Annotated in this window: 52 protein-coding genes, 2 pseudogenes and 1 riboswitch (2 of these 55 running past the window's edge); of the genes and pseudogenes, 29 read left to right on the top strand and 25 right to left on the bottom strand. The window is 65.5% G+C overall.

The genetic code is table 11. From position 1 onward, the window contains the following. Positions 1-205: the start of a hypothetical protein gene (locus HFGMBDPB_RS16525; protein ID WP_212645809.1), read on the bottom strand. It extends 869 nt beyond the left edge of the window; only the first 205 of its 1,074 coding nucleotides appear in the window; the start codon lies at positions 203-205; its stop codon lies beyond the left edge, outside the window. An 81-nt stretch (positions 206-286) separates the two neighbouring features. Beyond that, complete coding sequence (locus HFGMBDPB_RS16520; protein ID WP_212645808.1) at positions 287-1,066, bottom strand: AraC family transcriptional regulator; 780 nt, start codon at positions 1,064-1,066, stop codon at positions 287-289. Positions 1,067-1,194: 128 nt separating this feature from the next. Here HFGMBDPB_RS16520 and HFGMBDPB_RS16515 point away from each other — a divergent pair, with 128 nt between their 5' ends. Then, positions 1,195-2,001: a sulfite exporter TauE/SafE family protein gene (locus tag HFGMBDPB_RS16515; RefSeq protein ID WP_212645807.1), complete on the top strand. Its 807-nt coding sequence runs from the start codon at positions 1,195-1,197 to the stop codon at positions 1,999-2,001. 9 nt (positions 2,002-2,010) lie between these two features. Here HFGMBDPB_RS16515 and HFGMBDPB_RS16510 read toward each other — a convergent pair whose 3' ends face one another. After that, positions 2,011-2,202: a helix-turn-helix transcriptional regulator gene (locus tag HFGMBDPB_RS16510; protein ID WP_013802457.1), complete on the bottom strand. Its 192-nt coding sequence runs from the start codon at positions 2,200-2,202 to the stop codon at positions 2,011-2,013. A 25-nt stretch (positions 2,203-2,227) separates the two neighbouring features. Then, positions 2,228-2,617 (bottom strand): hypothetical protein, encoded by a 390-nt coding sequence (locus HFGMBDPB_RS16505; RefSeq protein WP_016446029.1) that lies wholly within the window; start codon positions 2,615-2,617, stop codon positions 2,228-2,230. 96 nt (positions 2,618-2,713) lie between these two features. Then, a riboswitch (cobalamin riboswitch) is annotated at positions 2,714-2,939 on the top strand. A gap of 70 nt (positions 2,940-3,009) precedes the next feature. Here HFGMBDPB_RS16505 and HFGMBDPB_RS16500 point away from each other — a divergent pair. Together HFGMBDPB_RS16500 and HFGMBDPB_RS16495 are read left to right on the top strand one after the other, a co-directional pair. Further along, positions 3,010-4,932: a TonB-dependent receptor domain-containing protein gene (locus HFGMBDPB_RS16500; protein ID WP_212645806.1), complete on the top strand. Its 1,923-nt coding sequence runs from the start codon at positions 3,010-3,012 to the stop codon at positions 4,930-4,932. Between the two features lie 4 nt (positions 4,933-4,936). Next, entirely contained in the window at positions 4,937-5,887 is a 951-nt protein-coding gene (locus HFGMBDPB_RS16495; protein WP_212645805.1) for an ABC transporter substrate-binding protein, read from the top strand. Between the two features lie 40 nt (positions 5,888-5,927). On the opposite strand, the gene HFGMBDPB_RS16490 is transcribed toward HFGMBDPB_RS16495, so the two are convergent. Next, positions 5,928-6,248 carry a heavy metal-binding domain-containing protein gene (locus HFGMBDPB_RS16490; RefSeq protein ID WP_012205554.1) on the bottom strand — a complete coding sequence of 107 codons (321 nt, stop codon included), beginning with the start codon at positions 6,246-6,248 and terminating at the stop codon, positions 5,928-5,930. A 383-nt stretch (positions 6,249-6,631) separates the two neighbouring features. Here HFGMBDPB_RS16490 and HFGMBDPB_RS16485 point away from each other — a divergent pair, with 383 nt between their 5' ends. Beyond that, a complete protein-coding gene (locus HFGMBDPB_RS16485) occupies positions 6,632-6,973 on the top strand; it encodes an H-NS histone family protein (protein WP_016446025.1) in 342 nt (113 codons plus the stop codon). Positions 6,974-7,185: 212 nt separating this feature from the next. Here HFGMBDPB_RS16485 and HFGMBDPB_RS16480 read toward each other — a convergent pair whose 3' ends face one another. The 4 genes from HFGMBDPB_RS16480 to HFGMBDPB_RS16465 all read right to left on the bottom strand — a co-directional run bounded on the left by HFGMBDPB_RS16480 (position 7,186) and on the right by HFGMBDPB_RS16465 (position 10,442). Continuing rightward, complete coding sequence (locus tag HFGMBDPB_RS16480) at positions 7,186-7,554, bottom strand: antibiotic biosynthesis monooxygenase family protein (protein ID WP_012205544.1); 369 nt, start codon at positions 7,552-7,554, stop codon at positions 7,186-7,188. A gap of 93 nt (positions 7,555-7,647) precedes the next feature. Then, on the bottom strand, positions 7,648-8,352 hold the full coding sequence (locus tag HFGMBDPB_RS16475) for a glutamine amidotransferase (protein ID WP_212645804.1): 705 nt from the start codon (positions 8,350-8,352) through the stop codon (positions 7,648-7,650). A gap of 51 nt (positions 8,353-8,403) precedes the next feature. Beyond that, positions 8,404-9,483: a 2Fe-2S iron-sulfur cluster-binding protein gene (locus HFGMBDPB_RS16470; protein ID WP_212645803.1), complete on the bottom strand. Its 1,080-nt coding sequence runs from the start codon at positions 9,481-9,483 to the stop codon at positions 8,404-8,406. Then, the gene (locus HFGMBDPB_RS16465; protein WP_012205541.1) at positions 9,480-10,442 is read right to left on the bottom strand and encodes an AurF N-oxygenase family protein; all 963 of its coding nucleotides are present in this window, start codon (positions 10,440-10,442) and stop codon (positions 9,480-9,482) included. The genes HFGMBDPB_RS16470 and HFGMBDPB_RS16465 overlap by 4 nt, the downstream gene beginning before the upstream one ends. A gap of 495 nt (positions 10,443-10,937) precedes the next feature. Between HFGMBDPB_RS16465 and HFGMBDPB_RS16460 the strand changes: the two genes are divergently transcribed. Next, complete coding sequence (locus HFGMBDPB_RS16460; protein ID WP_174538920.1) at positions 10,938-12,218, top strand: serine hydroxymethyltransferase; 1,281 nt, start codon at positions 10,938-10,940, stop codon at positions 12,216-12,218. A gap of 30 nt (positions 12,219-12,248) precedes the next feature. Here HFGMBDPB_RS16460 and pdxR read toward each other — a convergent pair whose 3' ends face one another. Next, the gene (pdxR, locus tag HFGMBDPB_RS16455; protein WP_212645802.1) at positions 12,249-13,781 is read right to left on the bottom strand and encodes a MocR-like pyridoxine biosynthesis transcription factor PdxR; all 1,533 of its coding nucleotides are present in this window, start codon (positions 13,779-13,781) and stop codon (positions 12,249-12,251) included. A 191-nt stretch (positions 13,782-13,972) separates the two neighbouring features. On the opposite strand from pdxR, the gene HFGMBDPB_RS16450 reads away from it, so the two are divergent. From HFGMBDPB_RS16450 to glyA, 4 genes are read left to right on the top strand one after another with little or no spacing between them, the layout of a single operon-like run. Then, positions 13,973-15,229 carry a benzoate/H(+) symporter BenE family transporter gene (locus HFGMBDPB_RS16450; RefSeq protein ID WP_061288727.1) on the top strand — a complete coding sequence of 419 codons (1,257 nt, stop codon included), beginning with the start codon at positions 13,973-13,975 and terminating at the stop codon, positions 15,227-15,229. A 4-nt stretch (positions 15,230-15,233) separates the two neighbouring features. Beyond that, positions 15,234-16,085: a YggS family pyridoxal phosphate-dependent enzyme gene (locus tag HFGMBDPB_RS16445; protein ID WP_212645801.1), complete on the top strand. Its 852-nt coding sequence runs from the start codon at positions 15,234-15,236 to the stop codon at positions 16,083-16,085. A 57-nt stretch (positions 16,086-16,142) separates the two neighbouring features. Next, entirely contained in the window at positions 16,143-17,381 is a 1,239-nt protein-coding gene (locus HFGMBDPB_RS16440) for an aspartate aminotransferase family protein (RefSeq protein WP_212645800.1), read from the top strand. 46 nt (positions 17,382-17,427) lie between these two features. After that, positions 17,428-18,702 (top strand): serine hydroxymethyltransferase, encoded by a 1,275-nt coding sequence (gene glyA / locus HFGMBDPB_RS16435; RefSeq protein ID WP_212645799.1) that lies wholly within the window; start codon positions 17,428-17,430, stop codon positions 18,700-18,702. Between the two features lie 92 nt (positions 18,703-18,794). Here the strand turns inward: glyA and HFGMBDPB_RS16430 are convergent, their stop codons facing one another. The 7 genes from HFGMBDPB_RS16430 to HFGMBDPB_RS16400 all read right to left on the bottom strand — a co-directional run bounded on the left by HFGMBDPB_RS16430 (position 18,795) and on the right by HFGMBDPB_RS16400 (position 23,738). Next, the gene (locus HFGMBDPB_RS16430) at positions 18,795-19,847 is read right to left on the bottom strand and encodes a hypothetical protein (protein WP_203399398.1); all 1,053 of its coding nucleotides are present in this window, start codon (positions 19,845-19,847) and stop codon (positions 18,795-18,797) included. After that, positions 19,844-20,317: a hypothetical protein gene (locus tag HFGMBDPB_RS16425; RefSeq protein WP_050042469.1), complete on the bottom strand. Its 474-nt coding sequence runs from the start codon at positions 20,315-20,317 to the stop codon at positions 19,844-19,846. Before HFGMBDPB_RS16425 ends, HFGMBDPB_RS16430 begins: the two co-directional genes overlap by 4 nt. A gap of 151 nt (positions 20,318-20,468) precedes the next feature. After that, positions 20,469-21,509 (bottom strand): patatin-like phospholipase family protein, encoded by a 1,041-nt coding sequence (locus HFGMBDPB_RS16420; RefSeq protein WP_212645798.1) that lies wholly within the window; start codon positions 21,507-21,509, stop codon positions 20,469-20,471. Positions 21,510-21,624: 115 nt separating this feature from the next. Further along, positions 21,625-21,927, bottom strand: coding sequence for a HigA family addiction module antitoxin (locus HFGMBDPB_RS16415; RefSeq protein WP_043791964.1), 303 nt, complete (start codon positions 21,925-21,927; stop codon positions 21,625-21,627). A 12-nt stretch (positions 21,928-21,939) separates the two neighbouring features. Next, positions 21,940-22,218 (bottom strand): type II toxin-antitoxin system RelE/ParE family toxin, encoded by a 279-nt coding sequence (locus HFGMBDPB_RS16410; protein ID WP_047218636.1) that lies wholly within the window; start codon positions 22,216-22,218, stop codon positions 21,940-21,942. A 66-nt stretch (positions 22,219-22,284) separates the two neighbouring features. Further along, positions 22,285-23,187 carry a LysR family transcriptional regulator gene (locus HFGMBDPB_RS16405; RefSeq protein ID WP_063326189.1) on the bottom strand — a complete coding sequence of 301 codons (903 nt, stop codon included), beginning with the start codon at positions 23,185-23,187 and terminating at the stop codon, positions 22,285-22,287. 14 nt (positions 23,188-23,201) lie between these two features. Beyond that, a complete protein-coding gene (locus tag HFGMBDPB_RS16400; protein ID WP_034367535.1) occupies positions 23,202-23,738 on the bottom strand; it encodes a MarR family winged helix-turn-helix transcriptional regulator in 537 nt (178 codons plus the stop codon). A 204-nt stretch (positions 23,739-23,942) separates the two neighbouring features. Between HFGMBDPB_RS16400 and HFGMBDPB_RS16395 the strand changes: the two genes are divergently transcribed. The 5 genes from HFGMBDPB_RS16395 (at position 23,943) to HFGMBDPB_RS16375 (ending at position 28,766) form a co-directional block, all read left to right on the top strand. Continuing rightward, entirely contained in the window at positions 23,943-25,151 is a 1,209-nt protein-coding gene (locus tag HFGMBDPB_RS16395) for a 3-hydroxybenzoate 6-monooxygenase (RefSeq protein ID WP_212645797.1), read from the top strand. Positions 25,152-25,167: 16 nt separating this feature from the next. After that, a complete protein-coding gene (locus tag HFGMBDPB_RS16390) occupies positions 25,168-26,205 on the top strand; it encodes a cupin domain-containing protein (RefSeq protein ID WP_203399402.1) in 1,038 nt (345 codons plus the stop codon). A 38-nt stretch (positions 26,206-26,243) separates the two neighbouring features. Further along, positions 26,244-26,951 (top strand): fumarylacetoacetate hydrolase family protein, encoded by a 708-nt coding sequence (locus HFGMBDPB_RS16385; RefSeq protein WP_212645796.1) that lies wholly within the window; start codon positions 26,244-26,246, stop codon positions 26,949-26,951. A gap of 19 nt (positions 26,952-26,970) precedes the next feature. Continuing rightward, positions 26,971-27,612 (top strand): maleylacetoacetate isomerase, encoded by a 642-nt coding sequence (maiA, locus tag HFGMBDPB_RS16380; RefSeq protein ID WP_203399403.1) that lies wholly within the window; start codon positions 26,971-26,973, stop codon positions 27,610-27,612. Positions 27,613-27,728: 116 nt separating this feature from the next. Next, positions 27,729-28,766 (top strand): Bug family tripartite tricarboxylate transporter substrate binding protein, encoded by a 1,038-nt coding sequence (locus tag HFGMBDPB_RS16375; RefSeq protein ID WP_212645795.1) that lies wholly within the window; start codon positions 27,729-27,731, stop codon positions 28,764-28,766. 14 nt (positions 28,767-28,780) lie between these two features. On the opposite strand, the gene HFGMBDPB_RS16370 is transcribed toward HFGMBDPB_RS16375, so the two are convergent. Then, entirely contained in the window at positions 28,781-30,019 is a 1,239-nt protein-coding gene (locus HFGMBDPB_RS16370) for a flavin-dependent oxidoreductase (protein WP_017404779.1), read from the bottom strand. Between the two features lie 50 nt (positions 30,020-30,069). Then, a complete protein-coding gene (locus tag HFGMBDPB_RS16365) occupies positions 30,070-31,050 on the bottom strand; it encodes a tripartite tricarboxylate transporter substrate binding protein (RefSeq protein WP_016446007.1) in 981 nt (326 codons plus the stop codon). A 122-nt stretch (positions 31,051-31,172) separates the two neighbouring features. Between HFGMBDPB_RS16365 and HFGMBDPB_RS16360 the strand changes: the two genes are divergently transcribed. The 9 genes from HFGMBDPB_RS16360 (at position 31,173) to HFGMBDPB_RS16320 (ending at position 39,424) form a co-directional block, all read left to right on the top strand. After that, positions 31,173-31,712 carry a MarR family winged helix-turn-helix transcriptional regulator gene (locus tag HFGMBDPB_RS16360; protein ID WP_223275353.1) on the top strand — a complete coding sequence of 180 codons (540 nt, stop codon included), beginning with the start codon at positions 31,173-31,175 and terminating at the stop codon, positions 31,710-31,712. Positions 31,713-31,915: 203 nt separating this feature from the next. Beyond that, entirely contained in the window at positions 31,916-33,439 is a 1,524-nt protein-coding gene (locus HFGMBDPB_RS16355; RefSeq protein WP_012205523.1) for a CoA-acylating methylmalonate-semialdehyde dehydrogenase, read from the top strand. Positions 33,440-33,500: 61 nt separating this feature from the next. After that, positions 33,501-33,902 carry a lysozyme inhibitor LprI family protein gene (locus HFGMBDPB_RS16350; protein ID WP_212645794.1) on the top strand — a complete coding sequence of 134 codons (402 nt, stop codon included), beginning with the start codon at positions 33,501-33,503 and terminating at the stop codon, positions 33,900-33,902. Between the two features lie 82 nt (positions 33,903-33,984). Further along, positions 33,985-35,151, top strand: coding sequence for an acyl-CoA dehydrogenase family protein (locus tag HFGMBDPB_RS16345; protein WP_016446004.1), 1,167 nt, complete (start codon positions 33,985-33,987; stop codon positions 35,149-35,151). A 23-nt stretch (positions 35,152-35,174) separates the two neighbouring features. Next, the gene (locus HFGMBDPB_RS16340) at positions 35,175-35,639 is read left to right on the top strand and encodes a TfoX/Sxy family protein (RefSeq protein ID WP_212645793.1); all 465 of its coding nucleotides are present in this window, start codon (positions 35,175-35,177) and stop codon (positions 35,637-35,639) included. Between the two features lie 22 nt (positions 35,640-35,661). Further along, entirely contained in the window at positions 35,662-36,141 is a 480-nt protein-coding gene (locus tag HFGMBDPB_RS16335; protein WP_212645792.1) for a DUF488 domain-containing protein, read from the top strand. Positions 36,142-36,178: 37 nt separating this feature from the next. After that, complete coding sequence (mmsB, locus tag HFGMBDPB_RS16330; RefSeq protein WP_047219002.1) at positions 36,179-37,075, top strand: 3-hydroxyisobutyrate dehydrogenase; 897 nt, start codon at positions 36,179-36,181, stop codon at positions 37,073-37,075. Between the two features lie 449 nt (positions 37,076-37,524). Continuing rightward, positions 37,525-38,736 (top strand): tryptophan synthase subunit beta, encoded by a 1,212-nt coding sequence (trpB, locus tag HFGMBDPB_RS16325; protein WP_016454748.1) that lies wholly within the window; start codon positions 37,525-37,527, stop codon positions 38,734-38,736. A gap of 142 nt (positions 38,737-38,878) precedes the next feature. After that, a complete protein-coding gene (locus tag HFGMBDPB_RS16320) occupies positions 38,879-39,424 on the top strand; it encodes a PepSY domain-containing protein (protein WP_212645791.1) in 546 nt (181 codons plus the stop codon). 110 nt (positions 39,425-39,534) lie between these two features. On the opposite strand, the gene HFGMBDPB_RS16315 is transcribed toward HFGMBDPB_RS16320, so the two are convergent. Further along, positions 39,535-39,912 (bottom strand): hypothetical protein, encoded by a 378-nt coding sequence (locus tag HFGMBDPB_RS16315; protein WP_212645790.1) that lies wholly within the window; start codon positions 39,910-39,912, stop codon positions 39,535-39,537. A 161-nt stretch (positions 39,913-40,073) separates the two neighbouring features. On the opposite strand from HFGMBDPB_RS16315, the pseudogene HFGMBDPB_RS16310 reads away from it, so the two are divergent. Both HFGMBDPB_RS16310 and HFGMBDPB_RS29735 read left to right on the top strand, forming a co-directional pair. Next, a pseudogene (locus HFGMBDPB_RS16310) lies at positions 40,074-40,721 on the top strand (integrase core domain-containing protein); the annotation flags it as partial. 225 nt (positions 40,722-40,946) lie between these two features. Then, positions 40,947-42,644, top strand: coding sequence for a P-loop NTPase fold protein (locus HFGMBDPB_RS29735; RefSeq protein ID WP_249343469.1), 1,698 nt, complete (start codon positions 40,947-40,949; stop codon positions 42,642-42,644). A gap of 128 nt (positions 42,645-42,772) precedes the next feature. Here HFGMBDPB_RS29735 and HFGMBDPB_RS16305 read toward each other — a convergent pair. Continuing rightward, positions 42,773-43,669, bottom strand: a pseudogene (locus HFGMBDPB_RS16305) (autotransporter outer membrane beta-barrel domain-containing protein); the annotation flags it as partial. 16 nt (positions 43,670-43,685) lie between these two features. Next, on the bottom strand, positions 43,686-44,042 hold the full coding sequence (locus HFGMBDPB_RS16300) for a hypothetical protein (protein ID WP_212645789.1): 357 nt from the start codon (positions 44,040-44,042) through the stop codon (positions 43,686-43,688). 558 nt (positions 44,043-44,600) lie between these two features. Between HFGMBDPB_RS16300 and HFGMBDPB_RS16295 the strand changes: the two genes are divergently transcribed. The 3 genes from HFGMBDPB_RS16295 (at position 44,601) to HFGMBDPB_RS16285 (ending at position 48,577) form a co-directional block, all read left to right on the top strand. Continuing rightward, a complete protein-coding gene (locus HFGMBDPB_RS16295; RefSeq protein ID WP_212645788.1) occupies positions 44,601-46,490 on the top strand; it encodes a DUF1800 domain-containing protein in 1,890 nt (629 codons plus the stop codon). 43 nt (positions 46,491-46,533) lie between these two features. Then, entirely contained in the window at positions 46,534-47,982 is a 1,449-nt protein-coding gene (locus HFGMBDPB_RS16290; protein WP_212645787.1) for a DUF1501 domain-containing protein, read from the top strand. A gap of 136 nt (positions 47,983-48,118) precedes the next feature. Beyond that, positions 48,119-48,577: an SEL1-like repeat protein gene (locus tag HFGMBDPB_RS16285; protein ID WP_016454741.1), complete on the top strand. Its 459-nt coding sequence runs from the start codon at positions 48,119-48,121 to the stop codon at positions 48,575-48,577. Between the two features lie 149 nt (positions 48,578-48,726). On the opposite strand, the gene HFGMBDPB_RS16280 is transcribed toward HFGMBDPB_RS16285, so the two are convergent. From HFGMBDPB_RS16280 to HFGMBDPB_RS16270, 3 genes are all read right to left on the bottom strand, one after another. Then, on the bottom strand, positions 48,727-50,490 hold the full coding sequence (locus HFGMBDPB_RS16280; protein WP_046988226.1) for a DEAD/DEAH box helicase: 1,764 nt from the start codon (positions 50,488-50,490) through the stop codon (positions 48,727-48,729). Positions 50,491-50,995: 505 nt separating this feature from the next. Continuing rightward, the gene (locus HFGMBDPB_RS16275) at positions 50,996-52,576 is read right to left on the bottom strand and encodes an esterase-like activity of phytase family protein (RefSeq protein WP_212645786.1); all 1,581 of its coding nucleotides are present in this window, start codon (positions 52,574-52,576) and stop codon (positions 50,996-50,998) included. A gap of 122 nt (positions 52,577-52,698) precedes the next feature. Then, positions 52,699-53,799 carry a porin gene (locus HFGMBDPB_RS16270; RefSeq protein WP_212645899.1) on the bottom strand — a complete coding sequence of 367 codons (1,101 nt, stop codon included), beginning with the start codon at positions 53,797-53,799 and terminating at the stop codon, positions 52,699-52,701. Positions 53,800-54,396: 597 nt separating this feature from the next. On the opposite strand from HFGMBDPB_RS16270, the gene HFGMBDPB_RS16265 reads away from it, so the two are divergent. Next, a protein-coding gene (locus HFGMBDPB_RS16265) for a hybrid sensor histidine kinase/response regulator (RefSeq protein WP_212645785.1) crosses the window boundary here: on the top strand, positions 54,397-54,882 show its 5' end (the start). Its footprint extends 2,007 nt past the window's final position; 486 of the gene's 2,493 nt are visible here — the first part of the coding sequence; its start codon is at positions 54,397-54,399; the stop codon falls past the right edge of the window.

Raw genomic sequence — 54,882 nt, 5'->3', positions numbered from 1 at the left:
TGGCGTCAAGCCATTCCTGGGCAGCCTCCCAATCCAGAATGGGAAATTCGTTTTCAATCGTCCAATGTGCTGAAAAGACAAAGGCGTCCTTCCCTTCCGCGAGGACTTCTCCTGGTGGCGGCGCATGCTCTCGATGAGCAAAAGACTGCGGATCGCGGGCAGAACCGGAGAACCCCGAAAAGACGGTTCGAATAAATTCAAGCATTTGGAGCGGTCAGACAAATAGGCCTGCATTCTGCCGCGAAATCTCGGAAATCCCGCGCCTGCCCAATGCCCCGTCGCGCTTTTATGGCAATGCCATGCCTTTGCTGCCCAACTCCGAAGGCACCCGCCCCAATGTCTTGCGGAACATGGTGGAAAACGCGCTGGGGCTGTCATAGCCCAGGTCCAGCGCCACCTGCGTGACCGATGCGCCCGCAGACAGCCGCGACACCGCTGCCAGCAGGCAGGCCTGCTGGCGCCAGGTGCCAAAGGCCATGCCTGTGTGCTGCTGGAAAAACCGGCTGAAGGTGCGCAGGCTCTTGTTCAGCGCCTGTGCCCAGTCCTGCGGCGTGGCGCGGATGCTGGGCTGGGCCAGGAACTGCTTGCACAGGGCGGCCAGCTTTTCGTCGCGGGGAATGGGCGCGAACAGCGGCAGGCTGCGGGCCGAGGCCAGCTCGTGCAGCACCAGCGTGACCAGGGCGCCGTCGCGGCCCGCTCCGTCGTACAGCGCCGGCAGGTCGGCGCAGGACAGCAGCAACTGGTGCAGCAGCGGGGAGACGACCAGGGCCTCGCAATGCACACCCGGGCGGGGCGCAGCAGCCGGTTCGATGTACAGGCTGCGCGTGCTCACGCCCTGCATGCGCACGCTGTGCGGCTTGCTGGCCGGAATCCACACACCGCTGTAGGGCGGAATGGTCCAGGCGCCGTCGTCGGTTTCCACTTCCATCAGCCCGCTCATCCCGTAGAGAAACTGGGCACGCCGGTGGCTGTGCGTGGGCAGCAGCGTGCCAGGCGTGTAGTCGGTGCCGATGGCCAGCACATCGCGCGCCACGGCGTCCACGGAATGCAGCGGGATGTTGAGCATGGGGATGTCCGGAAAACAGCCAACAGGCTTTGGCAGGAATTCAAGGATTATTGACCCATCCGCGAAAGCAGGCCAAACCGCGGCATCCTAAGGTTCAGTCCTTGCTCGTTTTTTCCAAAGGACTGTCTGTGTTCCCTCTTCTGCTGCTGGCTTTCGGTGTGCTTGCCGGCGTGACCACCGTGCTCTTCGGCTTTGGTGGCGGCTTCGTGGCCGTTCCGCTGCTTTATGCGCTGCTGACCTCCATCCACGGCGCGGACTCCGCCGTTGGCCAGGCTGCCATGCACATTGCCGTGGCCACCTCCACCTGCGTGATGATTTTCGGCGCCTCCATGGCCACGCTGCGCCAGCACCGCGCGGGCGCCCTGCCCTGGGATCAGGTGCGGCCACTGGCCGGCTTCATCGCGGCCGGTGCAGTGGCGGGCGCGGCGGCCGCCACCTGGATCAGCGGCGACTGGGTGCGCTGGGCTTTCATTGCCTACCTTGCGCTGACCATTGCCGACGCGCTGCTGCGCCCAGGCTTCGTGCACGGCACCGCCGCCGGCATGCAGCCCATGGGCCGGCGGGCGGCGGCCACGGCGGGCCTGGCCATTGGTGCGATCGCGGCCTTCCTGGGTGTGGGCGGCAGCGTGATGACCGTGCCGCTGATGCGCCGGCGCGGCGCCAGCATGGCGGCCGCCACGGCCATGGCCAGCCCGCTGTCCCTGCCCATGGCCGTAGCGGGCACCGCTGCCTACATGCTGGCATCGCAGGGCGCGGGGCTGGGCCCCTGGCATGTGGGCTATGTGGACCTGCAGGCCTTTGCGCTGCTGACGGCCGGATCGTGGACAGGCATCAGGCTGGCGGCCCCGCTGATCGGCCGCATTCCCGATGCCCTGCATGCCAAGGCCTACCTGGCCCTGTTGGGCCTGGTGCTGCTGGTCATGATCGTGGCCTGAGCGCTGCGCTCAACCCTCCTGGAAGATCGCCTCGATCCGGGTCTCGAACACCCGGGCGATGGCAAAGGCCAGCGGCAGGCTGGGGTCGTAGCGGCCCGTCTCTATGGCATTGACGGTCTGGCGCGACACGCCCAGCAGGTCAGCCAGCGCAGCCTGGCTCCAGCCGCGCTCGGCGCGCAGTTCACGGATGGTGTTTTTCATCGCCGGGCCGCCTCTGCAGCGCGGCTCATCGGCTGCGCAGCCAGTGGGCCACCGAAGCCGCCACCCAGAGCGCACCCATCAAGGGCCACACCATGAACATGCTGAGCTTGGGAAAACCTGCCATTTCCAGGAATCCGTAGGTGAAGGTGATGCCGGCCGTGCCCGCCGCCGCAATCGCCAGCTGCTCCAGCATGGACTTGCGCAGGAACTCGTCGGTATCGCGCACCAGGCGCACGATGGCCCGCACGGCCAGCGCAAACGCCAGCATGGGGCTGAGCAGCACGGCCGTGCGCGGGGCCCCGGCCTGCATGTCGGCGCTGAGCAAAAGCGCCCCCACCAACAGCGCCATGTAGAGCAGCAGCGCAAATCCCAGCTCCTTCTGGTAGCGGCGGTTGGTGACCGTTGTTTGATTCATGGAAGTTTCTCGCAATGTGTAAAGGATGCTTGACATTGTGCGATGCCACCCGCGGGCATGTCAAGCAAGCTTTACATCGGCACTGAACGCCCCGCCGTACAATCGCCGCCGTTGGTGCCAGCAGCCCCAGGGGCTGCGGTTAAACGGGAAACATGGGGCGGCCAGATAAAGCCGCCCGCATGTACTGCCCCCGCAACAGTGAGTGAAACGCCGCGTGCATGGCACCGGCCCCCGCCAAACCCGTGCCACTGGGCGTACAGCCCGGGAAGGCCTTGGCGAGTGCGTCACCAGTCTGGATACCGGCCAACAGGCGGCCGGCCGCGCATGCAGCGCAGCCGGTCTTTGTGGTTTCCGTGCCGGCGGGGTCGCTGGCGCGCAACTGGCTCGCATCCATGCACACCCTCGCCCTCGCGCGCGCCCCTGGCGCCGCTCTTCGCTCGCCCTCGGCGTTCCCCGTACTGCGCACGTTGTCCGCCCTGGCTGCGGCCTCGCTGCTGGCCTGCCAGGCCCATGCACAGGCACAACAGGCACAACAGGCACAACAGGCGCAGCGCGCACAGACCTCCCAGCTCGATACCGTGGTCGTCACCGCCTCGCGCAGCGAACAGCCCCTGCGCACCGTCACGGCCGACATGACCGTGATCGACGCCGAGACCATTGCCCGCAGCGGCGCCACCGGCGTGGCCGACCTGCTGGTGCAGGTGCCGGGCGTGCAGATCAACCGCAACGGCGGGCCGGGCCAGGTCACCTCGGTCTACCTGCGCGGCACCAGCAACCAGCACACTGCCGTGTTCATCGACGGCGTGCGCTACAGCTCGCAGGAGCTGCAGGGTGGCGCGGTCTGGTCCACCCTGCCGCTGGCGCAGATCGAGCGCATCGAAGTGCTGCGCGGCCCGGCCGCCGCCATCTATGGCTCAGACGCCATGGGCGGCGTGATCCAGATCTTCACCAAGCGGGCGGACGGCCAGACCCGCGCCTATGCCGAGGCGGGCATCGGCAACCAGGGCACCAGCAAGCTGGCCACGGGATTTCAGGGCGGGGCCAACGGCTTCACCTATGGGCTGAACCTGGCTGACGAGCGCAGCGACGGCTTCGACGTCTACCCCGGCAACACCTTCTCGCCCAACCCGGACAAGGATGGCTACAGCAACACCTCGCTGGGCCTGAACGCGGGCTACAAAACGGGCATCCACCAGATCGATGCCAGCCTGCTGCACAGCCGCCTGCGCACCCACTACGACCAGAGCCCGCCGCCGTTCGACGACTACGACGTGGTCAAGAACACCACCGGCAGCCTGCGCTGGCAGGCCGGCTGGAACGCCATGTACAAAAGCGTGGTCCAGATCTCCCATACCGACAGCCAAAGCGACCGCCACACCCAGTCGCCCGAACGCGCCGACGGCAGCTCCACCAACTACCTGCTGCAGAACCTGTTCACGCTGGGCCAGCACCGTTTCAACATCGACCTGGAGCGCCGCGAGGACAAGCTGGACACGCAATACGCCTGGACGCAGAACACCGACAGCCGGCGCGTGCAGAACTCACTGTCGGCCGGCTGGCGCCTGACCGAGGGCCGCCACCAGTTCGACGCCAACCTGCGCCACGACCAGGTGCGCGACCAGCAGAACAAGACCACGGGCGGCCTGGGCTACGGCCTGCAGATCGACCAGCGCTGGCGCTGGGTGGCATCGGCCGGCACGGCCTTCAGAACGCCCACGCTGTACGAGCGCTTCACGGGCCAGGCGGCGGCCGACCTCAAGCCCGAAAGCAGCACCAACGTGGAAACGGGCCTGCACTATGCGGCCGGTGCCAACCGCCTCTCGGCCGTGGTCTACCGCAACAGGTTCAAGAACCTGATCACCTACGACTGGAACAGCGCCGTTCCCTGCAACTGCTACCGCAACTGGCAGAGCGTGGAGATCACCGGCCTGACGCTGTCTGGCGGCACGCGCCTGGGCAGCGCCAACCTGGGCGCCTCGCTGGACTTCATGAACCCCGAGAACCTGGAGACCGGCAAGCTGCTGCCCTACCGCTCCAAGCGCATGCTCAAGCTCAACGCCGACACCCAGGCGGCCGGCTGGACGCTGGGCGGCGAAGCGCAGCTGTACAGCGGCCGTTACGCCGACGAGGCGAACACCTTCAAGCTGGGCGGCTACGGCGTGGTCAACCTCTACGCCCAGCGCCAGCTGACCAGGCAATGGACGCTGCTGGCCCGTGTCAACAACATCGCCGACCGCGACTACGCCCCCACGCGCGGCTATGCCAACGCAGGCCGCACCGTGTTCGTCAGCGTGCGCTGGACACCTCTGCCCTGACCCCATGCATCTGCTTCTGCGCCTGCTTTCGCGCCTGCCCCGCATCCTGCTGCTGACTGCCGCCCTGGCCTGCGCAGGCGGCGCGGGCAACGCCTTTGCGCAAAAGGCGGCGGATGCGGGAACGGGCGGGGCAACCACCACCTACACCGTCACCGACATGCGCGGCCGTCAGGTGCGCCTGGAGCGCGTGCCGCAGCGCATCGTCTCGCTGCTGCCCTCGCTGACCGAATCGCTGTGCGCGCTGGAGGCCTGCGAGCGCATCGTGGGCGTGGACGAGTTCTCCAACCACCCGGCGCGCGTGGCCGCCCTGCCCAAGCTGGGCCACACTTTTGCCCCGCTGGTCGAGGCCACCGTGCGGCTCAGGCCCGACGTGGTGCTGATGGCGTATTCCGCACCCGTCATCGCACAGCTGGAGCGCTTTGGCATTCCCGTGCTGGCGCTGGACGCCAACGACATGGCGCAGCTGGAGCAGGTACTGCACAAGCTCGACCAGCTGCTGCAGGTGCAGCGCGCCAACGCCCTGCTGGCGCGCATGCAGGCCGAGGTGGACCAGCAGGCCAAGGCGCTGGCTGCGCAAGCGCCCGCCGGGCAGAAGGTGTATTTCGAGGTGGACGCCACGCCTTACGCGGCAGGGCCGGACTCCTTCATAGGCCAGCTGCTGCAGCGCCTGGGCGCGCGCAATGTGCTGCCGCCCAACCTGGGGCCCTTCCCCCGCATCACACCCGAATACGTGCTGCGCCAGCAGCCGGAACTCATCATCCACACGCCGCAGACGCCATCGGCCAGCTTTGCCACCCGCCCCGGCTGGAGCCGCATGCCCGCCGTGCGCTCGGGCCGCATCTGCGCGCTGGACCTGGTCGAGACGGACGTGGTCTCCCGCCCCGGCCCGCGCCTGGGCGAGGCGGCGCGAGCGCTGGCCCGCTGCCTGGAGATGCGGGGCACGGCGCCTCGTTGACTTCGCTGGCCTCCCTGGCCCGCTTGGCCAATGACCTTGCCTACTCCAGCACCACGGCCGTGCCGCTGGCAGACACCATCAACATGCCGTTGCCCTGGCCCAGCACTTCGTAATCCAGGTCCACCCCCACCACGGCATTCGCGCCCAGTTCCTGGGCGCGTTCCTCCAGCTCCTTGAGCGCAATCTCGCGCGCCCGCTGCAGCTCGCGCTCATAGGTGGCCGACCGCCCGCCCACGATGTCGCGCAGCCCGGCAAACAAGTCCTTGAACACATTGGCGCCCAAAATTGCCTCGCCCGCGACCACGCCGCAGTAGCGGGTGATGCGGCGGCCTTCGATCTGGGGGGTGGTGGTGATGATCATGAGAAATCCTCGGTGAAGATGTTGAAGATGGATTTTGGCCGCCCAGCCTGCGCGAGCCCAACGCAAGGCAGGCCTGCAAGCTGCAGTCTGACATAGGCCTGCGCTATCATCTTTCGCCTTCAGATCTCGGAAGGTGGTTTCAAAAAATTCAATCGCGTGCAGGAGCCATTGGGACTCATCTCCATCTAGGTAGCGAAAAAATCAATGCGAGACCCACCTATTCGGCTCCACCCGCGTCGCAGCGCCCCATGGCAGTGCAAGGCGCCGCAAGCCGCAACATCTTCCCCGCGCCCCAGGCTTGCACGATCGATCCGGCACGATAGGTTCGGCAAGCGCGCGCCCCATCAGCCCCATAATCTGGCTTCAAAAATTTCGCACCCCCTATGACACAGTCCCTCAAAGAACTCCTTGCGGCCAAGGCCGCGCTGGACATGGAAATTGCCAAGGCCCGCACCTCGGCGGCCGACGCAGCCCTGTCCAAGGTCCAGAAGCTGGTGACCGATTTCGGATTCACCCAGCAGCAAGTGTTCCCCTACATCCCAGCAAAAACCAGCGCACCGGCGAAGTATCGCGATCCGTCTACAGGAGCAACGTGGACAGGTCGCGGCAAGCCTCCGAACTGGATCAAGGACCAGGATCGCGACGACTTCCTCATCGAACGCAAACCCGAGGCGGCCCAAGGCCCGTTCCTCGCAGAAATGGCGGCAGCGGCAGCTCGCAACTGAAGGCGCTGCACACGGCGGCACGCAGGATGCCGTGCGGTGGAGTTCCGATGCGAAGGAATCTGTGCCTTCCGAAAAAAAGCCCTCTGAGCATTCAGCGGGCTTTTTTTCCGGCCTGGCGCCGGCAGCGTAGTCACTGCCGGCATCTTTCTTTCGATGGCGTGCATCGCGCTCCGGCAGGGGGACCAGCCGGGCCTTTGCGGCACCGCCAGCCCTCAGGCGTGGCTGACGGGGCAGCTGCCTGCCTTGCCCATGATGCTGTCGGCAGGCGCCTGCGCGCGGTCATTCAGGCCGTAGTCGCGCAGCACCTGGGTGACGCGCACGCGGTAGTCCTTGAAGATCTTGTCGCGGCCGGCGCGCTGGGCGCTGAGGTGGGCTTCCACGTTGCGCCACTGGACGACGGCTTCCTCGTCGCGCCAGGTGGTGACGGACATGACTTTCTCGGGGTTGAGCGTGCTCTGGAAGCATTCCACGGAGATGAACCCCTCCATGGGCTTGAGCATGGGGGTGAGCTTGTTGACCAGATCCACATAGGTCTGGTTCTGGCCGGGCAAGGCCTGCAGTTCGAACAGTACGACAACCATCTTCAACTCTCCTTTTTTCGGGAACAGAGATTCCGGCGCCGCGCAGCGCGGCTCCGGCGTGGGGGAAATGGGTGAATGGGCGGCGCCGCAGGTTCAGCGGCTGCGCTCCAGGTGGGTCAGCCAGGCGGCCAGCACATCGCGCGCGGCCAGCGCCAGCAGGCCGCCGTATTTCTGGGCATCGGCGCGCAGGGTGCGCGGGTCCACCTTGGCCATGCCGAGCTCACAGGCATGGCCGACCAGCCAGCGCTCCAGCCGGGCCGCGTCGGCCTCCAGATGGAATTGCAGGCCCAGCACCTGCGGTCCGACGGCGAAGGCCTGGTTGGCGCCGATGGCGGTGCCGGCCAGGTGCACGGCGCCTTCGGGAATGTCGAACTGGTCGCCATGCCAATGGAGCACGGGCACGCCGTCCAGCCTGGACAGGGGCGAGGCCAGGCCGGCGTCGGTGAGCGTGAGCGGCGAGAAGCCGATTTCCTTGACGCCCAGCGGGTAGACCCTGGCGCCCAGCGCGCGCGCAATGAGCTGCGCGCCCAGGCAGATGCCCAGCAGCGGCTTGCCGCTGTCCAGCCAGCGGCGCACGGCCGCCAGCTCCTGGGCAACGAAGGGATAAAGCGCCTCGTCATAGGCACCTATGGGGCCGCCCAGCACGACGAGCAGGTCGGCACGGCCCAGGTCCAGGGTGTCAAGCTCGCCGATGCTGGGATCGACGTACTGCACTTCGTAGCCGCGGCTGGCGAACTCGGCATGCAGGGTGCCCAGGTCTTCGAAGTGGATGTGGCGCAGCGCGATGGCTTTTTTCATGGGAGGAACTCAGGTGGATACAGGAGGGTGGCTTGGAACGTGCGGAGCCCGTCAGGCGCCGGGCTTGAGATCGACGTGGATATGGCCTGCCGAGGGGAAGGTGCAGCAGGCCAAGGCATAGCCGGCTTCCTTTTCCCTATCGCTGAGGCAAAAGTCCGCCTCCAGCCGTGAACTGCCTCCCGTGATGCGGATGCGGCAGCTGCCGCAGATGCCGGCCCGGCACTGGCTGCGGATGGCAATGCCCACGCCTTCCAGGATCTCCAGCAGGCTTTTGCCGGACGCGGCTTCGACAATCTGCCCGCTGTGCGCGATCTGCAGCTGGCATGCCTGCGCGGTCTCGCCTGGCTGGGCGGTGGATGCGGCAGGCGGCGTGAAGGCCTCGATGTGCTGTATGGCACCGGGAAAGCAGGCCCGCGCATGCTCGCGAAAGGTCTGCGCAAAGGCGTGGCCGCCACAGATGACGACGGCCTGGGGCTGGCCCAGCGCCAGCAGGGACTGCTGCGAGGGGCGGCCCGGCACGAAGGGCCCGTGGGCGGCAATGTCTTCACGCGTGATGTGGATACGCAGGTCGAACCAGGGGGCCGTTTCGCACAGCTGCTGCAGCTCCTGCAGGAACGGAATGTCGGCCATGCGCGCAAAGCACAGCAGCAGCGTGGTGCGGGGCACGCGCCGGCCCTGCTGGCGCAGCCGGTCCAGTTCGCGCAGCAGCGCCAGCGGCAAGGTCAGGCCGATGCCGCCGGCCAGCATGACCAGGGAGTCCAGGCCCAGCACCAGGTCGGCCGTGATGTCGCCGGCCACGCCGCCCAGCGGCAGCGTGGAGCCTGCGCGCAGCACCGCATGCATGTGGTCGGAGACGCTGCCCCGGCCCGAGCTTTTGACGGCAATGTCGAACTGGCCGGCGCCGTCGTGCTCGCTGCAGGGCTCGTAGCGGGTGATGGAGTACAGCCGCTGCTGCATGGTGCCACTGGCGTCGGCATGCTCGACGGCCACATGCCGGCCGGGCCGCAGGCCGCCGAGGAATTGCGCCGAGGCGCCCTGCACGCGCAGGGTGTAGACCATGACGCCGCCCGCCTCTGCCCGTGCCGCGGCGCAGCGCGCGAGCATGCTGCCTGCCTGGAGGGCGGCGCTCATGCCTGCATCTCCTCGAGGACCGAGGACACCAGCGCCACGCTGCCGCCCAGGTTGCGGCCCGCCAGGCCGATGCGGTCGATCAGGCTTTGCACCGAGTCGGTGTAGACGCCGATCTCGTTGCTGTCGCCCACGTCGTGCAGGATGTCGCGCGCATGCGGCATGCCGACCATGGTGAAGACGGTGGACCAGGCGCCCAGCTCGTTGTTGGCGAACATCTGCACGGTCTTGAGGATGATGGAGCGCAGGTAGCTGCGCTCACGGTTGCTCAGGCCCTGGACGATGTCGGTGGCCACCGAGCTGAAGACGCTGGAGTGGCTCCATTCGTCCACGGCGTGGGTGCGCGTGACCTCGTGGCAGATGGGCTGAATGCTTCGGTCCTCGGCCATGGTCTTGAGGTAGTCGGTGATCAGGGTCTCGCTGGCGCAGGCAATGGCGAAGCGGGCCAGGCGGCGCTCCCATTCCGCGCCGCACTGCGCCAGCACGCCGTTGCGCCAGCCGACGAGGTTGAAGTCCGCGTAGTCCAGCGGCGCCAGGCCGCGCATCTCGTAGATGTAGTTGCAGGCCATGATGGACATGCGGGTGTGCAGGGCCTCGTCCAGCAGGGCCTGGGACATGACGTCCTGCAGCAGCGCCCGGTTGGCGCTGGGCGGCGGGGTCTTGATGATGTCCTCGCAGGCCGGCGTGACCACGTTGCACTCGATGTAGATGGTCTTGAGGTTGTAGATGCCCCAGGCGTAGGACAGGCATTGGTCGCGCAGGTGCTGTGGCGCCTCCACCCATGCCTGGTGATCGCGAAACGGCAGCAGCGAGGCGGTGAAGTCCTGCCGGGCGGGGTCGAACGCCAAGCCGCAGTAATCAGGCAGGTCCTGATTCACGGCCGCTCTTGACTTCCAGAGCAGGGACAGCTTTTTGAGCGCATCGCGCACGGCGTCATCTGTCCGAGAGATATCGAGATTCATTTTTCAACTCCGTGTGATTGAACTTGATTGATCTGAGTCAAATCGCCTATTCCCTCCCCCCGCTTTCTCCATCTGCCGCAATCACCAATGGCGCCGCAAATGGCACTGCAATTGACGCTGCAGATGGCAGATACGTTGTCATGGATTTCTTCACTCTGTCATATTCCACCTTGAATCAATCTCCCCAACTGCAGATTGCGGATGATTCCTGGCGGTATTGGATCTCATGACTTTCAACGTCTGGCGGCGAATTCTATGGAGATAGCGTGGATTCAAACAGACCTATTTTCGCCAATGAACCAGACCGCTTTTTTCAACGGTTTACATTGGCATGCCACCTTAATTGGTCTGCTCACCCGCTGAAACATGGTCGGAATCAAGGCCGCTGCACTTTGTAGACTGCCCATTACCGATGCGCCCTGGTTTCCAAATCCTTCCATAATCCGGGCGCTGCCGATTCCCGTGCTTCAGCGCCTCCAAGACAGCCAATGCGACATGGACGATTTATCGCTCCCCAGAATCAATTCCCTGGAACTCCAACACGCGGACAGCGAGGCCTGGGACGCCATAGCGGCCGAGCGGACACGGCAGGCGCGTTCGATTGAATTGATTGCCTCTGAAAACTTCGTGAGCCGCGCGGTGATGGAGGCGCAGGGCTCGGTGCTGACCAACAAATACGCCGAGGGCTATCCGGGCGTGCGCTACTACGGCGGCTGCGCCAATGCCGATGCCGTGGAGAACCTGGCCATTGCGCGTGCCAAGGCGCTGTTCGGCTGCGCGCACGCCAACGTGCAGCCGCACTCGGGCAGCCAGGCCAACCAGGGCGTGTACCTGGCGTTCCTGGAGCCCGGCGACAAGATCATGGGGCTGGACCTGCGCTCGGGCGGGCACCTGACGCATGGCTCCAGCGTGAGCGTGTCGGGCAAGTGGTTCCAGTCCATCAGCTACGAGGTGGACGCCCGCTCCCAACTCATCGACATGGACCAGGTGCGGCGCATTGCGCTGAAGGAGCGGCCCAGGCTCATCATTGCCGGAGGCTCGGCCTATTCACGGCAGATGGACTGGGCCGAGTTCCGGCGCATTGCCGACCGGGTGGGCGCCATCTTCATGGCCGACATCGCGCACGTGGCGGGGCTGGTGGCCGCGGGCGTGTTCCCCTCGCCCGTGGAGCACGCCCATGTGACCACGACCACCACGCACAAGACGCTGCGCGGGCCGCGCGGCGGCATGATCCTCTCGGCCGACGCCGAGATCGCCAGGCGCATAGACGCCGCCGTGTTTCCGGGCCTGCAGTCCGGCCCGCTGATGCATGTGGTGGCGGCCAAGGCGGTGGCGCTGGGCGAGGCGCTCAAGCCCGCCTTCCGTACCTATGCGCGGGCCGTGGTGGACAACGCCCGCGTGCTGTGCGACCGGCTGTCGCAGGGCGGACTGTCCGTGGTGTCCGCAGGCACGGACTGCCATCTGGGCGTGATCGACCTGCGCCCCTGGGAGCTGACGGGCAAGGCCGCCGAAACGGCGCTGGAGCAGATCGGCATCACGGTCAACAAGAACGCCGTGCCCGGCGACGGCGCGCGGCCGCTGGTGACCTCGGGCATCCGCGTGGGCAGCGCGGCCTGCACCACGCGCGGCATGGGCGCCGACGAGTTCCGCGAGATCGGCGACATGATTCTTGCCACGCTGGGCGGCATACGCAGCGGCACCATGAACGCGCGCACGCTCAAGTCCATCCACGAAGGCGTGTCCGACCTGACCGGGCGCTTTCCCCTGCCCTACTGAGGCATGCAGCGTCCAGCGCCTCCCAACCTGTCAGGGTTTTCGCAGCGCGTTGGCCAGGCGCAGCACGGCGGCCTCGATCTCGTAGGCCGTGAGCGAGGCATAGCCCAGCAGCCAGCCCGCCTGCCGCTGCTCGCCCGCGTACAGGCGGCTGAGCCCCTGCAGCAGCACGCCCGCCGCGGCGGCGCGGCGGATGGTGTCTTCCTCGGACCAGCCGGGCTCCAGCAGGCAGGGCACCTGCATGCCGCCCTGGGGCCTTGGCGCGGTGACGATGCCGGCCAGGTGCCTGCCTATGGATTCGAGGATGACCTCGCGCCGCCCCGCATACAGCTTGCGCATGGCCCGCACGTGGGAGTTGTAGTGGCCGTCCTCCATGAAGCGCGCCAGCGTCAGCTGCTGGATCTGGGGCGTGTGCCCGTCCATGATGCTGCGCGCCTGGACAAAGGCGCGCACCAGCTCCTGCGGCAAGGCCATGTAACCCATGCGCAGGCCCGGGTACAGGGTCTTGCCGAAGGTGCCGATGTAGATGGTGCGCGCGTGCTTGTCCAGGCCTTGCACGCAGGCGGTGGGCATGCCGTCGTAGTGGAATTCGCTGTCGTAGTCGTCCTCGATGATCCAGCGCCCGCGCTCGAATGCCCAGCGGATCAGGTCCAGCCGCCGCTCCAGCTGCATGGTGACGCCCGTGGGGTACTGGTGCGATGGCGTGACATAGACGCAGGTGGCGCCGCTGCGGTCGGCGTGCAGCAGGTCGGTGCGAATGCCTTGCGCGTCCACGTCGATGGGCAGGACCTTGGCCTCGGCCGACTCGAAGGCCTTGCGGGCGCCGAAGTAGCCCGGGTTCTCCAGCAGGATGGGCCGGCCCGCATCCACCAGCAGCTGCGCGCACAGGAACAGCGCCTGCCGCGTGCTGCTGAGCACCACGATCTGCCCGGCCTCCACCTTGGCGCCGCGCTCCAGGTTGAGGTAGGTGGCAATGGCCTTGCGCAGCGGCTCGGCGCCCTGCGGGTCGCCGTGCAGCAGGACGCTGGCCCGGTAGTCCTTGAGCGCCTGCCGCTGCAGCCGCTCCCAGACATCGGTGGGAAAAGTGCGCGTCTCGGGCAGGCCGGTGGCAAAGGCCCGAATGGTCTGCTGGTCGGCGATGCCGCCGCCGTCAACAATGGCCTGGCCGCGCCGGCTCAGGCCGGCACCGGCCCTTATGGCACCGGCAGTACCGGCCGCACCGGCCGCATGGGCGCTGCGCTCGTGCTCGGGCAAGCGGCCGCGCCGCGCCGCCCGGCCCCGCAGCTCGGTGCCGATGGTCTCGGAGACATAGCTGCCCGATCCCTGGCGCCGCACGATGAAGCCGTCTCGGTGCAGCTGGGTGTAGGCGTTCTCCACCGTGTCGCGGGCAATGCCCAGCGAGTCGGCCAGCGAGCGCGTGGCCGGCAGCTTCAGGCCCGGCAGCAGCGCCCCATCCAGGATCAGCGCACGCATGGCGCGCTGCACCCGCTGGTGCAGGTCCAGCTGTCGCAGGTCGGCATCTCCCATGCGGATCTTCAGGGTCTCAAGCTCGAAGGTCTTGCTCATGCGGTCTGCCGCCTTTCATCTCATTGCACCTCTTTGGCAGGCCATTGTACTGATGCAAATGCTGCGCGCCCATTGCAAAGTGGTCTGCAACAAGAGAGCGAAGTGTATGGATCATTCAGTCCACTTCAGCGCTCAAATACCCCTTTCCCCAGACAGCCAGGAATCCAACCCCCAAGGAAAACGAGAAGACCATGCCTTCATCAGACACACACTCACCCCTTCGCTTCAGCGACCTCATCCACCCCGTGGTGGCCGGGCTGATCTCGGTCATCGTCAACTACGGCGGCACCTTCATCCTGGTGTTCCAGGCCGCCAAGGTGGCCGGCCTGAGCCCGGAACTCACGGCTTCGTGGGTGTGGTCGATTTCGATTGGCGTGGGCGTCACCGGGCTGGTGCTCAGCTGGCTCTCGCGCGAGCCCATCATCACGGCCTGGTCCACGCCGGCCGCCGCCTTCCTGGTGACGGCCCTAGCCACCACGCCGTATGCCGAGGCCGTGGGCGCCTATGTGGTGTCGGCCGCGGCCTTCGTGGTGCTGGGACTGTCGGGCTGGTTCGAGCGCGTGATCCGGCTGATTCCGCCCGGCGTGGCCTCGGGCCTGCTGGCGGGCATCCTGCTGCAGTTCGGCATCAAGGCCTTTGGCGGCATGAGCGTGGACCCGGTGCTGGCCGGCCTGCTGATCGTGGCCTACGTTCTGCTCAAGCGGCTGACGGCGCGCTATGCGGTGGTCGGCATCCTGGCGCTGGGCCTGGCGTTCCTGCTGGCGCAGGACCGTGTGGACCTGTCCGGGCTGCAGCTGCGCTTTGCCGCGCCCGTGTTCACGCGGCCGGAATTCACGCTCAACGCCCTGCTGAGCGTGGCCCTGCCGCTGTTCCTGATCACGCTGACTGGCCAGTACATGCCCGGCATGCTGGTGCTGCGCAACGATGGCTTCAAGACCAGCGCCAACCCCATCGTCACGCTGACGGGCCTGGGCTCGCTGCTGATGGCGCCGTTCGGCTCGCACGCCTTCAACATCGCCGCCATCACGGCCGCCATCTGCACGGGCAAGGAGGCGCATGAAGAGCCGTCCAGGCGCTGGATCGCAGGCATCGCTGCGGGCGTGTTCTACATCCTGGTGGGTGTGTTCGGCGTCACGCTGGCGGCCGTGTTCATGGCGTTCCCGGCCACCTTCATCACCACGCTGGCGGGCCTGGCGCTGCTGGGCACCATCGGCGGCAGCCTGGCCAATGCGCTGGCCGATGCCAAAACCCGCGAGGCCTCGCTGATCACCTTCCTGGCCGCCGCCGCCAACATTTCCATGCTGGGCATAGGCGGCGCCTTCTGGGGCCTGGTCATCGGTCTGGTCGCCCATGCCGTGCTCAACGGCCAGTGGCCGCGCCGGGCCGCCCGCAGCGAGGCGGGCACCGGCAACGTGCCCGCCGCCGATGCCGCCATCAAAAGGAGCTGAAACCATGCTTGCGACACAAGACACCACCGGCGGCACCGCCCAAGCCGCCGACACCCTGACGCGCCACGACCAGCACGGCCGCTACCCCCAGGCCGAGACGGTGGACGATTTCCGGCACAACCTGGCCACCGTGCAGGCGCGCATGGCCGCTGCGTGCCGCCGCGCAGGGCGCGACCCGGCCAGCGTGCGCCTGCTGCCCGTGAGCAAGACCAAGCCCGAATCCAGCCTGCGCCTGGCACACGCGGCGGGCTGCCGCATGCTGGGCGAGAACAAGGTGCAGGAAGCCTTCGGCAAGTGGGAGGCCATGCAGGACCTGGCCGATCTGCAGTGGTCCGTCATCGGCCACCTGCAGACCAACAAGGCAAAGCTCGTGGCACGCTTTGCCAGCGAGTTCCAGGCGCTGGACAACCTGCGCGTGGCCGAGGCGCTGGACCGCCGCCTGCAGGCCGACGGCCGGGCGCTGGACGTGTTCGTGCAGGTCAACACCTCGGGCGAGGCCAGCAAGTACGGCCTGCCGCCCGACGAGGTGCAGGGATTCCTCCAGGCCCTGCCCGCCTTCAGTGCGCTGCGCGTGCGCGGCCTGATGACGCTGGCCCTGTTCTCCAGCGAGGCCGAGCGCGTGCGCCAGTGCTTCGTGCTGCTGCGCCGCCTGCGCGACCAGCTGCGCCAGAGCGCGCCGGCGGGCATCTCGCTGGACGAACTGTCCATGGGCATGTCCGGCGACTTCGAGATCGCCATCGAGGAAGGCGCCACCGTGGTGCGCGTGGGCCAGGCCATCTTCGGCGCCCGCGCCCAGCCGGACAGCTTCTACTGGCCCGCCGGCGGCCCTGATCCCGCCGCCCTGGCGCTGCCCTGAACGCGCCCCCTCGCCACCCTTTTCGATTCAACCCTGACCCCGCTTGAGGACCTTGACATGCAAAAAGCCATGCAACCCCTTGATTCCCGCCTGATGAAGGCCTATGCCCGCCAGCCCGTGTCCTTCGTCCGTGGCCGTGGGGCCCGGCTCTGGGACGAGCACGGCACCGAATACCTGGACGCCATTGCGGGCGTGGCAGTGACCGCCCTGGGCCACGCGCACCCGGAGATCGCCGCCGTGATCGCCGAGCAGGCCGGCCTGCTGCTGCACACCTCCAACGTGTTCCGCATCGACTGGCAGGAACGCCTGGGCCAGCGCCTGTGCGCCCTGGCCGACATGGAGACGGCCTTTTTCTGCAACTCCGGCGCCGAGGCCAACGAGGCCGCGCTCAAGCTGGCGCGCCTGCACGGCCACCGCAGGCAGGTGGCGCGGCCGCAGATCCTGGTGATGGACAACGGCTTTCACGGCCGCACGCTGGCCACGCTGTCGGCCACCGGCAACCCGGCCAAGCAGCGCGGCTTCGAGCCGCTGATGCCGGGCTTCGTGCGCGTGCCCTATGACGACATCGCGGCCGTGCACCACGCCGCCGGCCAGCATGGCGACATCGTGGCCGTGCTGATCGAGCCCGTGCAGGGCGAAGGCGGCATCCGCCTGGCAAGCCCCGACTACCTGCGCCAGCTGCGCAGCCTGTGCGACCGGCACGGCTGGCTGCTGATGCTCGACGAGATCCAGACCGGCCTGGGGCGCACCGGCGCCTGGTTCGGCCACCAGCATGCGGGCATCGCCCCCGATGTGATGACCCTGGCCAAGGCCCTGGGCAACGGCATTCCGATCGGCGCCTGCCTGGCACGCGGGCCTGCGGCCGACCTGATCTCGCCCGGCCAGCATGGCTCCACCTTTGGCGGCAACCCGCTGGCCTGCCGCGTGGGCTGCACGGTGCTGGACATCATGGAGACCGAGGACATCCCCGGCCGCGCCAGGCAACTGGGCCGGCGCCTGCTCAACGGCCTGCAGCAGGCGCTGCACGGCCACCCCGACGTGCTGGCCGTGCGCGGCCAGGGCCTGATGGTGGGCATCGAGCTGAACCGCAACTGCCAGGACCTGGTGGGCCGCGCGCTGGCCCAGCAGCGCCTGCTGATCACGGTGACGCGCGAATCCACCATCCGCCTGCTGCCGCCGCTGATCTGCGACGAGCGCCAGATCGACGACATCGTCGCCCGCCTGGCCTGCCTGCTGGAGCCGGCCAGCGCCGCGCAGGCAGGCACACCCGCCGCAGGCCAGCTGGCGGCTGCATGACCATCGCTCCCTACAGCCCTTGCCCCAATACAGGAACCATTCACCCATGTACGACGCATCCCTGACCCTGGCCGACTTCGACCTGCAGCTGGCCAAGGCCATCCAGAGCGAGAAACGCCGCCAGGAAGACCATGTGGAACTCATCGCCTCCGAAAACTACGCCAGCCCGCTGGTGATGGCGGTGCAGAACTCGGTCTTCACCAACAAGTACGCCGAGGGCTACCCCGGCAAGCGCTACTACAGCGGCTGCGAGAACGTGGACGTGGCCGAGCGCCTGGCCGTGGAACGCGCCATGGCGCTGTTCGACTGCGACTACGCCAACGTGCAGCCCCATGCCGGCGCCCAGGCCAATGCCGCCGTGTTCCTGGCGCTGGCCCAGCCCGGCGACACCGTCATGGGCATGAACCTGGCCCAGGGCGGCCACCTGACGCATGGCAACCCGTCCAACTTCTCGGGCCGCCACTACCGCATCGTCCCCTACGGCCTGGACCCCGCCACGGGCCTGATCGACTACGACGAGATGGAGCGCATCGCCCTGGAGCACCGGCCCCGCATGCTCATAGGCGGCTTCTCTGCCTACTCGCGCCACAAGGACTGGGCCCGCATGCGCGCCATTGCCGACAAGGTGGGCGCCGTGTTCTGGGTGGACATGGCCCATGTCGCAGGCCTGGTGGCTGCGGGCGAATACCCCAGCCCCCTGCCCCACGCGCATGTGGTCACCAGCACCACGCACAAGACGCTGCGCGGCCCGCGCGGCGGCCTGATCCTGTCCAAGGGACAGGACGAAACCTTCAACCGCCGCCTGAGCTCGGCCGTGTTCCCCGGCGTGCAGGGCGGGCCGCTGATGCATGTGATCGCCGCCAAGGCCGTCGCCTTCAAGGAGGCGCTGCAGCCCGGCTTCAAGGCCTACCAGCGCCAGGTGCTGGCCAACGCCCGCGCCATGGCCGCCGTGATCCAGCAGCGCGGCTACCGCATCGTCTCGGGCGGCACGGACAACCACCTGATGCTGATCGACCTGTCCGACCGCAGCTACACCGGCAAGGACGCCGACGCCGCGCTCAGCGAGGCGCACATCACCACCAACAAGAACACCGTGCCCAACGACCCGCGCTCGCCCTTCGTGACCTCGGGCCTGCGCATAGGCACGCCCGCCGTCACCACGCGCGGCTTCGGCGAGGCGCAGTGCAAGCAGTTGGCCGGCTGGCTGTGCGATGTGCTCGATGCGCTGGACGCGCAGGAAGGCGCCCGCTTTGCCAAGGTGGCGGCGCAGGTGCGCGATCAGGTGACGGAGCTGTGCCGTCGGTATCCGGTGTATGAATGAACCACGGACATGAATCGCTCTCGGCACTGACAACAGCGCAGGGCCTCCAAGCTACGTCCAGGCAAGAGGTAGAACCGCAGCAAGGACAGCAACTACCGGGAAAGGCGGTTTTTGATTCTGTCCACGCCTGCTTTACCCAGCGCAAGTGATCGTCTTGCCGCCTCCTTCAGTTGCGCGGGCTCTGGCAAAACCTGGCTCGCCAACGTACCCACTCGCAGGGCAGATTGCCGGACCTGGTTAACTGTCGAGTCGGCAGCATCGCGCAACTCTTCCATGCTGGGCAAATTCTTGCTGGCTTCCCTCAGCGTACCGCCGACGCCGTCGGCAACTTGTCCGGCCCGGAGGTGGGCCTGAGCCCAAGCCTTGGACATCCCCCCCTCCGGAACTTGCGAAAGCGTGGCAATGCAGGCATTCAGCAACGTGTGTTCAGACTCTGAAAGTGGTTTGCCCGTCTCCAGCAGAGACCTTAGAAAGTCACCCAGATCGGCAGCGATCGCCAAATGATTGCAGTCCGGGTTGGCGTGGAGGAAGGTGGCAAGCTCTTGGGCAACGTCCTGCGGCTGACCCTGTCCAAGTTGGCTTTCCAGCAGCGGGACCGCCTGACCGACGAAATTCGGGTCAAACCCCCACTCTTCCACCAAATGCTCCACCAGCACGCTGCGCTGTTCTTGGTCGATTTTTCCGCCCATAGCGGCAATTCGTAGGGCAAGCGGTGCAATCAGGTCGAACAACGACAAGGCAAGCACATCGAGAGGCGTATTCAGGAATTTGGGGATCTCAATGACCCGAGATCCACGGCTGTTGGAAAACATGCGATAGAGCCCATAGCAAGCGCCTCCCGAGGCCAATGCAGCAAAAGCGACCCACCCAAGCGGTGTGGCAGCGGTTCCAATACCGATTGCGCCCAATAGCCCAGATGGCGCAAAGAATGTTGAAGCCACCAGACTCGACTTGGCGACTGCCGCGCCAGTTCCAGCAGCCCCCAGAACATCCCACAGCTCACGGCCCCGGTTGACCATTCGCAAAGAGCGATAGGCGTTCTCTCCAATCGCCAACTTTGCCTTGAACCGCAGCGGCTCGGCAACAACCTGCTCCACACCGTCCAGAGTGAAATTTTCGCTGGAAATTTCATGGATTTGCTTCATGCCAGCGCCGCTTTGAATTGCGCAACAAACAGGCGGATCCTGTCTTGCAGATCTGGAAAATCCATCTCTTTCTTGGCTCCGTAGGCAATGCCCAATGCAATCGCCAGCGGGCTCAACAACGCTCCAAGCAATGTTCCTATCAGCGGTACTGCGCTCAACAATGCACCGACCACCAAGGCAACCGCTGTGGCGAATGCCAAGGTGGGGAACTGGTCTAGCGTAAGAAAGATGAGATCAAGAATCTTCCGCCCGATACGCACCAGTCGGCGTCCGACCTGCGATGACAAGCGCAGCAGATTGGCCAGGATGGCCTTCGCATCAGCGGAAACATTCAAACCCTCGATTTTTTGAAGCAAGGCGCGTTCAGTACGTTTGGTGTTCTGAAAGAATTTCGCCTCATTGGGTATTGAACCCTTGTCGTGATCATCAGGCTCGCTGTTCGACTGGCTCGCTTGCGGCACTATTTCCATGGCGGCGGCTTGTATCAGTGAAGAAAGGACACGGAACGGAAGCCTGCATTATGTCGTTACACATGCCCGCGATCCGCATGGCTTCACCAGTCGAAGCCCGTTCTTTTCATTCGTTATGACACCGGCATGATTCGCCCTGCCTTGAACCCCGTCAAGGACTGGCGCAGGCGCCGTCCATCCCCGCCATCTCCGCCAGCTTCTGCATGCGCGAGCGCTGGTTCAGGCAGGCCTGGTGCTGGGCTTCGGCCGCCTTTTGCTGCGCCAGCTTCGCGGCCTTGGCGCGCTCGGCCTGCAGCTGGGCGATGCGCTCGCGGATCTGGGGCATGGCGGCCACGGCGGCCTTTTCGCCTTCAAGAATGGCGCTGGCGCGCTGGGTGAAGTCGGCCGGGCCGATGTCCAGCACCTTGGGGCGGATGGTGATGTCGGCGCGGGCCAGCTCGGCCTGGCCCAGCTTCTGGCCCATGATCGCAATGGACTGGCCCAGTGCGCCCAGCATGTTCTCGGGCGCCTTGCCACGGGCCTTGTTGGAGATGTCCACGGCGATCACCAGATCGGCGCCCAGCTGGCGCGCGGCGTCCACGGGCACGGGGCTGGTGATGCCGCCATCGACGAAGTGGAACTTTCCGATGGCCACGGGCTGGAACACACCCGGAATGCTGCTGGAGGCACGCACCGCCTGCCCCGTATTGCCGCGCGCGAACACGGTGCGCTCGCCGTCCTCCAGCCGCGTGGACACCGCCACGAAGGGCTTGGCCAGCTGCTCCAGCGGCTTGCGGCCCACCTGTTCGTTCACATAGTCTTCCAGCTTCTGGCCCACCAGCAGGCCGCCCGAGGACAGCTGCAGGTCGCGGATCCTGGTCTCATCCAGCGCCACGGCCTTTTCCTGCAGCTCGAAGGCGTTCATACCGCCTGCATACAACGCCCCCACCACGCTGCCCGCGCTGGTGCCGGACACCACCGCAGGCGCAAGGCCATTGGCTTCCAGCATCTTGATGACGCCGATATGGGCAAAGCCCTTCACGGCCCCGCCGCCCAGGGCCAGACCGATCCTGATGGGGGTCACGGGTGTGCCCGGCACGGTGGGCGTGGACTCGGGCGTGGCCGCCGAGGGGCTGGGCGGGTTGCTGCCGCAAGCGGCCAGCCCCGCCAGGCTCAGGTACACCAGTGGACGCAAAAGGGCTTGGAGGCGCATGCCGGAAGATCCTGCTGTCGGATGACGAGATTCGGGGCGGGCAGTATAGCGGCAGGGGCAAACCACCGCCGGAGACGCATCATGCTGCGGACGGCAGAGGGCGTCCTGAGGTCGCTCAGGGATGCGTGGGCTCAAACCGCTGGATTCGCGCCAGCACGTCCGCCATGGCATCGCGGGCTTCGGCAAGGTCGTAGTCGGACTGCAGGTTGAGCCAGCTTTGCGCGTCCGTGCCAAAGAAGACCGCAAGGCGCAGCGCCGTATCCGCCGTGATGCCGCGCATGCCCTTCACGATCTCGTTGATGCGCCGAGGCGGCACATCGATGGCCTTTGCCAACGCGTACTGGCTCAGGCCCATGGGTTCGAGCCACTCCTGCATCAGGATTTCTCCTGGGTGCGGCCATTTGACTTCGCGGGTCATGTTGTAGTCCTTTCAGTGGTAATCCACGATCTCGACCTGGCTGGCATGGCCATCTGCCCAGACGAAGCAAAGGCGCCATTGCTCATTGATCCGAATGCTGTACTGGCCCCTGCGGCTTCCTTGAAGAGCCTCCAGTCTGTTGCCTGGCGGAATGCGCAGGAACTCCAGGGAGGTCGCTGCGTTCAGCTGCACAAGCTTGCGCATGGCAGCGACCTCCAGGTTGGCGAACCGCGCAACGCGCTTGCCAAGCATCAATGCCTGGGTGTCTGCACATCTGAAATCGAGGATCATGGATCAATAATAACGACTCCCGTTATTAGCTGATGCTTACCCCGCCTGCAGTTAGGCCCTCTTGCATCAACTCCGGGGACTGAGCAGTTCCCGCATCCCCTGCACAGCCTCCCTCAGAAACCCCCAGACCGCCTCGATGCGCTGAACCTGCCGGGCATCCGAGGGCATGCTCATCCAGAAGGTGCGGGTGAAGCAGGCCTCGGCGGGCAGCACGCGGCTGAGCACGGGGTCGCGGTCGGCGATGAAGGCGGGCAGCACGGCCAGGCCGGCGCCGGCGCGCACGGCCTCGTACTGGGCGGTGATGCTGGTGCTGCGAAAGGCAAAGCGCTCGGGCTGGAACAGGGTGGACAGCAGCTGCAGCTCACGCGTGAACAGAAGGTCGTCCACATAGTGGATGAAGCTGTGGTGGCGCAGGTCCTCGGTGCGCGCCACCAGCGGGCGGCGCGCAAGGTATTCGCGCTGGCCGTAGAGGAACAGCCGGTAGTCCGTGAGCTTGGTGACCACGGCCGAGCCGCGCGTGGGGCGCTCCAGCGAGATGACGATGTCGGCCTCGCGCCGCGACAGGTGCAGCAGGCGCGGCAGGGCCAGCAGGTCGATGCTCAGCAGCGGATGGCGCTGCGTCAGCGCGGCCAGCTGCGGGGCCAGCAGCTGGGTGCCGAAACCCTCGGTGGCGCCCACGCGCACCAGGCCGGACGGGCCCTGGCTGGCGGATTCGGCCGCCAGCGGCATGCGCTCCAGCCCGGCGGCGGCGCGCTGCATGGCGTCTGCCACGCCCAGCAACTGTCGGCCGGCCTCCGTGGGCCGCCATTGGCCCGCTTCGCGCTCGAAGAGCACGGCCCCCAGCTGCTTTTCCAGGGCCTGGATGCGGCGCGACACCGTGGTGTGCTCCACGCCCAGTTGGCGCGCGGCGGCGGCCATGCTGCCGCTGCGTGCCAGCTCGCCAAAGAATCTCAGATGGTCCCAGTCCATGGGTCGAGGTCGCCTCAGTCGGCAGCGGCGCGGCGCGCGGCCAGCGTGCTGGGCGCACGCGCCAGCTCGTCGTTTTGCCGCACCAGGACGGCCATCATTTCCATGAACAGGCCCCGCTGCTCCTGCGGCAGCGGCTCCAGCATGCGCTGCTGGGCCCGCAGCACCGAGGGCTCGGCAGCGGCCAGCAGCGCAGCGCCTTCTGCGGTGACCGACAGCAGGCGCACGCGCCGGTCGGCCGGGCTGGTGTTGCGCACCATGAGGCCGCGCGCCTCCAGCCGGTCGATGACGCTGCCAATGGTGGAGGTGTCGAAACCGATCATCCGCGCCAGCGTGCGCTGGTCCACGCCGGGCTGGCGCAGCACGGCAGACAGCGCCGCGTACTGCACGGGGGTCACGCCGAATTCCTGGGTCTCTTCCATGAAGACGGCTACCGCGATCTGCTGCAGGCGGCGGATGTGGTAGCCGGGGTAGTTTTCTAGTTCTGCGGGTTGGTAGTCCATGGCCATTGCGCTCTTTTCCGGGTCCCTGCGGGCAAGCGCAGATGTTCGCATGAACCGCGCCCTCCGTTGGCGTTGGCTGGCGGACAGGTGATTCACCCGGACACGCTGTCCACCACCGTTTGGCCTGCATCCAGGGAAACCCCAGGCTGGCCTGATGCAAATCAACACTACACTCATCGTCAGCATACTGTTTAATTAGTCGCGACGCAGCTGACCCGCAGGCTGGCGACACGCACCACGAAGCACAGGACATCCATGAACACCAGCATTTCTTCCCGGGCGCTGCCCGTTCTTGTGGCAGGCGGCGGCATTGGCGGCGTGGCGGCCGCGCTGGCCCTGGCGCGCCAGGGATTCGCCGTCAAGGTGCTGGAGCAGGCGCCGCAGCTGGGCGAGATCGGCGCCGGCATACAACTGGGGCCCAACGCATTCGCGGCCTTCGACGCGCTGGGCATTGGCGAGCTGGCCCGTGGCCGCGCGGTCTATACCGACGAGATGGTGATGCACGACGCGCTCGATGAGCGGCTGGTCGGCCGCATTCCCACGGGCGAGGCGTTTCGTGCCCGCTTCGGCAACCCGTATGCGGTGATCCACCGCGCCGACATCCACACCTCGCTGCTCGAAGGCGCGCGCACCCACGGCCAAATCGAGACGCTGACGGGCACGCGCATCGAAGCCGTGCAGCAGGAGGGTGACACCGTCACCGTGCGCGACCAGCACGGCCAGGTCCATGTGGGCCAGGCCCTGATCGGCGCCGATGGCGTGAAGTCCGTGGTGCGCCAGCAGTACGTGGGCGATGCGGCGCGTGTCTCCGGCCACGTGGTGTACCGCGCCGTGGTGGAGAAGAACGACTTCCCCGAAGACCTGCGCTGGAACGCGGCCAGCATCTGGGTCGGCCCCAACTACCACCTGGTGCACTACCCGCTGCGTGGCGGCGAGCAGTACAACGTGGTCGTCACCTTCCACAGCCGCGAGCAGGAGGAATGGGGCGTGCGCGAAGGCAGCCGCCAAGAGGTGCAAAGCTACTACAGCGACTGCTGCCCGCGCGCCCGCCAGCTCATAGACCTGCCCAAAAGCTGGAAGCGCTGGGCCACGGCCGACCGCGAGCCCATTGGCCAGTGGAGCTTCGGCCGCGCCACGCTGCTGGGCGATGCGGCCCACCCTACCCTGCAGTACATCGCCCAGGGCGCCTGCATGGCGCTGGAAGACGCGGTGACGCTGGGCCAGGCGCTCAAGCGCTGCGGCAACGACTGGCCGCAGGCGCTGCGGCTGTACGAGCGCTCGCGCATCGCCCGCACGGCGCGCGTGGTGCTGTCCGCGCGCGAGATGGGCCGCATCTTCCACGCCAGCGGCGTGGAGCGCCTGGTGCGCAACGACCTCTGGAAGGGCCGCACGCCCCAGCGTTTCTACGACGCCATGGAATGGCTGTACGGCTGGAAGGCCGAAACCTGCCTCGCCGAAGACTGAACACAAGGAGACCGCCATGCAAGAACTTGGCCGCCTGGAAGACCTGCCCCAGGACTACCGCGACGAACTCACGCGCAACAACCTGGTGCCGCTGTGGCCCAGCCTGCGCAACGTGATGCCGCCGCACACGCCGCGCCCACGCACCCAGCCGATTGCCTGGCCCTACCAGGCCATCCGTCCGCTGCTGATGCAGGCCGGCGAGCTGACGCCCATCGAAAAGGCCGAGCGCCGCGTGCTGGTGCTGGCCAATCCCGGCCATGGGCTGGAGAAGATGCAGGCCAGCTCCTCCATCTACCTGGGCATGCAGCTGCTGCTGCCCGGCGAGTGGGCGCCCTCGCACCGCCACACGCCCAATGCCGTGCGCATGGTGGTGGAAGGCCAGGGCGCCTGGAGCCTGGTCGACGGCGAGAAATGCCCCATGGAGCGCGGCGACCTGATCCTCACGCCCACGGGCCTGTGGCACGAGCATGGCCATGACGGCGACGAGCCCGTGGTCTGGCTCGATGTGCTGGACCTGCCCCTGGCCTACTACCTGGAAGTCACCTACCACGTGGACGGCCCGCGCCAGCCCGCCCTGCCCGGCCGTGGCGACCGGTCGTATGCGCGCGGCGGCCTGGCACCCACGCAGGTGTTCGCCCGCAGCGCCAAGGCCTACCCCATGCTGCGCTACCCATGGAAGGATGCCCGCGCCGCGCTGCTGGAGCTGGCCGCCGACCGGCCCGATCTGGACTGCGTGCAGCTGGCCTACACCAACCCCGAGACCGGGGCCGACTGCGAAAACATCCTGGGCTTTTACGCGCTGATGCTGCGCCCGGGCCAGACGCTGCAGCTGCCCGCGCGCTCGCCGGCCTGCGTGTTCCATGTCATCGAGGGCGGCGCCAGCGTGGCCGCCGTGGACCGCCACTTCGACCTGGCCCCGGCCGACACCTGCTGCGTGCCCGGCTGGGCGCCGGCCACGCTGGCCAATACCAGCGCCAGCGAGCCCTCCTTCCTCTTCCTGGCCGACGAGGCGCCTTTGCACCGAAAGCTGGGCCTCTACGAGGTCCGGCCTTGAATCCTCCGATGTCTCTTTACTCCCCCCTCGCCAATACCATGACCGCCCCCCAATACCTCTGGACCCCGCCCCCCGTCCAATCCCTGCCCGTGCGCGGCAGCACGCATCGCCTGCCCGTGAACCGCCTGTTCTTCGTGGGCCGCAACTACCACGCCCATGCCGTCGAGATGGGCCGCCCCGTGGACAAAAGCGTGGAGCGCCCCTTCTACTTCACCAAGGCGCCGTCCACCCTGACCGAATCGGGTGCCACCGTGGCCTACCCGCCCGAGACGAACAACTACCACTTCGAGATGGAACTGGTGGTGGCCATCGGCAAGGCGGGTTTTCGCATTGCGGCGGACCAGGCGCATGAACACATCTACGGCTACGCCTGCGGCCTGGACATGACGCGCCGCGACCTGCAGCTGTTGGCGCGCGACAAGGGCCGGCCCTGGGACCTGGGCAAGGATGTGGAGCAGTCCTCGGTAGCCAGCGAGATCGTGCCCATGCCGGGCCAGGTGATCGAATCCGGCGCCATTGCACTGGCCGTCAATGGCGAGACCAGGCAGCAGTCCGACGTGGACAAGCTGATCTGGAACATCCGCGAAATCATTGCCGACCTCTCGCTGTTCTATCACCTGCAGCCCGGCGACCTCATCTACACGGGCACGCCCGAAGGCGTGGGTGCCGTGCTGCCGGGCGACCGCATCACCGGCCATGTGCAGGGCGTGGGCGAGATCGCGCTCACCGTGGGCCAGCCTGAATAAGACCGGGGAGACCACCACCATGAAGCTCTACAGCTTTTTCCGCAGCGGCACCTCGCACCGCCTGCGCATCGCGCTCAACCTCAAGGGCCTGCGCGCTGACTACTTCCCCGTGGACCTGCGCGTGGACGAGCAGGCCCAGGCGCCGTTCAAGCAGGTCAACCCGCAGGGCCTGGTGCCGGCGCTGACGCTGGACGATGGCCGCACGCTGATCCAGTCGCCGGCCATCATCGAATGGCTGGAAGAGCGCCACCCCGAGCCGCCGCTGCTGCCCGCCGACCCCGAGGACCGCGCCCAGGTGCGCGCGCTGGCCGCCATCGTGGGCTGCGACGTGCATCCCATCAACAACCGCCGCATCCTGCAGACCCTGCGCCGCCAGTTCGGTGCGGACGAAGCCGCCATCAATGCCTGGTGCGCCACCTGGATTGCCGACGGCTTCGACGCCATCGAGGCCCTGCTGGCCCGCGACACGCGGCGCGGCGACTTCTGCTTCGGCCACGCACCCACGCTGGCCGATGTCTACCTGGTTCCCCAGGTCGAAAGCGCACGCCGCTTTGGCGTGGACCTGGACCGCTGGCCGCTGATCAGCGCAGTGGACAGGGCCTGCGCGGCCCTGCCCGCCTTTGCACAGGCTGCGCCCCTGGCCCAGCCTGACGCCGGCTGAACTTCGCCTGAACCCCGCCGCACCTTTGCCGGCAGCCCTAACCCGCCCCGAGTCCTCGCCAGAAGGACCGGGGCATTGCAAGCAGTGAAAAAAGCAGATCCAACAGGAGACAGACTGTGAAAGCATCCCCATCCAGCCGCCTCGGCACCGCCCCCTCCCGCCGCAAGGCCCTTGCAGGCGCAGCCCTGCTGCTGGCCTCCATCGCCCCGCTGCATTGCGCCTGGGCACAGGCAGGCTCCAGCAGCGCCGCCAGCTTTCCCACGCGCCCCGTCACCGTGATCACGGCCTTTGCCGTGGGCAGCGGCCCTGACGCCGTGCTGCGCATCGTGGGAGAAAAGCTTTCCGCGCGCTGGAAGCAGGGCGTGACCGTGGACAACCGCCCAGGCGGCGGCGGCTTTGTCGCCATCGAAGCCGCACGCCGCGCCAAGCCCGACGGCTACACCCTGCTGCAGCTCGACAGCGAACACATCTCCGCCCTGCCCTACCTCTACAAGCAGCGCAACTTCCATCCGCTGCAGCACTTCGACCCCGTGGCGCCGCTGTTCCTCACGCCCTTCTTCGTCGCCGTGCCCACGAACTCGCCCTGGAAGAGCATGGGCGACCTGATCAAGGCGGCCAAGTCCGAGCCCGGCAAGGTCAGCTACGGCTCCTGGGGCGTGGGCAGCCCCGGCCACCTGGGCGGCGAATGGCTGGACTTCCTGACCGGCAGCAAGATGACCCATGTGCCCTACCGCGAGGTCAGCCAGCTCTACACCTCGGTGGCCAATGGCGATCCGGCCTGGAGCTTTGCCAGCCTCCCCTCCAGCCAGGGCATCTACAAATCCGGCAAGATCCGCTACCTGGCCGTGGCCGCGCCCCAGCGCATCGCCCAGATGCCCGACGTGCCCACCGTGGCCGAATCGGGCGGCCCCGCCGAACTGATCGTGAACTCCTTCGTCTCCCTGCTGGCGCCCAAGGGCGTGGACGCCACCCTGCGCGACAAGATCCACGCCGACGTGGTCGCCGTGCTGCAGGACCCGCAGGTGCGCGAGAAATTCGCCACCTTCGCCTTCCAGCCCATCACCTGGGAGGTGCCGGAAATGGAGAAATTCGCCAGGACCAAGGCGGACCAGTACAAGCTGCTGATCCAGAAGGCGAATATCAGCCTGGATTGAGACCGCCGCCTGCCTCAGCCCTGCGACTGCGGATTCGCAAACCCCGCCACCTGCTCGTAATGGCGGGCAATGGCGCGCAGCTCGTCCTGGCTGATCAGCTCGTCGATATGGCCGAAGGGCTGGCCGCCGCTGAGTTCGTCCGCCTTCATGATGATGAAGTCGGGCGGCGTGGAGCGGTTGGTCAGCACCACCTGGCTGGTGGCGGGCAGGCGGCTGGCCTCGTAGGCGGCCAGCAGCGCCAGCGGGTCGCCTTGCGGGTCGGCGGCCAGCAGGTCGGCCAGCACGCGCGCATCGCGCATGGCCTGGGCCGAGCCGTTGGAGCCGCGCGGATACATGGGATGGGCCGCATCGCCCAGCAGGGTCACGCGGCCGAAGCTCCACTGGTCCACGGGGTCCTTGTCCACCATGGGGTACTCGAAGATGGTCTCGGCCGAGCGGATCAGGGCCGGCACATCCAGCCAGTCGAAGCTCCAGCCGCCAAAAATCTCCAGCACATCCTCCATGCGGCCTGCGCGGTTCCAGTCGTTCATGCGCATCTGCGGGTCGCGGATCTCGGCCACCCAGTTGATGCGCTGCATGCCCTGGCCATCGACGTTGTCCTCGATGGGATAGATCACCATCTTGCCGGTATCGACCGAGCCGATGCGCAGATAGCTCTTGCCCGTGAGGATGGGCTTGAAGCGCGAGACGCCGCGCCAGGTGTTGATGCCGCCAAAGGCCAGCTCCTCCTGCGGATAGAACTGGCGCCGCACGGCGGAGTTGACGCCATCGCAGGCCACGACGATGTCGGCCGTGGCCGACGGCGGCACATGGCCCTGGGCATCCGGCGCGAAATGCACGGTGGCGCCATGGGCCGACTGGTCCACGCGCACGCAGCGGTGGCCCGTGTGCACGGCACCCGGGCCCAGGCGCTGCACGGCGGCCTCGAAGAGAACGCGGTGCAGGCGGCCACGGTGGATGCCCAGCTCGGGTAGCTCATAGCCGGCATGGCGGCCGCGCGGCTCGCGGTAGACGAACTGGCCGTAGCGGTTGAAGAACACGCTCTCCAGGTTCTCGATCGCCAGCGCCTCCAGCTGCGGCTGCAGGCCCAGGTCGCTGAGTTCGCGCATGGCATGCGGCAGCAGGGTAATGCCCGCGCCGATCTCGCGGACCTCGGGCACGGCCTCGAAGACTTCGCAGGCAATGCCTCTTTGATGCAGGGCCAATGCCAGGCACAGGCCTCCGATGCCGCCCCCCACGATCGCTACTTTCATCCGCTGACTCTCCATGCTTTCTCCAGGGGCGCTGTTGGCGCCCGCCCCGCCTACTCGGCGGTAATCCCCCGCGCCTTGACCAGATCGGCCCAGCGCCGGGCGTCCTTTTGCACCAGGGCCTTGAACTCGGCCGGCGTGCTGCCGGCCGGATCCATGCCCTGGGGCGCAAAGGCATGCCGGACTTCCTCCGACGCCAAAATCGCGCGGATCTCGCGATTGAGGGCATCGACCTGGTCCGCCGGCATGCCGGCCGGCGCAAACACGCCGTACCACATATCCACGTTCACATCGCCCGCCTTGGCCTCCTTGAGCGTGGGCACATCGGGCAGCAGCGGGTGGCGCCGCTGGCTGCCAATGCCCAGCGCGCGCAGCTTGCCGGCCTTCACATGCGTCAATGCCACATGAATGGGCAGGAACATGCATTCCACCTGGCCGCCCAGCAGGTCCGTCAGCGCCGGGCCTGTTCCGCGATAAGGGATGTGCGTGATCGATACGCCCGCCGTGCTCTTGAAAAGCTCCATCGCCATATGGTGCGGAGTGCCCACTCCCGGCGATGCGTAATTGATGCGGCCCGGCGAGGCCTTGGCAGCCTTCACCAGATCGGCCGCCGTCTGATAGGCGGAGGCCGTGGGCGTCACCAAAATCAGCTGTCCCCAGCTGGTCAGCGTTACAGGCTCGAGGTCCGTCAGCGGATTGAATGGCAATTTGGGATACAGCGATGCGTTCATCACCAGGGTATTCACTGTCACCAAAAGCGTCTGGCCATTGGCGGGCGAGCGCACAACGGCCTCGGTTCCGATATTTCCAGAGGCGCCCGGCTTGTTCTCCACCACCACGGGCCGGCCCTGGCGCTTGGCCAGCAAAGGCCCGATCGTTCGCGCAATCGTGTCGATTCCAGTCCCCGGAGTGAAAGGCACAATCAATTTCAGAGGCACACTCTCGGTGCTGGCGATGGCGCCTGCTACGGGTAAACCCAATACTCCCAATCCGCTTGTCTTCAAAAATTGCCGTCTGCCAACAAAATTTCGCATGTAGACCTCTTTTGTAGTTAGCATGCAAACGCATGGTAATCATGCACCAGAATGGGCACAATTGGTGGAAATCGAATGAATACTGGACATCTCTGCAAGAATACTAGACGCATATGGACACGATGACGCCTGCACCACTGCCGCTATATCAGCGCCCTGGCTTTTTGCTGCGGCGCGCCCACCAGATTTCGGTCGGCATTTTTGAAGAGCAATGCCGCCCCCTGGGACTGACGCCGCCCCAGTACGGCGCCCTGGTGCTGATCGACGCATCCCCCGGCTCCGACCAAAGCTCCCTGGCGCGCGCCATGGGCTTCGACAAGGTGACCACGCTGCGCCTGGTGCGCGGGCTGGAAGAGCGCGAGTACGTGCACCGCGCGCTGAGCACGCGTGACCGCCGCCAGCACCAGCTCACGCTCACCGAAAAGGGCCGGGCCCTGCTGGCCGCCAGCGTGCCGCTGGTGGACCAGGCCTATCACCGCCTGGTCTCTCCGCTGGAAGACGAGGAACTGCAGGAGCTTTTGCGCCTGCTGACCAAGCTGGAGTCCGGCCTGGGCGCCAGCGCCCGCGTGAAGCTGGAGCCGCTGCACAAGCCCGCCGCCCGCGCCGTACACCACTCCAGTCCCGCTGCAGACGACCGCCTGCCGGCCACCGGTACGGACTGAGCCTTCAAGCCCTGAACCCGCATGGCCTGCGAACACCGCAGGCCATGTTTTTTTGGCGTGGCCGAGTTGGCATGCCGATGTGCAAAAACGCACATGCATACTGCAAACATCTCCATTGCTTGCGAAAAACCGCACAGCTACCATGCGATGAACGCCCGGCGCACGGCATGCCGGGCCGACACCACCGCAACAGGAGACAAGCCATGAATGCATCCACGTCCGCCAAGGTTTTGGCGCCCACGGTCAAGCTGCTGATCAACGGCAAGCTGGTCGAATCCCAAAGCACCCAATGGCGCGATGTGGTCAACCCGGCCACGCAGGAAGTACTGGCCCGCGTGCCCTTTGCCACGCCCGACGAGGTCAACGCCGCCGTCGCCAACGCCAAGGAAGCCTTCAAGACCTGGCGCAAGACGCCCATCGGCCAGCGCGCCCGCATCTTTCTGAAGCTGCAGCAGCTGATCCGCGAGAACATGAAGGAGCTGGCCGCGCTGCTGACCGCCGAACAGGGCAAGACCCTGCCTGACGCGGAGGGCGACGTCTTCCGCGGCCTGGAAGTGGTGGAGCATGCGGCCAACATCGGCTCGCTGCAGCTGGGCGAGCTGGCCAACAACGTGGCCAACGGCGTGGACACCTATTCCGTGCTGCAGCCGCTGGGCGTGTGCGCGGGCATCACCCCCTTCAACTTCCCGGCCATGATTCCGCTGTGGATGTTCCCCATGGCCATTGCCACGGGCAACACCTTCGTGCTCAAGCCCTCCGAGCAGGACCCCATGGTCACCATGCGCCTGTGCGAGCTGGCGCTGGAAGCCGGCATTCCGCCCGGCGTGCTGAACGTGGTGCACGGCGGCGAGGACGTGGTCAACGCCATCTGCGACCACCCCGATATCAAGGCCATCAGCTTCGTGGGCTCCACCAAGGTCGGCACCCATGTCTACAACCGTGCCAGCCTGGCCGGCAAGCGCGTGCAATGCATGATGGGCGCCAAGAACCACGCCATCGTCATGCCTGACGCCAACAAGGAGCAAACGCTCAACGCCCTGCTGGGCGCAGCTTTCGGCGCGGCAGGCCAGCGCTGCATGGCGCTGTCGGTGGCCGTGCTGGTGGGCGATGCGCAGAAGTGGATTCCCGAGCTGGTGGAAAAGTCCAAGACCCTCAAGGTCAGCGGCGGCACCGAGCCCGGCACCGACGTGGGCCCGCTGGTGTCCTGCGCGGCGCTGTCGCGTGTGGAAAGCCTGATCGAACGCGGCCTGGCCGACGGCGCCAAGCTGGAACTGGACGGCCGCAAGCCCCAGGTGGCCGGCTACGACAAGGGCAACTTCGTCGGACCCACCGTGTTCAGCGGCGTCAAGCCCGGCATGAGCGTGTATGACCAGGAAATCTTCGGCCCCGTGCTCTGCCTGGCGGCTGCCGACAGCCTGGACGAGGCCATCGAGTTCATCAACGCCAACCCCAACGGCAACGGCACGGCCATCTTCACGCAGTCGGGCGCCGCGGCGCGCAAGTTCCAGGAAGACATCGACGTGGGCCAGGTCGGCATCAACGTGCCGATTCCCGTGCCGGTTCCGCTGTTCTCCTTCACGGGCAGCCGCGCCTCCAAGCTGGGCGACCTGGGCCCCTACGGCAAGCAGGTCGTGCTGTTCTATACGCAGACCAAGACCGTCACGGCGCGCTGGTTCGACGACAGCACCACCAGCCAGGGCGTGAACACCACCATCAGCCTGCGCTGATGCACCGGTCGGCGGGCCTGGATTGATCCGGGGCAGGCCCCGGCTCTGGGATGATGGCGGCATGGGTTTTCCAATGACTGCCCCCCTCTCCCGGGGCCTGGGTGCCGCCTTGCTGACCACCCTGGCCGCCCTGCCCCTGACCCTACACGCGCAGGCCGGTGCAGCCTGCGACCCGGCCTCCACCGCCGCCGCCAGCCGCAATGCCTGCGCGGTCCAGGCCTTCCAGGAGGCCGACACCGCGCTCAACATCCGCTACCTGGACGTCATGCAGCAGCTGCCCCAGGGCAAGCGCACGGGCCTGCGCCATGACCAGAACGGCTGGATCAAGGGCCGCACGGCGCGCTGCAAGGCCGCCACGCGCGACAGCGAAACCCAGCCCGAAGGCCCGCGCCTGTACCACGAATGCCTCACGGCCGCGACACAGGAGCGCATGCAGGCGCTGGAGCGCTGGCTGCAGCACTGACCGCCGCACGCCCCCCACAGCCACCGACAGCCCCCCCAGAACAACAAGGGCCCCAGAGCCCAACGCAGGAGACAAGCCAGCCATGGACTTCGAACTCAACGACGACCAGCGCGCCTTTGCCGAATCGGCCCGCGCCTTTGCCCAGGCCGAACTCGCGCCCCATGCCGCGCACTGGGACCGTGAATCCATCTTCCCGCGCGAGGCCATCGCCAAGGCGGGCGAACTGGGCTTTTGCGGCCTGTACGCGCCCGAGAACGCAGGCGGCCTGCAGCTGCCGCGCCTGGACGCCACCATGGTCTTCGAGGAACTGGCCGCCGTCGATCCCTCCACCACCGCCTTCATCACCATCCACAACATGGCCACCTGGATGCTGGGCACCTGGGCCACCGACGCCGTGCGCGCCGAATGGGGCGAGGCCCTGACCAGCGGCCGCAAGCTGGCCAGCTACTGCCTGACCGAGCCCGGCGCGGGCTCGGACGCCGGCTCGCTCAAGACCCGGGCCGAACTGGCGGGCCATGAATACATCATCAACGGCGCCAAGGCCTTCATCAGCGGCGCGGGCAGCACCGACATGCTGGTGCTGATGGCCAGAACGGGCGACGCAGGCTCGGGCGCCAGCGGCATCTCCGCCTTTGCCGTGCCCGCCGACCTGCCCGGCATCAGCTACGGCAAGAAGGAAGAAAAAATGGGCTGGAACAGCCAGCCCACGCGCGTCATCAGCTTCGACAACGTGCGCATTCCCGCCCAGAACCTGCTGGGCCGCGAGGGCGAAGGCTTCAAGATCGCCATGAAGGGCCTGGACGGCGGGCGCATCAACATCGCCACCTGCTCCGTGGGCGCCGCCCAGGGCGCGCTCACCCAGGCCCAGCAGTACATGCACGAGCGCAAGCAGTTCGGCAAGCCGATTGCCAGCTTCCAGGCCCTGCAGTTCAAGCTGGCCGACATGGCCACCGAACTCGTGGCCGCGCGCCAGATGGTGCGCCTGGCCGCCTCCAAGCTCGATGCCGGCGCGCGCGACGCCTCCACCTACTGCGCCATGGCCAAGCGCTTTGCCACCGATGCCGGCTTCATGGTCTGCAACGAAGCCCTGCAACTGCACGGTGGATACGGCTACATCCGCGAATACCCGCTGGAGCGCCTCATGCGCGATGCCCGCGTGCACCAGATCCTCGAAGGCACGAACGAAATCATGCGCGTCATCATCGCGCGGCGCATGCTGGAAGGCGATGCGCCGGACATGATCCGCTGATTCATCCACATCCAGCCCGCGCCATGCCCGCCCGCCCGCTCTCCGACACCACGCTGCACCTCATAGACGCCGTGCGCGAAGCCCTGGCCGGCTGCGACGACGTGCAGGAAAAGCGCATGTTCGGCTGCCATGTCTTCATGGTCAACGGCAAGCTGTGCCTGGGCGTGGAAGACGACGAACTGCTGGTGCGGCTGCCGCCCTCGCAGCACGCGGCCGTGGCCGAGACGCCGGGCCTGCGCCCGCTCTCATCCAAGGGCCAGATGGACGGCTACTTCTTCATCGGCCCCGCCGCCTACGCCACGCGCCAGCAGTGGCAGCACTGGATTGCCCAGGCCCTGGCCTTCAACCCCCACGCCAAGGCCACGCCCCCGAAAAAGCGCAAGGCCCAGGCCAGCGAACCCGCGCCCGCCGAAGCAAAGACACCGCCGGCGCCCCCCGCCCCGGCCGGGCGCCGCACACGCAAGCACCCCATCTTCGGCGACGAGTAAGCCCCCTTTGCAGGAGAGCCCCATGCCCATCCGCATCGTCCAGCTAGGCACCCCCCGCCACGCCGATGAAGGCCTGCGCATAGGCACCGTGCGCCGCCCGCCGCGCGGCGTGCCCAAGGCCGAATTCGCCAGCCGCGACTACTACGACGTCTGGTACCCCGAACTCTCGCCCCAGCCCGACACCATGCACACCGCGCTCGAATCGCACCGGCTGCAGGACCAAGGCCAGCAGGCCGAGGCCGACAAGCTCTGGCAGCAATTCGTGCGCAAATTCCGCAAGGAAATGGCCGAACCCGCCGCCAGCCGCACCCTGGACCTGCTGGCCGCCCTCTCGCAGCACAGCGCCTTCGCCATCGGCTGCTACTGCGAGCAGGAGGCGCGCTGCCATCGCGGCATCCTGCGCTCCCTGCTCAAGGAACGCGGCGCCGACATTGCGAACGGTGACAAGGACACCGGCGACATGGACCCCGGCGAAAACTACACCGACGACACGGTCCACTGAGACACACCACAAGCTTCACAACACAGGAGACAAGCACATGCAGATCGCATTCATCGGACTCGGCAACATGGGCGGCCCCATGGCCATCAACCTGCACAAGGCCGGCCACACGGTCAAGGCCTTCGACCTCTCCAAAGACGCCTGCGCCAAGGTCGCTGCAGAGGGCGTGAGCATTGCCGCCAGCGCCGAGGACGCCGTGCAGGGCGCAGAAGCCGTGGTCTCCATGCTGCCCGCCAGCCAGCATGTGGAAGGCCTCTTCCTCGGCCGTGACGGCGCGGCCGGCCTGCTGCAGCGCATTGCCAAGGGCGCCCTCATCATCGACAGCTCCACCATCGCCGCCGCCACCAGCCAAAAGGTCGCCAAGGCCGCACAGGCCGCAGGCATCGCCTTCATCGACGCACCCGTCTCCGGCGGCACGGGCGGCGCCATTGCTGGCACCCTCACCTTCATGGTGGGCGGCAGCGACGCCGACCTGGAGCGCGCCCGCCCCCTGCTCGAAAAAATGGGCGCCAACATCTTCCACGCCGGCGCCGTGGGCGCGGGCCAGACCGCCAAGATCTGCAACAACATGCTGCTGGGCATCCTCATGATCGGCACCAGCGAAGCCATCGCCCTGGGCGTGGCCAACGGCCTGGACCCCAAGGTCCTCAGCGAAATCATGCGCCGCAGCTCGGGCGGCAACTGGGCCCTGGAAAAATACAACCCCTTCCCCGGCGTCCACGAAAACGCCCCCGCCTCCAAGAACTACGCAGGCGGCTTCGGCACCGACCTCATGCTCAAGGACCTGGGCCTGGCCCAGGAAAACGCCATGGCAGTCAAGGCCTCCACGCCGCTGGGCGGCATGGCGCGTGCCATGTACGCCATGCACTCCATCGCAGGCAACGGCGCCCTGGACTTCTCCAGCGTCATCCGCTCCCTGCAAAAGAACGGCTGACGCCCCCGGCCCCGCCCCATCTCCCCGCCCCCAATCCCGTATGCCCGCGCCTGCGTCGGGCCGTCTGCGGGGTTGCAGTCCTGCCGCAGGACAGGACTGCTTCGTCAACTGACTCGCCGCAGTTGTCTGAACGGAGCGCGCAGCGCGCAGTGAGTTCTGCGGCGAACCCCGCAGGCGGCCCGACGCAGGTTGCTCCGCAGCGCAGCGCAGGGGTCGCGGGCATTCGGGTCGTCTTTCTTTGGCCTACGTTTCTTCGGCCGGCGTACCGGTGACGAATCAAAGAAAGGTAGGTCGGCCGCCGGGCCGAAACCCGGCCTCAAAAAACAACCACCCGGCAGGGTCAAAAACAAGAAACCCCGACCGGGGTTTTCTCTCTTCAGACCCATGGCAGCCCTACGTAAGCTGCCACCGCCAACATCCGCCATTCCACAGAACACCCGCCAGCAACCATGACCACTACACCCCCCAACTTCGCCCCCATGCCCACCGAGGAAGGCTACTTCGGCCCCTACGGCGGCCAGTTGGTCCCGCCCCACCTCAAGCAGGCCATGGACGACATCAACACCGCCTACGCCGAAATCACCAAACGCCAAGACTTCCAGCAGGAACTGGCCCAGCTCTTCGCCGACTACGTGGGCCGCCCCAGCCCCATCTTCCACGCGCGGCGCCTGTCGGAGCAGCTCGGCGGCGCACAGATCCACCTCAAGCGCGAAGACCTCAACCACACCGGCGCCCACAAGATCAACCACTGCCTGGGCGAGGCCCTGCTGGCCAAGTTCATGGGCAAGAAGAAGGTCATCGCAGAAACCGGCGCCGGCCAGCACGGCGTGGCCCTGGCCACGGCCTGCGCGCTGGTGGGCATTCCCTGCGAGATCCACATGGGCCAGGTGGACATCGAGAAGGAACATCCCAACGTCACCAAGATGCGCATCCTGGGCTGCAAGCTCGTGCCCGTCACGCGCGGCGCGGCCACCCTCAAGGAGGCCGTGGACAGCGCCTTCGAGGAATACCTCACCAACCCCACCGACTACATCTACGCCATCGGCTCCGTAGTCGGCCCCCACCCGTTCCCGATGATGGTGCGCGACTTCCAGAGCATCATCGGCCGCGAGGCGCGCGAGCAATTCCAGGCCAAACACGGCAAGCTGCCCGACCATGTGGCCGCCTGCGTGGGCGGCGGCTCCAACGCCATGGGCATCTTCACGGCCTTCCTGGGCGATGCCTCGGTCAAGCTCGTCGGCGTGGAGCCCTCGGGCGAAGGCACGGACAAGCCCGGCCGCCACGCAGCCACCCTCAGCATGGGCAAGCCCGGCGAAATCCACGGCATGAAGTGCTACGTGCTGGAAAACGCAGACGGCACGCCGGCTGCCGTGCACAGCATTGCCTCGGGCCTGGACTATCCGGGCGTGGGCCCGCAGCACAGCTACCTCAAGGACCTGGGCCGCGTGCAGTACGAATCCGTCACCGACAAGGAATGCCTGGACGCCTTCATGCAGCTGTCGCGCGTGGAAGGCATCATCCCCGCGCTGGAAAGCGCCCACGCCGTGGCCTGGGCCATGCGCGTGGCGCCCGGCCTGCCCAAGGACCAGCACATCCTCATCAACCTCTCGGGCCGGGGCGACAAGGACGCCGACTACGTGGCCAAAGTGCTGGGCCTCTGAACGCAGAGGTTGTGCTGGATCAAACCGCAGCACGCCGGAGGGGGCAAAGGGCGCCCTCTCCGACAACCGCTCTCCGGGACGGTGGAGACAATGGCCCCGACCGTTGTCTTGCCCAACCCCATTCCTGGAAGGAGCCACACCCATGAAGCCTGCCCCGTTCGCACGCACCGCCGCCCTCTCCATCGCCCTGGCCCTGACCTGCGCCACCGTCGCCCTGCCCGCCGCAGCCAAATCGGTGGCCGAATGGCAGACCATCACCAGCCAGGCCAAGATCCCGCTGGAGCAGGCCATCACCCGCGCCACCCAGGCCGTGCCCGGCAAGGCCATCGAAGCCCAGCTGGACGACGGCGACGGCATGGGCCCGCGCTACGAAATCGAAGTCATCACCCCGGCCGGCGACAGCGTGGAAGTCTGGGTCAACGCCATCACCGGCCAGGCCGCCCAGCACAAGAACGACGGCGCCGCCAAGCGCAAGGACCGCCAGCGCCTGGAAAAGGCCAAGTCCACCATAGAGCAAGCCATCCAGGCTGCCACCCGCCACACCCCGGGCACGCCCGTCAGCGCGGAACTGGACTCCCACTGGGGCCAGACCAGCTACCAGGTAGAAGTGCTGCAGGCCAACGGCACGCTCATGGAAGTCAAGATCGACGCCGTGGGCGGCGAAGTCATCCGGGCCAAGAAGGACTGAGTCTCGACCCCAACCCGACAGCGCGCTTCAGCATGGGGCGCGCTTTTTTTTCGCCCATTTTTTGCGTCGTTCCCGCCATGCCCGCAGGCCATCCACGCCTGTTGCGCTCTTCAGGCCAACGCCACCGACACCCCCTCATCCGCAAACCGCTTCGCCGCCCTGAGCAGATAGCTCACGGCATAAAGAATGGGGTCGTCGGCCTCATCGCCATTGAGATGCTCCACCACCTCAATGGCATAGCCCAGGTTCACCGCCGTGTCGTGCAGCAGTCCCACCAGTTCCCTGTCTTCCGGCTCCAGCGACTGCGCCTCATCGGCCTTCACGTAGTAGATGCGCAGCAGATCGCGGCACACGCAATTGATGGCCGTGACCTTGTGGCGAGCGTGCAGGTCCAGCACATCCAGCGCGGCGCCCATGTGCAGGACGGCGTCTATGGCGAGGTCTTCGAGTTTGGGTGGGGGTGTGGTGGCGGGGCTGGGCTGGGGCATTGGAGTCCTGTCGAAAGGGTCCCGGTCCCAGAGCAACTGCACGCAGTGGAAGCGGGAGAACCAGACAGCAAAGCTTCCGGCTTTACCAAGTCTCTGTCTGCCACCTGTAGTTGGAATTTTGTAAAGAGGCAGAGAAGACAGAAGCTGATAAGAGGCCAAGCCTTCGGTCTGCCTTCAAGCTATGCAAGATGTATCGATGCCTGCAGCGTCACGGAATCAGCCGACAACCCGTAACGCACCTGCCACGAAGGCACGGAAATTTTGAAGAAACGACGCTGGGCTTCGTGCACATCGACAGCGCTGAAATGAAGATCTCCAGTGGCAGACAGCACATGTTTGTCGCCATAGATCGCGTCACAAAATTCGCGCATGTCGCGTTCTTTGACAGGGCCGCGATAGCCAATGCAGCACAGTTCCTTCGGCAGGTGCTTGTGGCCTTCCCGTACCGCATACATACCGTTCTGACGGACAACGGCATGGCCTTTACGGGACAAGAACGCTTCAGAGGCTGCGTCACCGACACATGCATCGGTCACATCTTTGAACGCATCTGCAAGTTCAACGGTGTCGATAAAAGGCACACCAAGCCATATCACCCCTGGACGAACGGCATGGTCGAGCGCATGAACCGGACCATCAAGGAATCCACGATCAAGGCCTACGAGTACGAGGGACTGGAGCAGCTACGGGAGCATGTCCAGGCCTTCATACAAAGCTACAACTTCGGCAAACACTTGAAGGCGCTCAGGTGGAAGGCACCATTCCGGGCGATTTGCTAGGCATGGGAAAAAGATCCAAGCCGCTTTTGACTTCATCCGCACCATCTCACTGTGGGACTGAACAATCCGGCCACTCAACACACCAACAGCGTCGTACACGCGGAGCGTGCTTTGGACTGTGGTCAAATAGGCGTTGGCGCTGCAATGAGTTTGCCCGGCAAACAATTTTCAACCTACTTAGGTCGTAAATATATCGGCCAGTACAGGCGCGCCATGCCCGTTATTTTTGTCACTTAAAGGAAATGGATTACCCCTATGAGTAGAGAAACTACCAAAGAAAGCTTGCTGCACTACCTGCACGATGATCAGGTGCGCGTCATTGCGTTGAAGGGGCTTTGGGGTACCGGAAAAACCCATCTTTGGGAGGAAGTGAAATCACAGTTTCCCGCAAAGAATGAAAATATTCATTTGTACGCCTCCTGCTTTGGCGCGGAATCGGTTGAGCAAATAAAGTCCACGCTGTTTCAGAGTTCTCTGGGTAAAAAAAGTGAGGCATTGTCCGGTCTAAAGCGCTATGCCGGAACCGCCATCGATGTAACGGAAAAATTGGCGGCAAAGTGGCTGCCGGGCGGCGAAGGTCTGGCGACGCTTATGGGCAGTGTCAGTGGCCTGGTGCAGGCGACGCTGATCGACAACGTCTTGCATGATCGCTTGATTGTCTTGGACGATATTGAGCGACGTAGTGACGGCCTGCCTGTCGAGGCACTGCTCGGGTTTATTGATCTATTGAAACGCAATAATTGCAAGATATTGATCATCCTGAATGAGGAGCCAATTAAGAAAAGCCACCTCGATGATTGGCGCACGCTGAAAGAGAAATGCTTGGATCGCGAGATTGCCCTGCTCACTACGGCTGGTGAAGCGGCTGACATGGGTCTGAGTCAAAATGTGCCGTTGCGCCTAGCAATTCGTGGCGCCCTGATCAAGCATGCGGTCACTAACATTCGCGTGGTTCAGCGGATTGACCGGGTGGTCAGCAGCATATTGGAGGGTAAAACAGAACTTCACGGGGTGGTTGAAGAAGAATTGTTGCCCGCTATCGTATTGCTGACAGCGCTTAATTTTAACGCCGTGCCTGGCGGTCCCAACCTGGATTTGCTGGTTGCCGAATGGACCGCGTGGTGCATGCAAGGCAACTATGCCGGGGAAAAATCCAAAAGCCCAACCGCTGCCGCCGCGTTCGCACTGCATGCAAAGTTAACTCGTGATATCGATTTTCTGAACTTGGTGGTCAAGCACCTATTGACTGGCCATCGGTTGCAAGATGAATTTGACTTGTTATTCAAAGCGCGTCAAAGGAAAGCAGCCGCAAGTGCCGCTGAGGCCGCCGCTGTCAAATATATTGAAGATAGCTATCTCGATCCAGACATGAGTGATCGAGATTTCATTGGGCGCGCTTCATACTACAAAGATCAATGGTGGCAACTGTCCCCTGATAAAATCAGCGCAATAGCCATTGACTTGGAAAAACGCGGTGCTCCTGACTTGGCCTCTGAAATAGCGAATCAATGGGCGTACCGCAGACGTGGGAAGCCTCAGCTTTGGCTGAGTAGCCTGTATCCGGTAGATAACATGCATCCGATTGTTAGAGAAACGCTCATTGACGGCAATCAGCGGCTTTCCTTGCCGCCCACCCTGCTTGAGGCGGTTATGCATGTATCCAGCGGCGGCTGGAACCCCAGTGATGAACAGGTGATCAATGGGGTGAGTGAGAACGACATGGTTAGGGCCATCAATGAGACCGGCCGTGAAGGGTTTTCCTCCTTCGTATATTTTTATAATAGGGAGATCACCAATCCGCTACCGAGGGCCGAAACCAAGGGCATATTCTCCGCTGGAGTTGCCACCTTTATTAAGGCCGCGCGGCGGATTATCGATGAAAACACCTCACCTCGGCGGGTAGAATTGCTGCAATTGCATTTTGGCGAGCATCTTAGAAGTCCCGACATTTGATTGTGATTCGTGGCGCCAAAGGGCGAATCATTGGCCGCAACGCGTCGTCGCTCTAAAACCGCCACGTCACCCCCACTTGCCCTGAAAGGCTCCGCCAACTTGGCCCCCCCGAGACTCTGCTCGGCCGCAAGGCCGCCATTGAGCAGCAGGTTCGGGTGGACTCGGCCCTCCACCCCGACTTCCGCGCGCCATGTGCCACGCGGGCGTTCGCTGGCGAAGCGCACGGCGCCCTCGGTCGGCGTGGCGAAGTCGGTGGCGCCGGGGCTACCCAACTGGCGTTGCACGCCCAGCCACGCCGTGGCCGGAACCGCGCTGTGCGCGCGCAGGCTGTGGTTCAGGCGGCCCCCCAGGCGCAACTGGGTGGATTGGCTCGGCGCGAACCGCACGCGCCCGGCATCGTCCGCCCCCTGGCCCAGGGCCAGGCGCTGGTGGATCAGTTGCGCTTGTGGTTGCCAATCCAGATGTTCGGCGAGTTGCAAGCGTTGTCCGGCCTCCAGGGATGCGGCTAGGCCATAGCCACGGGTGTTAAAACGCATACCAGCGCGGGAGCGGCTGGCCAACTGGAAGTGGGTGGCTTGCAGCACCGCGTCAAGGTAGCCTCCCTGGCCATCGCGCCATGTGCCAGTCAGTCCTAGGCTGTAGGCATTGAGGCGATTGCCGCCGGCAGGTGCGCGGCGCTGTTGCGGGTCGATGTGTGCGGCCACGCCATGGCTCGTACCGTACGCCGCGTACCCAGCCAGGCGTGTGCTGTGCGCCCCCTGCGCGATGGCCAGGAAGTCCACGCCGAACTGCGCCGCGCTGAGCGTCGAGCGCTGACCGTTGGCCGTCGACTGCTCACGCTGAACCAAGGTACGTGCCCAACTGCTGTGCTCGCTGTCGAGCACCAGGTCTGCGTGGGCCCCGCGCCGCTGATGCAGGCTGCCCAGCAGCGTCCGTTCATAGCGCAACGCTTGGCCTGGGGCAGCGCTGTACAGGGTGGTTTCCGCCCTGTAATTGGCTGTCCCGTTGGGTAGGGCACTGGACAGCAGGTATTCCTGATGCCTAGAATTTCACTCTAATTCTTTTTTTGGCTGACGCAGCAACTGGCACCAGAACACGCCAACCCTTTTTTTCGTGCAATGTCGATTCGCAGACAACATGCACTCTTTTGCCTACAACTCCACTATCTGAGGATGCCCAACCTGATTCAAGTGGAACGACGCACTGTTCTACTATTATTTTTGGATTGATTCGAACAGCAGTTAACTGTGTTCCCTTCTGCCTTTTTTCTTTCATCAAAAATTCATCTGCAGATCTCTTTATTTCTTGCAAATCTTGGATTGGTGGTGAATTTTTCTCACCAGCAGACGTGGTGCCAGAAATCATGATCCCCACCAAAATAAAGAATATTCTCGTCATTGTCTTTGCACAGTTGATTTACGGCGGTCTCAAATATGAAGTGCAACACCTGAGCCTTAGGTAACGTGCGCGAATGACTTCACCATACACACACTGACAATCAGAAGATTGCCTGGCCTTGGCATCCCTGGTGCGTCTGAGCCTGCGTGCAGCGTTCAGGAGCCTTCATGTGAACACCAGGCGACAGATACCGCTCGGCAACGCGGCACCGTGCAGATGCAACGCACTCAGGTGTACGGCCCCAAGACGTCAAGCAGCATTCTTCAGCCTGCAGCAGGAGAAAGCCCTATGACAATCCGCCCGCATGGTTGCACCCGCACAACGCTGCGCATCCCTCAGAACACCGGCAGGCGAGCGGCCCACATCGGGCTTTGCCCAGGCTCCACAGCGTCAACCCTGCATACAGCCCCCTGACGCCCCTGCGCCGTATAACGTCTTGACACGCTTTTGGGCTGCAAGGTGGCTGCGCACCTCCGAAATCCTTGGAACACTCTGCGCCACGCGCCGAAGAGCGAGGCAGTTCGTTGCCACGCCCCGGCCTCTGCCTGAAAGCCCACAATGCACCCCACACCACAGGCTGCAGCCTCCACGCTGCAGCCGCCCGACCGCGCGCCCGCGGATTCCTTGCCTGCCTGCGCAGAGCCCGGCCACCTCGGCCACGAACCGAAGAGCTCCCTGATTCCTCCCGCCCTGGCCTCCTCCCTTGCGGCCGCGCTGCTGGTGGCCTGCGGGGGCGGTGGGGGCGATTCAGCCCCCGGCACCGGCACTGGCGGCACGGGCGCCGGCCCTGGTGGCGAAACCGGTACGGGCACCACGGCCACCCCCGCCAGCGATGACGAAGCCGCGCGTTTTCTGCTGCAGGCGCAGTTCTCGGCCACCGACGAGGAGATCGCAGCGCTGCGCGCCAAGGGCTACGGCCCCTGGCTGGCCGAGCAGTTCGCGCTGCCCGTGGACACCACGGGCACGGCCTGGCTGATGCAGCGCGGCTACGGCGTGGCAGAGGCCGGCACGCGCTACGACAACGTCTCGTATCCCTCCGACTTCATGCTCTGGAGCCAGCTTTTCACGGAGCGCGACGCCGTGCGCAAGCGTGTGGCATTGGCGCTGTCGGAGATCATGGTGGTCTCCACCACGGGGCTGGAGCAGCCCTGGAGCATCTTCCTGGCCTCCGGCTACTGGGATCTGCTGAACCAGCATGCCTTCGGCAACTTCCGCACGCTGCTGGAGGCCGTTACGCTCAGCCCGGCCATGGGCATCTACCTGAGCACGCGCGGCAACCAGAAGGAAGACGCCCGCAGCGGCCGCCAGCCCGACGAGAACTACGCCCGCGAGGTGATGCAGCTGTTCACCATCGGCCTCTACCGCCTCAACCCCGACGGCACCGAGCAGCGCGACGGCAGCGGCAACCGCATCGACACCTATTCGGCAGCCGATGTGAGCAACCTGGCGCGCGTCTTCACCGGCTACGACTACGACACCAGCAAGAACCAGCCCACCAACCTGAGCGGCAGCACGGTGACGGGGCTGCAGCAGGCGCTGCTGCCCATGGCCTTCAACGCCGCGCGCCATTCCACGCTGGCCGCCACTTTCCTGGGCACCACCGTGGCTGCGGGCACGTCGGGGCCAGCGGCGCTGAAGGCGGCGCTGGATACGCTGTTCAACCACCCCAACGTGGGGCCCTTCATCGGGCGCCAGCTGATCCAGCGCCTGGTCACCAGCAACCCCAGCCCCGCCTATGTGGGGCGCGTGGCCGCCGCCTTCGCCGACAACGGCAGCGGCACGCGTGGCGACCTGCGCGCCGTGATTGCCACCGTGCTGCTGGACCCGGAGGCGCGCGGCGCGGCAGGGCTTGCCAGCCCCCAGTACGGCCGCCTGCGCGAGCCCATGGTGCGCTTCGTGCAGTGGGGCCGCACCTTCGGGCTGCGGTCGGCACGCGGCACCTGGAAGATCGACAACCTGAGCGACCCGGCCACCCGCCTGGGCCAGAGCCCGCTGCGCTCGGGCTCGGTGTTCAACTTCTTCCGCCCGGGCTACGTGCCGCCCTCCACGCCCCTGGCCACGACGGGCCAGGTGGCGCCGGAGTTCCAGATCGTCACCGAGACCAGCGTGAGTGGCTACCTGAACTTCATGCAGAACGTGATCCGCTTCGGCTACTACGTGAACGCGCCAGACCTGCCCCAGGGCGGCAGCAGCGCGGCCAACGGCTTCGATATCACCTGCAGCTATGCCAACCTGCTGCCCCTTGTGGGCGACGCCGCCGCGCTGGTGCGCAAGGTGGCGCTGCTGCTGTCGGCAGGGCAGGTATCGGCCGCCACGCAGGCGCGCATCGTGGCAGCGCTCAATGCCACGCCGGTGACGGCCACCAGCAACACCGCCACCCAGCTCAACCGCGTGGCAGCCGCCGTGCTGCTGGTGATGGCCAGCCCCGAATATCTGGTGCAGAAGTGACCGAACAAGTGACCGAACGTCTGCAAAGCAAAGCGACATCTCCATGAATTTCATCGACCCCGCCCGCCACACGCGCCGCGCATTCCTGCGCCGCAGCACGCAACTGGCCGCCGCCGGTACCGCCCTGCCCTTCGCCCTGAATCTTGCCGCGCTGGGCGAGGCCGCCGCTTTCGAGGCGAACGACTACAAGGCGCTGGTCTGCGTCTTCCTCTATGGCGGCTGCGACTACGCCAACACCGTCGTGCCCTACGACAGCACCCGCTACGGGCAGTACTCCGCCATCCGCGGCGGCAATAGCGATGGCACGGCCGGTGGCATTGCCCTGGCCCGCGCCGCGCTGGGCAATACACTGCTGCAGCCCCGCACGGCGCTGGCCGGTGGCATGCAGTACGCGCTGCACCCATCCATGACGGGCCTGGCCGGCCTCTTCAACGCGGGCCGCGCTGCGGTGCAACTGAACGTCGGCCCGCTGCTGGTGCCGCTCACGCGGGCCCAATATGCCACCGGCGACCGGCGCAGCTACCCGCTGCCGCCCAAGCTTTTCTCGCACAACGACCAGCAGTCGGTGTGGCAGTCGCAGGGCGCAGAAGGCTCCACCCTGGGCTGGGGCGGCAACCTGGGCGACCTGGCGCTGTCGTCCAACGCCACGTCGCTCTTCACCTGTATCTCGGCCACGGGCAACGCCGTGTTTCTCTCGGGCGACCAGGCGCTGCAGTACCAGATCAGCCCGGGCGGCGCCGTGCCCATCAACGCCGTCAAGGGCACCAGCGTCTATGGATCGACCGCCGTGCGCGGCCTGTTGAGCGAGCTGGTGCAGACGGCCGGCAGCCACGCGATGGAGGCCGAGTACGCCCGCGTCACGCAGCGCTCCATCAGTGCCGAGGGGCAGATCTCTTCAGCCCTCTCCAGCGCCAGCCTGTCCACCGCCTTCCCTGCCAACAACCCGCTGGCCGACCAGCTCAAGGTGGTGGCCCGGCTCATCGCCGGACGCAACGCGCTGGGCACGCGCCGGCAGGTGTTCTTCGTCTCGCTGGGCGGGTTCGACCTGCACGACAACCTGATCGCCAACCAGCCGCAGCTGCTCGACAAGGTGAGCAGCGCCATGACGGCCTTCTACAACGCCACGGCCGAACTCGGCGTGGCCGACAAGGTCACGGCCTTCACCGCGTCGGACTTCGGCCGCACGCTGACGTCCAACGGCGACGGCTCGGACCATGGCTGGGGCAGCCACCACTTCGTGGTGGGCGGCGCGGTGCGTGGCGCGTCCTTCTATGGCGCGCCGCCGCCCATCAGCGTGGGAAACGGCAGCGGCAGCGAGGACCAGTGGCATGTCGGCCAGGGGCGCCTGTTGCCCAGCACTGCCGTGGACCAGTACGCCGCCACCCTGGCGCGCTGGTTCGGCGTGGCGAATACCGAGCTGGCGGGGGTGCTGCCGCACATCGGCAACTTCGGCGGCTCGGCGTATCCCATCGATCTGGGGTTCATGGGCTGAAGCCGTGCGCGCCGGGCCTGCACGGCCGATTCGAGTCAGCCTCTGGGTGGCCCTGAGGGCGCCTTTGACAATTCCGAATTTTCAGGGATCGGGATTGCGAAGACGATGGGGCCACTCAATTCAAGTGGAGACAAAAATGCGATTCGAATTCCGCCCAATTGCCACACCAATTGCCACCCCAATTGCCACGCTGGCCCGGCATGCACGGCATGGCTTGTTCATCGCAGCGGCCCTGTCCGGCGCGCTGGCGCAGGCGGCACCGCTGCCGTTGGACATGGCCACCACTTCCGAGCAGCGGTTTCAACTGGCCCTGGAGGCCCAGACTGCGGGTGACTACGCTTCCATGCTCGCGTTGCTGCGCCAGGCGGCCCGGGATGGCGAGCCACAAGCCCAGGAAACACTGGCATGGATTCTTCTGGCAGGTCCAACCCTGTATGGCACCGCGGTGAAAGCGGATCGCTGCGAAGCAGTGCACTGGCTGCGGCAAGCCGTGGCAAAAGGGAATCAAACGGCCAAAAGCCAGCTGGATTTCCTGAACCGCCTGCGCAATGCGCCGAGTGGCAAGATGGCGTGCACATCCGAGTGGGAAGGGTGATAGGCACAACATCCTTTTCGGATCGCAGCGCCATCCTCAAGAATGCGCTGCGGGTGCAACGCCACTGGTACCACGCCTGGAGCCCTGACCACCGCACCACGGACTTGTGCCCCTCCTCGCCCTGCCCTCAACCCGTATTCACCTCGCCCTCACCCAGCATTCACCAGCGCCTTCGCAAACGCCCCTTCACCCGCCACAGTCAATACCAGTTTTTGTGTCGCCCGCGTCGCAGCCACATAGAACAGTTTGGCCTCGTCCGCCGCATCTTCGCCTTCGCGCGGCATCTGCCCCACTCCTGCAACGGCCACGACTGGGAACTCCAATCCCTTGCTGGCGTGCATTGTCATCACTTTGATGGTGTCGGCCAGTGGATCGAAGTCACCTGACCGATGACGCACGCGATGCGGCAGTTTTCGGCGGCCAAGTGCCATGGCGCACTGGTTCATGGAGTCGTGATCACGGCACAGGATGGCCATGTCACCCCAGGCGTGGCCTTCCTGATGCGCCGCAGCCAGCAGCTCGGCGATCTTGGCGGGCTCGTCCCGCAAGCTCGGCAGGCGCACGATCAGCGGCTCCTGCCCTTCGCGGCCGCAGCTGATGGGTTGCACCAGCGGCACACCGTCATCATCCTGGGCATTGGGTTGCAGGAACTCGGCGGCGACGCGGTTGGCGATTTGCAGAATCTGCCTGGTGTTGCGGTAGTTGATCTTGAGAATGGTCGTGCGCCCAGAGGCCTGGATTCCCACGCTTTTGAAGCTGAAGCCACGCGCCTTGCTCTTGCCATAGATGTTCTGGGCGCTGTCGTACAGGATCAACAGGCTGTTGGTCTCAGGGTCGACCATCTGGGTGACGAGCTTGAGCCATTCAGGCTGAAAGTCGTGCCCCTCGTCGACCATCACGGCCTGGTATTGCCCGGACGGAATCTGTTGCCGGTCCACGCCGCGAATCACAAACTCCACCATCTGATCAAACATGCCCGGGCCCTGAGCGGGTAGCGTCTGGCCATAGGCCACCAACTGCTGGCGGCACCATTTGTGGAAGTTGCGGGCATGCACCCGATCGGCCAGGCCCTTGGCCGCGAACCAGGCATTGAGCTTCACGGCCAAGGGCTCGTTGTAGCAGAGCACGAGGATGGGCTTGGTCGAAGCGGTCTTGGCCAGGTGTTCCGCACGATAGCCAAGAATCATGGTCTTGCCTGAGCCGGCAACTCCGTGGATCACGCGATGCCCATCGCCCAGGCTGCGCGCAAGTTGCTCCTGCTGCAAGTCCATGACGCGCATGATGTCCGGCAGCTCGTCCGCGTCTTCCGGCAGAAGGCTGCCTTGCACCGGAACACGCACCTGCGGGAACATGATCCACCGCGTGCGCTCGAGCTGCGGCACCGACATGGCTTTGCCGAAAGCGTGGGGGAACATGTTCCACAGGCGCTGCTGAAAAGCCTCCGCATCAACGGATTCCAGCATCTCGTCCTTGCAGATGACCAGATGCGCATCAATCGTCTGGTCCAGTGCAGATTCCTCAAACTGCTTGCGCGTGATGTTGGTGAACACCACGCCGCTGCCCCAGGGAAATGCCAGCTTTCCCTGATGAGGGCCTTCGCCGTGAATGAGTTGCTGATCCCGCTCCAGCGCATTGACCACTTGAATGGCGCAGTGTCGCGCCTGGGCTGCCGGATTGATGACGACCTTGGGTCTTCCATCCACGATGAGCGTCCAGGCCTGTTTGGTCGCCTCTTGAACCGTCTCGAGCCGCCAATCCTTGGTCTCAAGAATCAAAACGCCCCTGCGTGGATGAATGACGACAAAGTCAGGATGCGTCTGCTTGGGGCCAATGGGCACGTCATACCAAAGCATGTAATCGTCTTCGAGCTTTTGCTCCAACCGCTCGGCCAGCCGTCGCTCGCCAGGCGTCATGCGCCCAACGCACGCGCCCATCGCAGGAATCAGTACCGCCACTTTCTTCTCCTCTACAGAGCGGCTGAGGATACCGCACGCACTATCTCTTCAGGAATTCGATGACTGGCCAATCCCAAGCCATCGAAAATCCGGAATTGAATTCTGAACGGCTCTCTGTTGAATTTCCTCGACTCACGCGGAAACCAGGATGGAATTTGAAGGCGCTTCTGAAATGACCAAGCAGAGGAGGATTTGATTGTGAAAGTGCTTGGCTCGGACGTATGCCTGCCATCTACGCACTCGACGACTACCGCTTTGGGGAATGCCGTAAGACTGCTGGAGGTCGAAAGGTCCAGCCATTGCGGCAACCCCGCACTTTCGCCGCAACGGCGGCGCTGCTCCGTGCAGGTGCCATAGGAGGCGACATCAGCGTTGCGGCCCGTCGCAGCGCCTTCGCGCTGGACGAACCGCCCTGGATCGCCTTGGCCCCGTTGTCTTGCCTATGCCAAGCAGTCGCAGTCGTTCAGGGAGCGCCGTATTCGCTCAGTTTCTTGCTGAACTTAAAGGTCCAAAGTCGCTGCGTGCGATCGTTGACGTCATTGGTGGTAAAGCGAAGGCTCGCCGCGCCCTTGGCGCATTGGCCGTCGTTCACGATCTTGCCGTCGGCCTCCACCATGCATTTGGTGACGTTCGAGCCTTCGATTTCCTTGCCGCTGGCGTCCAGCACGGCCAGCGAAACACCGAAGTCGGTGTCGTTGGTCAGCGCCAGCGTGTAGTCATCGACCAGCGCCAGGCCTTCGGCCTTCTCGGCCACCCAGCCGGTGGCGTTCAGGTTGAAGAGCCGGGTCTTCTTGAGCGTCACGACCTTGGAATAGTCCGAGCCATTGACCGGCTTGCCAGTCAGGCTGCTCTTTTCCAGGTCGGAGCCCAGCGCGGTGATGTCGGTGGCGTTGGCCGGAAACTCGATCAGAACCAGGTCGTTGAAGACTTTCTTGTTCTTGCCCGTGCCTTGCTCGATGGCGATGAATTTCCCCTTGCCCAGTGAGACCACATCACCCAGCTTGGCATTGCCGGTCTTGCCTTGGTTGTACCAGCGGCTGTCCACGGGCAAGGCAAACAGGCGGGTTTTCTCGGTGGTCGGGTCAAACTCCACCCAACGCACAAAGCGAGCGTAGTCGCGCACGTTCTCCGATTTGCCAGTGGCGTCGGCAACGGCAGCGGTGGTGTAGTCGGCCTTGCCGTCGTCCAGGGGGCTTTGCAGGAAGCCGTGCAGCTTGCCGCTGGCCGCATCGATGCTCAGCCCCTCCATGCCACGGTTGGCGCGGCGCTTGGCGAGAATGGCCGGCAGATCGGCCGCGCCGGTGCCGGGCCCGTATTTCTTCTGGATGATGCCGGTCGCCGGGTCGATCTTCACGATGAAGGGTCCGTATTCGTCGGACACCCACAGCGCATTGCGTGCGGCATCCACCACCACGGATTCTGTGTCCAGGCCGAATTCGCTGTAGCCCTTGGCCTTGCCGGGATAGGTGAAGGAGTCGTCCAGGACTTGCTCGCCCGTGTTGCCTGTGAGGCCCCGTGGCTGCACGCGGCCGTTGGCGTTCTGTGTGGCGCTGAATCTGAGCGGCAGGGTGGAGACGAGCCTGGCTCCGTCTTTTCCGAGGGCGATCACGCCGATGGACGGAGTGAAGTTGGGCGAGGGAAACACCGTGGAACTGGCAAAGCCCGCGGGATTGGAGCCGTCGGTGATCTGTGTGACCGGGCCGGTGGTCGCGTTCGGGCCGCGATCGGTGATGGCGTAGAACTCCAGCGTGCCGTCGGCACGCCTGCCCTTCAAGGCCAGGCCCGAACCGTAGGCTGGCAGAAAGCCCTTGGGGAAATCGGCCTTGGTGGCGGGGTGTTGGCCTTCGTAGGGGAAATAGAACCTGTCGTCGAACTGGACGTCCTGGCGCGTGACGGTGGCACGGATGCTGCCGACGCCGGTGGTCTGCGCCACCGTCTCGGAGCCGGCGACCTGGAGCGGGCGGGTGTCGGCGCAGGCGCTCAGCAAGGCAGCCGCGGCGGCGATCACTGCCATCAGGCAGGAAGAAGAATTGGGGGGGCGCATGGCGAGTAGGTCTTGAGAAGAAGAGGCAAGCCTGATAGGCAGATCGGCAGATCGGCAGGCCCTGCGTGGCAAGGGCCTGCCCAAGCTTGAAGGCTTCGTTTCTGGAAAAGGCGCTGTACCGCTCAGAACGAGTGGCTGATGCCCAGATCCACACCGGTCGAGCCGGCGTTGGCCACACCCGCAGGGCCGCCGATCAGGCCGACGCTGGCGCCGTTCTTGTTGTTGACACGCGCCAGCCCTGCGTACAGAGAGGTGCGCTTGGAGAAGTCGTAGACATATCCGATCGAATACTTGTCGGCCTTGCCGCCGCTGCGCGTGAGGGCAGAGGCGTTGCCGCTGAACTTGGCGCTGGCGTACTTGACGCGCAAGCTGCCTGGCCCCATGGGGATGGTCGCGCCCAGGTAGAAGCCGTCCACCTTCCCGGAGGTTGCGCCGTTGACGGGCTCCCACTTCAGGCTGTTGTATCCGCCATTGAGCAGGAAACTGCCGAAGTTGTACGAGGCGCCCAGCACCAGGTCTTCCAGATCGCTGGTTGCAGCGATGGCGCTGGGCGAAGCCACGGCCGCGGTACCGTCGATCCGGCCGTAGCCGATACCCACGTTCAGCGGGCCCGAGCGATAGCCCAGGTTGCCGCCTATGTACCTGCGGGCCTTGCTTGCGCCAGAGCCGGAGGCGTTCTCGTCGCCAAAGGAAACCGAGAATTGGCCATAGATACCGCCCAGGTCGCTCGGCAGGAAGTAGCCCACGGCGTTGCTGATGCGCGTGCGGTCGACCACGCCGCTTTGGCTGGCGGCGTTGTAGGCAGTCTGGCGGATCGTCTGGAACAGATTGGCCTGCACACCGGTGGTGGTGTCGGGGCCCGCGAAAGCGGTGAAGATGTTGTAGCTGGGGGTGTAGTCGCGACCCAGCCGGATTTCACCCCAGGAATTGTTGCTCAGCCCGATCGTGGAGCGGCGCTCGAAGCCAAGGGAGCCGCTGCTGCCGCCAGAGCCGACATCGGGGTTGAGGCCGCCTTCAAGCCAGAGCTGAGCTCGGTTGCCGCCGCCGAGGTCCTCCGTGCCGCGCAAGCCAAGCAAGCTGGTCTTGCCTTGGCTGGAGTTCAGTGCATTGAGCCTGTTGCTGCCGGACTTGGCAATGGTGACACCGACGTCCACCACACCAAAAATGGTGACGGAAGATTGTGCCAGGGCCAAGCTGGAAGAAGAGGCGAAGAATGTGCCCATCGCGAGTCCCAGAATGCGCGAGCACGTTTTTTGATTTTTCATTGGCGAGATACGAACTGAACTTATTAATGAGAATGACGGTAGCCTCCTGCCACCGCTGCGGGAACTCTAGGCAACACATAAGTATTCTTCGTGACAGCTGTGCCGTGTGACATGAAAGTCACAGCAGCGGCGGTGCCTGCGGCACGTTTCCTGCAGGGAAGCCCTATCGCCGCCACCCTTCAGCCATGGCCCGCACGACGGGGCAGATCATTCATTGCCGATTTGTTTGATTCATATTCGAGAAATTGGCGGAAATATGCATCCTTTTGCCATTTTCTCAATAAGTTTCTCGACTTCCATATTTTCAATGGCACATTTCGAGCGTTCGTCGATCGATTCATCGGTCATTGGGGACCCAAATTCAGCCCATTGCACAGCCAGTTCAACCCCATAGTCCCTGGGAGGGCGAAGTCCCACAAGAATTGCCGCACCGAGGACTGCGCCTCAACATCGGTCGCACCAGCAGTCACAGCTATGATCCCCAGGCAGCATCGCCGTCCCCGCCAGCGGCGAGCTGCCCCCTCTCCTCCACCCAACGCCCCGCCCCATCCCCTCATGATCCAAGAGTCCGAAGAGATTGCCCTGCTTCGCGAGGAAAACGCCAGGCTGCGGGCGCAGCTGGCGATTGCCACGGCGGGCCATGCCAGCGCCGTACAGGGCGCGGGCGCCAGCGATCAGGACCCTTTCGATGCGCAGGTCGCGGACCAGAAGACGCTGTTCTCGGATTTCATCGAGCATCTGCCGATAGGCCTGTGCCTGGTGGGCAAGGGTGGCAAGGTGCTGATGTCCAACCCGGCCTACCGCCATTTCCTGCCAGACACCCCCATCCCTTCGCTGCTGTCGGCCGAGGAAGACCGCGGGCGCTGGCGCAGTTGGGACAAGGACGGCAAGCCCGTTCCCCGCGACCAGTTTGTGGCCGCCCGCGCGTTCCGCGGGGAGCTGGTGGTGCCGGGCGTTGACTGTGTCTATGACACGCCCCAGGGGCTCGAGGTATGGACGCGCGTTTTCGGGGTGCCGCTGCGCAATGCGGACAAGGAAGTC

Origin of the sequence: Delftia sp. PE138, from assembly GCF_018320755.1 — a bacterium.
Taxonomy (GTDB): domain Bacteria; phylum Pseudomonadota; class Gammaproteobacteria; order Burkholderiales; family Burkholderiaceae_C; genus Comamonas; species Comamonas tsuruhatensis.
The sequence above is the reverse complement of the archived record's forward strand: the minus strand, read 5'-3'. Positions and strand labels throughout refer to the sequence as shown.

Excerpts from the sequence above, each read along its gene's own strand:
- HFGMBDPB_RS16520 (WP_212645808.1), bottom strand. The coding sequence starts at position 1,066 with ATGCTCAACATCCCGCTGCATTCCGTGGACGCCGTGGCGCGCGATGTG.
- HFGMBDPB_RS16510 (WP_013802457.1), bottom strand. The coding sequence starts at position 2,202 with ATGAAAAACACCATCCGTGAACTGCGCGCCGAGCGCGGCTGGAGCCAG.
- HFGMBDPB_RS16505 (WP_016446029.1), bottom strand. The coding sequence starts at position 2,617 with ATGAATCAAACAACGGTCACCAACCGCCGCTACCAGAAGGAGCTGGGA.
- HFGMBDPB_RS16500 (WP_212645806.1), top strand. The coding sequence starts at position 3,010 with ATGCACACCCTCGCCCTCGCGCGCGCCCCTGGCGCCGCTCTTCGCTCG.
- HFGMBDPB_RS16495 (WP_212645805.1), top strand. The coding sequence starts at position 4,937 with ATGCATCTGCTTCTGCGCCTGCTTTCGCGCCTGCCCCGCATCCTGCTG.
- HFGMBDPB_RS16490 (WP_012205554.1), bottom strand. The coding sequence starts at position 6,248 with ATGATCATCACCACCACCCCCCAGATCGAAGGCCGCCGCATCACCCGC.
- HFGMBDPB_RS16485 (WP_016446025.1), top strand. The coding sequence starts at position 6,632 with ATGACACAGTCCCTCAAAGAACTCCTTGCGGCCAAGGCCGCGCTGGAC.
- HFGMBDPB_RS16480 (WP_012205544.1), bottom strand. The coding sequence starts at position 7,554 with ATGGTTGTCGTACTGTTCGAACTGCAGGCCTTGCCCGGCCAGAACCAG.
- HFGMBDPB_RS16475 (WP_212645804.1), bottom strand. The coding sequence starts at position 8,352 with ATGAAAAAAGCCATCGCGCTGCGCCACATCCACTTCGAAGACCTGGGC.
- HFGMBDPB_RS16470 (WP_212645803.1), bottom strand. The coding sequence starts at position 9,483 with ATGAGCGCCGCCCTCCAGGCAGGCAGCATGCTCGCGCGCTGCGCCGCG.
- HFGMBDPB_RS16465 (WP_012205541.1), bottom strand. The coding sequence starts at position 10,442 with ATGAATCTCGATATCTCTCGGACAGATGACGCCGTGCGCGATGCGCTC.
- HFGMBDPB_RS16460 (WP_174538920.1), top strand. The coding sequence starts at position 10,938 with ATGGACGATTTATCGCTCCCCAGAATCAATTCCCTGGAACTCCAACAC.
- pdxR (WP_212645802.1), bottom strand. The coding sequence starts at position 13,781 with ATGAGCAAGACCTTCGAGCTTGAGACCCTGAAGATCCGCATGGGAGAT.
- HFGMBDPB_RS16450 (WP_061288727.1), top strand. The coding sequence starts at position 13,973 with ATGCCTTCATCAGACACACACTCACCCCTTCGCTTCAGCGACCTCATC.
- HFGMBDPB_RS16445 (WP_212645801.1), top strand. The coding sequence starts at position 15,234 with ATGCTTGCGACACAAGACACCACCGGCGGCACCGCCCAAGCCGCCGAC.
- HFGMBDPB_RS16440 (WP_212645800.1), top strand. The coding sequence starts at position 16,143 with ATGCAAAAAGCCATGCAACCCCTTGATTCCCGCCTGATGAAGGCCTAT.
- glyA (WP_212645799.1), top strand. The coding sequence starts at position 17,428 with ATGTACGACGCATCCCTGACCCTGGCCGACTTCGACCTGCAGCTGGCC.
- HFGMBDPB_RS16430 (WP_203399398.1), bottom strand. The coding sequence starts at position 19,847 with ATGAAGCAAATCCATGAAATTTCCAGCGAAAATTTCACTCTGGACGGT.
- HFGMBDPB_RS16425 (WP_050042469.1), bottom strand. The coding sequence starts at position 20,317 with ATGGAAATAGTGCCGCAAGCGAGCCAGTCGAACAGCGAGCCTGATGAT.
- HFGMBDPB_RS16420 (WP_212645798.1), bottom strand. The coding sequence starts at position 21,509 with ATGCGCCTCCAAGCCCTTTTGCGTCCACTGGTGTACCTGAGCCTGGCG.
- HFGMBDPB_RS16415 (WP_043791964.1), bottom strand. The coding sequence starts at position 21,927 with ATGACCCGCGAAGTCAAATGGCCGCACCCAGGAGAAATCCTGATGCAG.
- HFGMBDPB_RS16410 (WP_047218636.1), bottom strand. The coding sequence starts at position 22,218 with ATGATCCTCGATTTCAGATGTGCAGACACCCAGGCATTGATGCTTGGC.
- HFGMBDPB_RS16405 (WP_063326189.1), bottom strand. The coding sequence starts at position 23,187 with ATGGACTGGGACCATCTGAGATTCTTTGGCGAGCTGGCACGCAGCGGC.
- HFGMBDPB_RS16400 (WP_034367535.1), bottom strand. The coding sequence starts at position 23,738 with ATGCGAACATCTGCGCTTGCCCGCAGGGACCCGGAAAAGAGCGCAATG.
- HFGMBDPB_RS16395 (WP_212645797.1), top strand. The coding sequence starts at position 23,943 with ATGAACACCAGCATTTCTTCCCGGGCGCTGCCCGTTCTTGTGGCAGGC.
- HFGMBDPB_RS16390 (WP_203399402.1), top strand. The coding sequence starts at position 25,168 with ATGCAAGAACTTGGCCGCCTGGAAGACCTGCCCCAGGACTACCGCGAC.
- HFGMBDPB_RS16385 (WP_212645796.1), top strand. The coding sequence starts at position 26,244 with ATGACCGCCCCCCAATACCTCTGGACCCCGCCCCCCGTCCAATCCCTG.
- maiA (WP_203399403.1), top strand. The coding sequence starts at position 26,971 with ATGAAGCTCTACAGCTTTTTCCGCAGCGGCACCTCGCACCGCCTGCGC.
- HFGMBDPB_RS16370 (WP_017404779.1), bottom strand. The coding sequence starts at position 30,019 with ATGAAAGTAGCGATCGTGGGGGGCGGCATCGGAGGCCTGTGCCTGGCA.
- HFGMBDPB_RS16365 (WP_016446007.1), bottom strand. The coding sequence starts at position 31,050 with ATGCGAAATTTTGTTGGCAGACGGCAATTTTTGAAGACAAGCGGATTG.
- HFGMBDPB_RS16360 (WP_223275353.1), top strand. The coding sequence starts at position 31,173 with ATGACGCCTGCACCACTGCCGCTATATCAGCGCCCTGGCTTTTTGCTG.
- HFGMBDPB_RS16355 (WP_012205523.1), top strand. The coding sequence starts at position 31,916 with ATGAATGCATCCACGTCCGCCAAGGTTTTGGCGCCCACGGTCAAGCTG.
- HFGMBDPB_RS16350 (WP_212645794.1), top strand. The coding sequence starts at position 33,501 with ATGGGTTTTCCAATGACTGCCCCCCTCTCCCGGGGCCTGGGTGCCGCC.
- HFGMBDPB_RS16345 (WP_016446004.1), top strand. The coding sequence starts at position 33,985 with ATGGACTTCGAACTCAACGACGACCAGCGCGCCTTTGCCGAATCGGCC.
- HFGMBDPB_RS16340 (WP_212645793.1), top strand. The coding sequence starts at position 35,175 with ATGCCCGCCCGCCCGCTCTCCGACACCACGCTGCACCTCATAGACGCC.
- HFGMBDPB_RS16335 (WP_212645792.1), top strand. The coding sequence starts at position 35,662 with ATGCCCATCCGCATCGTCCAGCTAGGCACCCCCCGCCACGCCGATGAA.
- mmsB (WP_047219002.1), top strand. The coding sequence starts at position 36,179 with ATGCAGATCGCATTCATCGGACTCGGCAACATGGGCGGCCCCATGGCC.
- trpB (WP_016454748.1), top strand. The coding sequence starts at position 37,525 with ATGACCACTACACCCCCCAACTTCGCCCCCATGCCCACCGAGGAAGGC.
- HFGMBDPB_RS16320 (WP_212645791.1), top strand. The coding sequence starts at position 38,879 with ATGAAGCCTGCCCCGTTCGCACGCACCGCCGCCCTCTCCATCGCCCTG.
- HFGMBDPB_RS16315 (WP_212645790.1), bottom strand. The coding sequence starts at position 39,912 with ATGCCCCAGCCCAGCCCCGCCACCACACCCCCACCCAAACTCGAAGAC.
- HFGMBDPB_RS29735 (WP_249343469.1), top strand. The coding sequence starts at position 40,947 with ATGAGTAGAGAAACTACCAAAGAAAGCTTGCTGCACTACCTGCACGAT.
- HFGMBDPB_RS16300 (WP_212645789.1), bottom strand. The coding sequence starts at position 44,042 with ATGACGAGAATATTCTTTATTTTGGTGGGGATCATGATTTCTGGCACC.
- HFGMBDPB_RS16295 (WP_212645788.1), top strand. The coding sequence starts at position 44,601 with ATGCACCCCACACCACAGGCTGCAGCCTCCACGCTGCAGCCGCCCGAC.
- HFGMBDPB_RS16290 (WP_212645787.1), top strand. The coding sequence starts at position 46,534 with ATGAATTTCATCGACCCCGCCCGCCACACGCGCCGCGCATTCCTGCGC.
- HFGMBDPB_RS16285 (WP_016454741.1), top strand. The coding sequence starts at position 48,119 with ATGCGATTCGAATTCCGCCCAATTGCCACACCAATTGCCACCCCAATT.
- HFGMBDPB_RS16280 (WP_046988226.1), bottom strand. The coding sequence starts at position 50,490 with ATGACGCCTGGCGAGCGACGGCTGGCCGAGCGGTTGGAGCAAAAGCTC.
- HFGMBDPB_RS16275 (WP_212645786.1), bottom strand. The coding sequence starts at position 52,576 with ATGCGCCCCCCCAATTCTTCTTCCTGCCTGATGGCAGTGATCGCCGCC.
- HFGMBDPB_RS16270 (WP_212645899.1), bottom strand. The coding sequence starts at position 53,799 with ATGGGCACATTCTTCGCCTCTTCTTCCAGCTTGGCCCTGGCACAATCT.